The sequence below is a fragment of the Neisseria sp. SLRRB23 genome (assembly GCF_050896295.1).
Classification (GTDB): Bacteria; Pseudomonadota; Gammaproteobacteria; order Burkholderiales; family Neisseriaceae; genus Neisseria.
This window is the reverse complement of sequence record NZ_JBPBFH010000022.1, coordinates 1-42,006: the sequence shown is the minus strand read 5'-3', so window position 1 is coordinate 42,006 and position 42,006 is coordinate 1. Positions and strand designations below refer to the sequence as shown.

Genomic DNA, 42,006 nt, shown 5'->3' with positions numbered 1-42,006 from the left:
AAATCGTACCGGGAGCAGTATAGAGAAAGTTATAGGTAATATCTACTGCCAACAGACGCTTGGAGCAGGTTTTGATTTGGTTTACCGCATCGCTTACTACGGCAGCCACTTCCGGAGTAATGTTCTCGGGGCGGTTTGATGCGACACCGTCACCCCAAATCTCCTTGATGATGCCGCTAATTGTTACACGAATATCGTGATCGGTAAAGGTTTTATTCTTCATATTTCAATATCCTGATAGAACAAAAAAACCGCCTGCCGGCGGCAGAAACACGCCTTTTCAGGTGCAGGGAAAGCCGCCTGTTTCAGACGGCCTTGTTTTTCAGGCAGCCTAGCTCACCGTCATAGAAGCAATGCAGAACGGGCGGTAGATAATCGCGCCCCATGTGCCCTGCGATTTCTTCTGTTTGATGCTGGAGGCTTCCAAAACCATATTGTGCGCGCGCAGTTTTTCGGTGAAACCGCATTCCAAGGTGCGCTGGCCGTCCAACTCTTCCACAATCAACTGCACCATTTCGCCCGATGCGGCGGAATATTCCGGCACGGTTTCGATGCGCAGGTTGGGGAAGTTCTTTTTCAACTGGTCGGTAACATTGACGTTGTACTGGTTGGTTTTGGTCAGTTCCACGCTGGCGGTCGGGCTGCACACCAGCAAGAGCGGCGTGTTCATATCAATCAGGCCGCCGGTCTGCTGTAACAGTTTTTGGAACAGCTTGCGGATGGATTCGTACACCTGCTCGCCGGTAGCGGCCGCCCACGTTTGGTCGGCGGCGGTGGCAGCCGGCAGGCTCGGGTCGTTGAGGATGCCGTAGTTCTGCAAGCCTTTGATACCGAACAGATAGGATTTGTTCTGGAAACGGTTCAAGGCGTTCACGCTTGCCTGATTGACGCGGTTCACATAGTCGATCTTCGCTTCGCCAGCGCGTGCCACTTCGCGTTCGCCCCAACGGGTGAACACTTGGTAATGGTAGCTTTGGCGTTGCGGGAAATTGACGTTGGCGCCGCTCACGCCGTTGTTGTTGTAGTCGCCGTAGCCGGAGACTTCGCCGGTCGGTTCTACCAGCATGAACATGGCGGTTTCGGTCGTCCAGTCGCCTTTTTTCACTTCGCCGAAGATTTCGGCGGCCTTCATCGGCTGAAGGGCGACTTCAATCAGCTTCGGATCGACATAGGTCAGCATCCATGCTGGGATGCCGCTGTTGCCTGCGGTGGTCAGCGCGGGCTGCGCATCCATCGCCAAAGCAGCCTGCACCTGTTCGTTCATCAGCTTTTTGCCGCCGCCCATAAAGACGATGCCGGCATCGCGTTCGAGTTGTTGCAAGGTGTTCATTCAATTACTCCCATGTGGTGATTTTGGCCAGTTCGCCCGCTGCGGCTTTGGAAGCCACTTTGAAGCGGGTCAGGGTGTGGTCGGTTTCGGTGGCGTCGGCAGATGCTTTCAATGTGCCGTCGGCGTCTTTGGCAAACACGTTCTGCCCGATTTCCGCACCGGCAGGGAAATGCGCCCAAAAATCGCCCGCCACCGCCAGCGTAATCATTTGACCGGGCAGGATTTGGTTGCCGTGTTCCGCCAGATAGGCGGTGATGCTTGCCTGCTGTTCGCGGTGGACAAAGCCGATGCGCGCGCCGTCGGTTTTCTTGTTGGACACTTTGCCCTCGGCATCCGCCCAGGCAAACACGCCGACGGTTACGCCGTCCGTGCCGCTGACGAGCGCGCCTTCGCCCGCCAGCATGGAGGCGTTCGGGTTGTGGGCGGCAAAATCCCCCGCAACGGCGGGGGCTTGGTAAGGTTGGACTGCTTTTTGGAATGACATGGTTTAAGCCTTTCTGATTCGTGACAAACCGGGGAACTGTTGGGCGGTTTTGGCCGCATCTTGCGCCATCGGCTGTTTGGGTTTGGCCAACATACCGACCATAGCGCGGTAGGCGGAAGGATGCACGCCGGTTACGTCGATGCCGCTCTGTTCCAGCGCGAACTTGTACACGTCCGCCGCATTGTCCATCGCCACATCGCCGACAATGTGCGCCACTTCGCGTTGTGCCGCTGCCAAGGCTTGTGCGCGTTTGCGCTCCGCAGCCACGGCTTTTTGAATCGCCGCATCCATCGCCATTTTGGAAATGGCGGCATCTTGCGCGGGTTTGGGCGCGCCGCCTTCGGGAGCTTCCGGCTCTTCGTCTTCGGCGGTTTTTTCCGGCTCTTCGTCTTTGGCGGGGGCGGAGTTGTTTTCGCCGTCGTCCTGTCCGTCTCCGTCCGTGCCGACATTCTCGACGTTTTCAGGCGGCAACTCTTTGCCGTCGTCTTGTGCCGTCTGCACTTCGTTGGTGAGTGAGCTGATGACCTGCAACAGTTCGTCGGGGCTCAATTCGGCATCCTGCGCCAATAAAGGCTGCACGGCTGCCTGAATACGCGCTTTCGCGCCTGCTTTCAGTTTCATAGTTTTCCTTTCGTGAAATGGGTCTGCATCGCTTACGACAACATCACGCCCCGCCCGACCCACATCGACAAGGGCTACATGGTTTCCGACAATATCGCGCATCACGCCGTCGTAATGCCTGCCTTCAAATTCGCCTGCGGTCATGTCGGCGGTGTAGTGGTACGCGCTGGACAGCTCCACCTGCTCGCCGCTCTCGATGCCGGCAATCGCCTCCGCGTCCCACACGGCCAGCGAACATTTCAGGTAGCCGTCTTCAAACACGGTATCGCTGCCGGTCGTGCCTGCAATCACTTCTTTCTGCGGTTCGTCGGCGGAAACGGGAATGTGCTTGTTCAACAGCGGCAGGTTGTTGAAGGTCGGCGCGGCCTTTTCCAACTCTTCGGGGTCCCGCAGCAGGTAGTAAACCTTTTTCGGCTCAAGCCCCAGTTGTTTGTAGTTGGGGATTTCGCTTCCATAGTAGGGGTTTACCGTTGCCTTGCTGATGTTGGAGCTTTCCACGTGCAGCCTGCCGTCTTGATCGTAGGAGCGCAGGGATCGGTCTTGGGCGATGGAAAGGCGGCCTTCGTCATAAGTTTTTGTTACATCGCGCCCGTTTTGGTCGGTTATCTTCATAATGCGTATATAGCCTGCTGTTTCGTGTGTTTGTCCGTCTTCGGCAAAGGGAGTATGATTATCTGCATAGGAAACAAAACCCGCCGCTTGGCCGCTGTCTTTTGCGGTTTCAATGCCCGCAGGCGCGTTTCCTACTTTTTCTTTGCCTGTTTCCTTGATGGTCAGCTTTGCCATATATCTGCCATCATCTTATGCATTAAATCCTTTAATCACGCTGCGGCTGGTGCAGCGGCAATTCGGCTCGGTTCCGGGCTGCACCCATTTGTCGTCCAGATACATGCCTTTGTTCACGTCAAACCGTTTGCCGTTGGCGGCAACATGGCTCGGGCGCGGTTCTTTGCCTACGTGGGAGTGCATCCATATGGCTTCGGTAATGCCCAATTCCTGCCGCCGCGCCTTTTCGATGGCAGCCTTGGCTTTGTTGGTTTGGTCTCGCGCGATAAAGGCGGCGCGGCGTTCGCTGATGCCGTAATCCTTGCGCAGTTCGCGGGTCAGTTGCGCCATGTCGTAGCCTGCATTCACACTGCGCCATACGCTTTCTTCCACGCGGTTCAGGTATTGCTGTCCGATGGAACGGATAAGCGAGACGTTGCCGCCCAATACGGCCTGCAAGGCGGTTTGCTGCCGCGCTGTGGCACGGAAACGAACGGTAAAGCCCGCCTCCCGCAATGCCGTCTGAAAGGCTTTCTCTGTGTGGCTTGCGCTTTGATTGGCGAAGATTTCGGCAATTTGCGGGGCGAGTTTGTCCAGCCGTGCCGCCCAATAACGCAACAGGGCGGACAAAGCAGCCTGCAAGCCGTCCGTCAGGCTGTCTTGGGCGATGCCTTTCGGATAGTGCCGTTCAAGCAGGCCCTGCACGTCGGCGCGCATTTCGCGCAACAGCTTTTTCAGGCTTTTGCGGTAGGCAGCCTCCACGCCGAGGTTGGGCTGTATCGGTTTCAGGATGATGTCTTTATCGGACGGGGCGGATAGCTTCATAGCTTGCTTTCATCTGATGGGTGGCATACAATAACCACGTCTGACAGCAGAAATTTTCGCATTAGCTGCGTAATCTCAGGCAGGTTACTGTCGAGTGATAAATGGTGGGGATTGCGGCCACCCAGACACAAACAACCCCTGATACTTCATCATCAGGGGTTTGTTTTTTGCTTGCGCGATTTAAATGCGGTCAGTAAGAACATCAACTGATTGCCTTTAAATTCCGGCGAGATGACCGCCATCTTTTTATTGTGCCAAATCTCAAAATTTCCCGTCTCTTGGCTCTTTTGAATATTGCCCTTCTCAATAACCTCATCAATATCTTCAAGAAATAGTTCAATATCAATGCCTTGCTCTTCTCGGCGCTTGATGATGTGCCTCAATCCGACATCATCATTCCCCCAAACTAAAGCAATATCGCCAATGTCGCTTCGGTGGAAAGCGTCTTTGATATACCCATTCTTTTCCTGACGTAATTTTTGGACGGCGGCTTTCCCTTTGCCTTGATACTCGGTGCCAAGAAATCCGCTTATATCGGCAGCATTATTTTGAGCTGAGCCTCCTGCTCCAAACTGTCCGTTCTCCGCCCTCGGATGCTTGCTTTCGTCCCATTCGGCATCTTGGGCAGGTTCAGGCTTTGGGTCGGCTGGGTCTCCGACATCTTCCTCCGCGCCGTCATTCAGGCCGTCTGAAAAGCCGTCATCGGGCAGTTCGGGCACATCTTCCACGTCGATGCCGTTGTAGCCGCTGCCCGGCTCGCCCGCCAGCCGTCCGCGTACTTCCTCCGCCGATACCACGCCCGCCTGAATGTAGGCAACATCGCGGTCGGTGTCGGATTTGCGGATGGTGGAAAGCTCGGTTTCGCTCATCTGCCGCAAGGGCACAAAGTCGAACGTGATGTTGTCGTTCACTTTGCCGAACAGGTGCAGTTGCACCAGTTTGAGCAGCTTGTCCAGCGGGTCGCGCAGCAGGTTTTCCTGCATGGCGCGGATGTGGTCGTAGTAAACGGCAATCTCGCCTTCTGTGCTGGCATTCAGGCCGCTGGGCGTGATGCCGAGCAGCTTCACCAGCGGCGTATGGCTGGGCGCGGCCATTTGCTCTTGGGATTGGGCAAGCAGCGCGTCCAAGCCGGACAGCGGGGTGTTGAACTGGAAAAACTCTTCTTCGTCTTTGCTCAACAGCATCAGGCCGCGATTGTCGCGCAAACGGTTGTACAGTTCGGCACGCAGTATGATGTTGGTGTCGCCGTCGTCGCTGCCGCCCAATATCGCGCTCATATCGGTTTTGATGCCGGACAGGGAGAAGCTGTGCAGCAGGTCGCTGACGGAATCCACGGTACGCAGCCAGCGTTCCACATAGGGCATCATAAGCTGGGTCATACTCACGCCGCCGAAGTTGTAGGCGGGCTTGAGCATATCCGGCACGGGGCGGGAAATCAGGGTAAACAGCCGGCTGGCGTGGATTTCCTGCGCCATCACATACCACGCCTTCGGCTTGTAAAAGTCGGGCAGGGTCGGATCGACGGCGTTGTACGGCGCGGGGGTCGTCCACATCGGCTCGATGTTCACCAAGGCTTTCAGGCTGCCTTTGGCAATGGTTTTCTCCGTCAGCAGCAGCGGATTGGCGAGTTTGCCGTCGTGGCCTTTGATTTGCACCAGTATCTGGCCGCGCCCGAACAGGCCGTCTGTTTCAACGGCCTTGCGGAACACGTCGCGCACGTTCAGCCGCTCGCAGCATTCCTCAATCTGCCTGATGGCCTCGCTGTTGTCTTCTTCGCCTGCGGATTTGATTTCTATCCATTGGCGGGTCATTTCGTTGGCGGTGGTTTCGCTCACGCTGCGGTATTCGGAAATTTGCGCCAACTCGGCCAAGCGCGGATAGCCGATAAAGCCGGTGCCGAAAAAACAATCAGCCCCGAAGTTTCCCAAGGGGCTGCCGTCCATCGCTATGCCGTTCGGCTTCACGCCGTCCGGCAGTGCCGGGAAATCCAAGCTGTATGATGCGGGCTGCTTTTCAGGCAGCCTTTGCAGGGCGCGGCGCATGGCTTTGTCTGTGTGTTTTTTCTTTTTGCTCATAGTCCGCTCAATATCTTGGGGTTGATGTTCAGCCCGCCCTGTACGGGGGCGAATGCCATAACCAGCGCATCCGCGCGGTTCGGACTGGGGATGCCGCGCTTTTTCATGTCTTTCTTGCTCTCCGCCTTCACGCGCCCGTTTTGGTCGTAATCCACTTGCGGACGGCTCAATTCGGCAGTCAGGTATTCCAACTCGTGCAGGCTGCTTGAAAGGCTGATAAGTTGGTCTTCGGGGTAACTGTCCCCGTGATGCACGGCACGCCACGTCTTGTAGAAGCGGTCGCGCACCATCCACCATGCCTGCGCCTTGATGTTGGCGAACATATCGCGGTTTTTCTTGTCGTCGGTGTACTTGGCATCGGGCTTGTACACCGCGCCGCCCGCATTGAAGCCAAGCGTCTGCACCTTGCCGTTCTTGCGCCGGAACTGTGCCTTCACACCAGCGCCCACGCCGATGTTGTCGTACACGATGCGGTCAATATTCTGCTCTTGGGCGTACAGGTAAACCTTGTCGGCGGAATAAATCACATCCTGTCCGCGCCATTGCTGCATGTCGGTTACGACGGAGCCGTGCCGCAATACGGTGGCGTTGGCATCATCGCCTTCATCAGCCACGTCAAAACCGAGGATGCGCCGGCCTGCGGCTGAGAAGCCCAGTTTCTCGTGCGCATCAATGGCGGCTTCAATCCAGCTCGGCTTGATAATCGCCAGTTCGCTGTCGGCCACCGGCTCGCCCAGCCAAATATGGCGGTAAAGGTCATAATCACGCGCCTTGCATGACTCAGCCTCTAAACGTAGCACATCAGGCAAATAGATGTTGTCCGTGTAGTTCACGACAATATCGGCTATATCATCAGGTGGATTGACTACAAACCGCTGATAGGTAGGATCTAGGATATTCTTCGGATTCCATGTAAGCCAAATCTCCGACCCATCTTTACGGATAGTCGGTATTAGGATATTCCAGCTTTCATCGGAAACGTTTTCCGCCTCTTCAACCCAGCATATATCAATCGCTTCAATGGATTTGATTTTTGTCGGGTTGTTCTTAATGCCGTAAAAGAGAAATTCCGAACCTGTCGATAGATGGATAATGCGGTTACGCTGTACTTCATATTCCTGCGTATAACCTGCCCTATCTATCGTATCTGACAGCAAAGAGATTACGGAATCACTGATACTGTTTTGAAGCTCACGGGCGCACATGATACGAAATCGACCTTTGCAGGCAAGCTCAACCAAAACTGTAGCAACCGCCCACGATTTCATACCACCACGTCCGCCGCGCAAACTCTTGTATCGGTGCTTTTGGATTAGTGGTCTGAATTTAGGGTGTAGCTTATTCTTCATCGCTCAAGAACAAATCGGAAAGTTTCACATCAGCATGAACTGAAATACTTCCAGAAACTTCATTATCAACCTTATCGCGCCATTTTGAACGCTGTCGGTTTTTAAGCCAGAAAATGGCAGCAGGCGTATCTGGCGGGTAATACTTAGTTAATGGTGTTTCGATAATCTCACCTTCTACTACGCGAATATCAACATCAGGGGCTTCGTACCCCATGGCGCGGCGATACAACCGTTCAGCGATATTCGCATCTGCAAGAATCTTCCCTTTTTTTATGGACTCGCAAAATTCAGGGAAATCATTTTTCCAGCGGTTTATCGTGGCTACATTAACATCGAAAAAATTAGCTATTTCTTCGTCTGTTGCGCCAAGCAAGCATAATTTATAAGTTTGTTCAGCATATTCATGCTTGTATTTTGTCGGTCGCCCGATGGGGCGTTTTGCTTTTGCCATATCGGGCTTCCTGAAATGCAAAAGGCAGCCTGCAGGCTGCCAAAAAACAAAAGGAGAAAATCGCCGATTCGCAACTTTCTCCGAAATATAGCATATTTATATCAAAAGTGTTTCATTCTGTCAAGCGCAAAACAACCAAGAGCCTGCTCGTGTTGCGATAGATGCCCATCTGCAAATACCAGTAGCCAATTTAGTTCAACGAGATAATGCTGCATTTAAATTATTTTTGAATTCCTCTGGAGAAAGAGCCTGAACTTTATCCCAGGCGCTGTTTAAAAAGGCATCTGTTATTTCTGTGTTATTCTCAGAGAAGTATGTTACGTTATTCATTACTTTAACGACACGAATAAGCACAAGATAATCTTCATTAGCACCGCCATTCCTTAAAAATCTATTAAAATCTTCTTTTTTCCTGTCTACTAAATATTTATAGGTAATCCAGTTATCTTTTCCCTGATTTCTTAAATTAGTCTTTATATCATCTGCAATTAGTGCATGGATTACCATAATTTCCTGCGCAGATAACTTGAATCTACCTAAGTCTCTAGGAGACGTAAAGGTTGAGTCCTCTGGCGCTGTTAGCGAAATCAGCGGAAGAATTGCACCATGTGATTTGCGGCTATCATCTAACCCTGTTAGATCTGGAATAAAACTCCCACCCGCCTTAGGGAAAGAGGAGAATAGAAGTCTGTACTTCCCTGGATTCAGCTCATGAACGCAAATATTTTTTGCATATCTCACAGCATTACCCTCCGAACTCCCCAGCTTTAACTGCTCATTTACTAGAGCATCGAGTGTTCTATATGAATCTACACCGAGAGGGAAAGGCGTACCTTCGGATATGCTTTGCATTGTATTCATCGCCCCTCTAAGAATATTTGATGAAGCCTCAATAGAAGATAACCTCCCTTCCATTTCAGCCTTTCTGGTTTGATATACATAGGGCAAAAACCAATCCGCAATAGTGGCACATTCAGATTGAATTAAACTATTTGTCCCTGAAATAGTATTTCTTCTCATAGAAGAGACCGTTGAGCTCATCAGCCCTAAATCCCCATACATAGCAAATTTCGGGTTTGGATAAATATCTATATTTAACTTACGCGAGCCATACCCATCAGCAAACAACGGTGTTATTGCCGCACATAAGAAGATAGCCAATAATGTTTTTTTCATCTTTCGCCTCCTAAAATAAACTATCTACCTGTTTACGCTCATCATCACTCACTGGCTCGTGCTCTTCGGCATTACCTGAAGTATTACGCTGCCGAACCGACGGAGGAATGGCCTCATGCGTTTTCGTTGGTAATTCACATTTCCGTTGTCGTGGCGCGTTATTTTACACAGCATAGCCACACAATCGCAAACTACTCAATAATCCCGACTTGCCTAAACTCTGGTTCCAGTTTGCAAATGGCGCTATCGAGCAGTCCTGCCACAATTCCTCCAACCTGTTTCTTTTTCCGCCACAACGTTACGCGGGCAATATCAAATCTGTCTTGTATCTGCGTCTGTTTAGGGATACCTGAAAAAATATGCGACAACAGGGCATCACAAAGCAACAGGGGAATGCCTTGCTGCTGATCTAGGATATAGCTGCTCAAATCCACGATATGGCTAAAATTGCTGCCGTATTGGGCTTCTACGGAACAAAGCTCTAAATGGTTCAGTAACCGTTCCACCCGTGCCTGTATCATGGCGGCATTGGCGTGCCAGTCATGCTGTGTCATTCCTTGCTCACCGCCACGGCTTACACCCTTATTCTCTACCCAGTAGCAAATTTGCGCCGTATTCCCCATCGGCTCGATACGCAACGCGCCGAAGCGGTACACATCGCGCAGGCACTCGTCTATATTGCGGTACATTCACACCCCCGTTCAGCCGGCCTTTACCAGCCCTTCCTTTTCCAAAATAACCAACGTCCGCATCACGCCTTCCGCATGTGCCGCCCTTAATTCGTCATGGGTCAAATCCGTTCGCACTCGCTCATCTACTGCATCATGACATGCGGAACAGGCAAACGCGCCCAATAGGTCGGACGGCTTAATCCCCATGCCGCAAGTTCCAGCCAAACGGTAATGCGCGAAAACCGTCGTTTCCGGATCATGATTGCAAATGCCCGGGAAACGTATCTGGCAACGCTCGCCGCGTGCCGACTGCGTAATCTTGCTCATCCGCCCATCTCCATCATCTCCATAGCCGCCCGTTCTGCGGCCTCCTCCGACTCAAACTTCGACGACAGCATCATGTTCCAAGCCACCTGAAAGCAGTCCCGGTAAAACCGGTTGAACTCCTCCTGACCCATACTGTGGAAGCTGATGCTTTTCGCCTCCTTGCGGTAGCCGTCCGGCGTCTCGTAAACATCGAAATACCCAGCCTCAATCGTCAGCCACTTGCGGAAAGCTTCCATACTTTGCAGCACCGCGCCGATTCTCTCGCCCCGCTTTACCGCCACCATCCGTACAAACTCGTCGGCAAACTCCAAAAACAGCCCGCCGCTCGAATGCATGGCCTCAAGCCGCCGCGCGAAACCGCTAATCAGCTTCTGCTCCCCGTCCGTCACCAGCCCGCCCGACGGCACCCAGTATTCATACGCCAAAGGCAAAAGCCCGCCGAAAAACAGCTTGTGGTGCTGATAACTGCGGTTGCCCATCTGCTTGATTTCCACCTTCAACTGCCGGCCGGCGGCATAATCCCGCAACAGTTCCGCATCGTAGGCCGTCGCCGGTGCAAGCGTTCCCGCCGGCGTTTTCACCACCGCAACATTGACCGCCATTTCAAATCCTTTCCCGTTCTAATTAGTCAGCGTGCATTGTTCGCCTTTGGCGGCTTTGCGTATCGCGCTCATAACCAAACCTTGCCAAGGTAAGCAAAAATCATCAACGCCCACCAAGTCAGCAGTGAAGCCGCCAAATACAAGTACGGGTAATTTATTTTCAAAATGGTTTTGGCTTTATATTTATTCTCATCCACCTTTCTGTATATGACCGTAAGCCCATTATCTCCATAGGCTTTTTTCAGATATACCGTGAAGCAGATCATTTTGAAGGCGATATGCAAAAACACCAAAGCCGATACAAAAAACATTAATTCAAACACTCTTCCAACTCCTCTATCTCCACCGCCAAACCGCCGCCTGCTACCGGCTCGCTGTCATATTCCGCGGCAATGCGCCGCACCTGCCTGTCGTTGTGATAGGCAACGCCGTGAAGCGGGTCCAGCGGAACCTTCAGGGCGTTGTCCAAATCGATAACCGTTTTGTTTGCACCGCCGTCTTTGTTTGCTTTTGGAATCAGCCGCAGGCACACTGCCACACTGCCCTCAGACGGCACCGCGCCCGCTTCTTGCGCGATACGGCGAACGACGGACTTATACGCCGCCGCTTCCGCGCTCCTGACCGCCCTGTTGCGCCAAATCCGCCAATAGCGGTTTGCCGATACGGGGTAAGGCAGGATAAGGCGCATCACGCGCATTCCCTTGCCGATTGCGTCCACAAGCCGATGCCCAATATCGGGCAGGCGGCGCGTGCGGCGCGGATGTGTTCGTGCAGCCTTGCGGCCGTCATCGCCCCGTATTCCGGCCACACAGTGTCGGCTTTCTCTGCCGCGCGTTTTTCCAAACGCTTTTGTTTGGCTTCCTTGTTGCGGCAGGTTTTGCACGAGTTGTAATAATAGATTTTCACGCCCTTGCACTGGATGGCCTTAAACCCCTCCTCCAGCGACTTGGTTTCGCCGCACGTTTTGCAGGTACGCATTTCGGTTTTTTCCGCCGCCATTTTTTGCCTTTCGTTTTTTCAAATGCCGAATCCCAAGTCGCCGTCGTCGTCTTTGCCATTGCGCTTGCGGCGCAAAACCGCATCGGCGGCTTCTACCAACAGCCACATCGCCAAAGTCGCCGCGCCGCCGAACGACAGCGCGATGATAATTTTCAACAGGGTATCCATTGTTTTATTTCCTTTCGGGGTTTGGGGTGTTTTCAGACGGCATCGGGCTTTCAGACGGCATTTTCTTCAACAGGTCTTTGACGCAGGCGATTGCCCAGCTGATATTGTCTTCTGTGCAATCTGTGGCGGCATAAAGAATCGCGTTCATCGCCGCGTGGGTGTCCATGTCGAAGTCAGTAAGGCACAACTTTTCGTACATTTCGCAGTACTTTTTGCATTTTAATTTCTTAAACTTCGGCGCATCGTTGCGCTGCCGCTCCAAGTACCAAACCGCCTTTTCCAAGTCTTCGCGGCCGTTTTTCTCTTTGTGCCGCCAAATGTATTTGAAGGCGTTGCCCAAATTGAAATTGAGGTGCTGCGTAAACTCAATGCACTCGTGGGCGTGTTGCCGGTAGTGGCTCGGGTTGATGTTGTCTTTCATCCTGCTTCCTTGTTAAAAGTGACTTACAATGTGTTTTATTAAATCTTCAGGAATTGATGACCGCACGATATGACGGCTTCCTTTCCATGCGCTAAATGCGAATTTCGCACGTTTCGTCTGCTTTAAGTTCATCGCTACGCCTGAAGCAAAACCAGTTCTTTTAAGCGGGAAATCATCGCTATATGCGGCATAGCAGGCTACGTTCTTAACAAAACTCAATCCCTCACGCTCCAACTTGTCAAAAATCATTGATGATTGAGGATTCTCGATAACAAACGGGATTCCCAAAGCCTTGACCAATTCAGCCGTGAATAACGCTGTTAAATCGCCGTTCACTCCCTTTCTCAAATATCTGGAATAAACAGCAGGAATTTCAGGTGCGTTACGCTCAACCAATTTACGGACTGACACATACGGGTGTTTTTTCCAGTTTTGAAAAGTTCGTAATGCCAGGCTGTTTTTATCTCGATACGCGTTTCCGTTATCGCCTGCGGTTGAGAAGCTCCAAGATTCACACGGCGGGCTTGCCATTAATAAATCGAACGGCTCTTTTTTGTGCATATCGACCAGCTTTTTAATATTCCTCAGGTCGGATAAATCCATCACAATATCGGCGTTGCCAATCCCTACCGACACCACATCATGCTCAGGCAGTGCCTTTTTTACGCTTCCGTTCCCGTCGTCGAACAAAGCTAAAATTCTCATTTCTTCATTTCCTTTTGTTGCGCTATTCTTCAAACTTTTCGCGCCGTTTTCTCATTGCCGCCTCTGATGCCGTCTGAAATGCGCCGGTAGCGCACGGATTTGCTCGCGGGTAGTAGGTCGCTTTTTCTTCCGCATTNCGCGCCTTTTGGCATTTCGCAAAACCGTGCATCTGCGGTGTCCAGTTGGGTTTTAAAATCCGCGTACTTGCAGCGGAAGCAGGTTTCACGCATTTACCGGTCTCCTGCACTAGACACTGTAAGGGTCATATTCATCATGTTTTGGGGCTTGCCATGCCAAATCAGGCTCTTCCTCGAACTTCATAAATTGCCCTTTCCAGCCGCAAACCACCGTTCCCATTTCGCCGTCCCGGTTTTTAGCGATAATCAGCTCGGCAATACCCGGATTCTCGTTTCTGTCGTAGTAGCTTTCGCGGTGCGGCATAATGATGATGTTTGCGTCTTGCTCGACGCTGCCGCTGCCGCGTATGTCTGCCATTTTTGGGCGTTTATCAGCCTGTTTTGTATTCCACCTGTTCAACTGGGCCACCAAGACGACGGGGATATTCAGCTCTACCGCCAAGTTTTTCAGATGGCGCGATATATTCCCTAGCTCTGTCACTTCGTCCTTCCCTGCCCTTGGCATGATGTGCAGATGATCGACAACCAACAAATCCAAGCCGGTTGTGAGTTTTTTCTCTTTTGCCAAAAAGCAAAGCTCGTCAACGTTGAGCAGGTCGCAGTTCACGTCAAACTTCCAGTTATTCACTTGGCTGACGTAAATCGGCATATTGGCGTAATCGCTTTCCGTCAGATTGCCGGTTTTCAGGTTCTGCATAGGGATATTGCATTCCGCCGCCATGCCGCGCCTTGCCAGCTCTACCGCGCTCATTTCGTAGCTTTGGAAATGAACCGCCTTGCCTTGCTTCAGCGCGAATCGCGCAATGTTTTCCGCCAAAACCGTTTTACCCATAGACGGACGCGCTGCAATCACAATCAAGTTCCCATCAGGCAAGCCGCCGGTCATCTCGTCCAACTTCATCAAGCCGGTAGGCAATCCGAAACGCACACCGTCAAGCCTTTTGTCTAAATCGCCAATCAAATCTTCAACGGTTTCGGTAAAGCTCTTGGTTTCACGCTTTACTGCGTCTTTGCCGACTGCCGCCAATTCATCCGCCGCCTTAGACAGCTTTTCTGCGACCGTCCCGCCGTCTTTGGAAACCGCGATTTTTTCAATAGCCGCCGAAACCTTCAGCAAACCACGCTCGACAAACCTGTCGTTCACAATCTCAACGTACCGGCTGATGTTCTTCGCGCTTGGGGTGTTTTTGTGCAGGTCTATCAGGTAAGCCAAGCCGCCCGCGTTTTCTGCCTCCCCTCTTGCTTCCAGCTTGTCGTTCAGCGTGATGATGTCGATAGGTTCATTCGCCGCCGCCATATCCAGCAACGCGCGGAAAATAATCCTGTGTTGCGCCTGGTAAAACTTTTCAGGGGTCAGGATTGCGCACCGCGTAATCGCCGTCGGTTCAATCAAGATGCCACCCAAAATGTTCTGTTCCGCCTCCACGCTAGCCAGTGATTGGACGGCTTCCATTTCCTCGATTTGGTTCATGCTCTTCCCCTTGCTGCCTAGTTCGTTTTAGGCGGATGCCATTCAAGAATTTTGACGAAATTGCCCGCCTTGAAAATCCAATCGAAGTTGACCGCGAAGCCTGTTTGGTTCTCGCCCATCCAAAACGGATTCATCGCCACTTTCCAGAAGAAACCGGCAAACCAAGCCAAACCGGTTTCCTTGTCCACAAACCTCACTTTGCCGTTCGGTGCCGCCGTTCCCAGCATCTCGCACCAGCGATTGACAATCGCCCGTTTGCGCGTGTCGTTCAGGACTTGAACACTTGGCAGGCGGCCGCCTAAAACTTCGTTGTACAGATCAGCGATTTCCTGAAGCGGCACACCGTCGGATTTGCGGCGGCGCGGAACATTCGCATTTTTCGGTTTTCCCGAAAGACTGCCGTTGCCGTTGCTGTCGCTTTTGGTCTTCAGCGAAGTTGGTTCATCGCTTCCCCGCTCACACGTTTCCGCGTCAGCGGAAACAAACGCGTCAGCGTTCAAACCGCCTTTGCCGTTTTCGGCGTTTGGGGGTAAGGGGGTATATACTGCTAAATCTTCTGTTAAATCTTCTGTTCTTATAACGGCTGTTGATTCCCCACCCCCCGAATGTTGATTTTGAAGTTCGGGGCTGTTGATATTGCATTTCGGGGCTGTTGATTCCTCACTCCCCGAATGTTGCAACATCAAATCATCAAAAGCGTCTAAATTCAGTTTGTAGTAAATGCGGTGTTCAATTCGTTTTTCAGTCTCAATCAATACACCGCGTTCTCTCAGCTTTGCCCGTGCCGTTCTTTGTTCCTGAACGGATAGCCCGGTTTCAATTTCAATTTCTTCCGCTGTTCGGTAAATGCCTAATTCATACTGCGTCTTATCGTTCCAGTAGAAGAAATGCCCGAATAATATTGCCGCATTTACACCGCCCAAAGGCTTTGCCAATTTCGGGTAATACGCGATTGGTCTGCCTGCCACTCTCAAACTTTCAGACGGCTTCATCATCAACCCCTCTCACTTCTTCGACCCACCTGTCCAACGCTTCCCGTGCCTTGCCCACGTCTTCTGCCTGCATATAAGCCAACACCAGCAAGCGGGCTTCGCGTATTCTTTGTTCCTGGCTCATGGTTCAATTCCTGACTTTGCGATTGAGTAATGAGCAACGGGATTTTTACAGTTGCCGACCTTGAATTTAGGCTTGTTGAAAACAAAGCCCCTGCTTTCCAAGTCGGTTATTCGTGCCGCAAGCTGCGTTATCTTCAGATTCTGATAAGCCTCAAGGGATGTGATGTATCCCTTGTTACGGATGTAATCGACAATTTGTTTGCATTGGGTCTTTTTATCGTTCATAATCTCAACTCCTTCAACGTGGCTAGAACAGCCACATTTCACCCGTCATCCCCGACGGGCTTTTTTATTTGGGTTGGTCGTCTGCTAATTCCGGCCAGATTAAATGCCAGTTATCAGGAAACATTTCTTTTCGTGTTACCCTTCCGTTTGTTGACTTTTCAATCAACGCCGCCGACTGAATTGGGACAGGCTTCAATCCTTTAGCAATCTGATGGATAAAAGACGGGGAAATCCCTGTTTTCCGTGCTAAATCAGACTGATTACCGCGTATTGCGCAATAATCTCTTAAATTCATTCCGACCTCTGTTAAATCAATTTAGCGTGAGTATAGCATAGCTAAATATAAAATAGTAGCATTGATAAATATAGCTATGCTTTATATTTATATTCATTTGACGGAGGGATGACATGAACCGAGTAGATAGAATTAAAAATCTGATAGCTGGCAGGTTTAACGGCAATCAAGCTGAGTTTTCTCGGGCAATCAACAAGGCGCCGGCACAAATAAACCAATGGCTTAATGGATACAGGAATATTGGGGACGGCGTAGCCGCACAAATTGAAACCGCGCTTGGATTGCCGCGCGGATGGATGGATGGAAAAGATGATCCGGGCACCCCGACCATGCCGCTCATCAACCCAGACCTCCCCCACGAAGTCAAAGACATCCACCGCCCGATGACGTGGAGCAGCAACGACCCGCTGCCCGACGATGATTATATTTTCGTCCCCTACCTCAAAGAGAGCTGCTTCAAAGGCGGGGCAGGCGCGTTTGAGATTCCCGATTACAACGGCTACCGCCTGCCGTTCGGCAAATCCACGCTCAAACGCAAAGGCATCAATCCCGACAACGTGTTTTGCTGCACCCTGACCGGCGACAGCATGGAGGAAAAAATCGCAGAAGACGCGGCAATCGCCGTAGATACGGGCGAAACCACTATACGGGACGGTAAAATATATGCTTTCGCGCAAGACGGGATGTTCCGCGTGAAGTACCTGATACGGCAGCCCGGCAACAGCGTGCTGATACGCAGCCACAACAGCGGCTTCTATCCCGACGAAACCGCCCCTTTAGACAGCCTGACCGTTATCGGCAGGGTATTTTGGTGGAGCGTGCTGGATTGACAAATTCCTCCCGGGAAATATCAAAAAGTCAGATTTATAGATTTACACAAAGTGTAAATTTCATAGGATAAAGAAAAGAAATGTTGCAGATACAGACAATAATGGATCGTGCGGAGCAAGGTATTACCTCGCCGTTCATCTGTATGGCGGAGAATGGTCTGGAATATTTCGTTAAAGGGCTGCACGCCACCCGTGCAAGCCAAATAAACGAATGGATAGGCGGAAACATGGCGCAGGCTTTAGGCTTGCCCGTTGCTCCGTTTGAGCTGTTGGAAGTCGGAGAAGAGCTGTACGAAGAATTGCCCGCAAAGATGAAAGAAATCGGCAAAGGCATCTGTTTCGGCTCACTGGCACAAAAAGGCTATGCGTTACTGGAGCCTGCGGACATCCCGCGAATCGATACAGTCATGCAGCGGCAAATCGCCGCTTTCGATTGGTTTGTCCGTAATGAAGACAGAACAGTCGGCAACCCTAACCTTTTGTATAGAAATTGCAACAATTCCTTGATTGTTATTGATCATAACTGCGCCTTCGACACCGGCTTCAATCCAAATAACTTTCTGCAAAATCATATTTTCTCATCGGCATTTAGACAGATTTTGGAAGACTGGGTGCTTCGGGAAGAGATGGAATTATGGCTGAAAAGCGCATTGCCCGCCTACAGAAAAGCGTGGGATAATCTGCCGCCGGAGTGGGCATGGGCAAACGAAGAGTGCGACCTGCCCGCCGCCTATAACCGCAGCCACACCGACGAGACTGTCCGACGCATCGATAACGGAACACTTTGGAGTATCTCATGAACCAATATGCTATGCGTTTTGCCGTCATACGGTTTATGCCCTATGTCCAAACGCGCGAATTTGCCAACATCGGCATCATCATAACCCATCCCAAAAGCGGCTACTTCGACTTTAAAATCGAACAGCGTTACAGCAGATTGAGCCGTTTTTTCCGCCACTTCGATTCGTCCGTCTATAAAGCGGCGACCCGTGCCTTTGCAGAAGAATTACAGCGGATTGGGAAATTGGCGGCATACTCCACGCCCGATCAGATACGCGCCATGCTCGACCATTTGACCCGCCCGAGGGAAGCCCTGATTATGGCTGCCCAACCGGGTGTAACTGTTGCTGCCGACAGGGAGCAGGAACTGAACCGTCTGTTTGATTATTATGTCGCCCACAGCTTCGCCAAAAACCAACCCGAAGCAGAACTTACCCGACAAATACAGGCAATGTTAAAGCCGCTTCAGACGGCATACCCCTTCAAAGAAAGCACAATTGGCGATCCGTCAGGCTTTCACGCCTCCATCCCCTTGGTGCAAAAGGCGGAAAACGGCGAAATACGGAAAATCATCAAGCCTATATATTTCGGACAGAAAGACCCTGCCGACATCTATTACAAGTCTGATAAGTGGATTGCCAGCATAAAACGGTTGCGGCGCGGCGGATACATCGACCGCTCTGAAATATTGTTTGCCTACGAACCGCCGGAGCGTCCCGACAAGGCACAAGAAAAGGCATTGCTTGACGTATTGGGCGACCTGAAGGAACAGAGCATACAGCTTGCCGATAACCGAAACGACGGCAAAATCATCAGAAACTTTGCCTGCGGCTAACAGCCCTCAAGACCGCCCGCATTATGCGGGCTTTTTCACGCCCTGCCGAACCTGAAAACAACACAAAACTGACAAAGCCGCCTTAATAGGCGGTTTTTTGTGCCTGCGAAATCTCAAAAATAAATTCTTTTAATAATCAAAAATATAGCAAAGTATAGCAAAATAAGTATAGCTTTGCTATTGATTTATTATTTAGCTTTGCTATACTACACCCATCGAAACAAACAACCCTTTGGAAAACAAACCGCCCGAAAGCTATATCTGCCAAGACGGGGATAGCACAAAGCGATGAAGTATAGCACTTCAAAGTGGGGCAACGGCACGGCGAAACAGTGAATGCTACGGGCGGTTTTCTCAAACGGAAAGGAAACAAAAATGGCATTAGGCAGCAGAGAATCGGACACCCTATTTAACCCGATATCGAACATGACCGAGAAAGAAAAAAGAGCATACCTATCAAAACAAGAACAAGTCAGACAGCGGAATATAGAACTTACTAGAGCGGAAGAAGAAGCCGAGCAGCAGGCAGACGCCGGAAAGATAAAAACCGCCGCACAACTTCTCAAACGCTTCAGACGGCATGAAATGGACGCATCAGAGCTGGATGACTGCATCAAAAAACTGCTTCAAGGCACGCAAGGCTACTGGTACACCGGAAGCATAAGCAATCCTCATCATATAGACAGTTTGGCTAATGCCTGATAGCAGCCGCGCCGTTAGTCGGAGAGTGGGCGCGGCGGCGGTTTTCCAGATTTCAGCCGCAAATAACCCCGACAGCGTGCGGTTTGTACACATCCTTTACAGACGCGGCACGCAATTTGAAACCTTTGAAACCAAGGAGACGGAAATGAAGGCAGTGAATGTTGTATTTAAGTTGGCGGTATTGCTGGCGGTATTGGCGGCGGGTGGCGGCGGTGGCTTCAGCCGAGGCGGCGGCGCGGTAAGGCAAAAGCCCGCCGATATTGCGGCAATGCGTATGGCGTTGGCTCAAAAGCAGGCGGAAGTTGACGAATTGAGCGCGCAGGTTTGGCTGGAAGAGCGGCATCTGAATGCGGAAGAGGAAGTCGATTACCGATGGGTACACGGCGATGCAGAAGTGCCGGAGGAGAAAGAATGAGCTTCCATCCCGAAACCGCTTATAACGGCAGCAGAGAAATAGAGCCGCACAGACCAAGCCCTGAAGAAATTAAATATTGGCAAAGCCTATACGCAGAAACCGCCGAAACACGGCGGATGACCGAAAAACAGGCAGAAGACCACATTAAAAGCATTATCAGATAAAGGAGAGGCAAATGAGCATATCTGTATTTATATTAGGCGAAAGCGGCACAGGTAAAAGCGCATCCATGCGCAACCTATTCCCCACTGATATATGCCTGATACAAGCAGTAGGCAAACCCCTGCCGTTTCAACCCAAAGGCTGGGCAACCGCCGCGCGTAAAAGTGAAAAAGGAAAACTCGTAAAAACTGGGGAGGCCGGAAACATATTCATTACCGATGAAGCGGAACATATCTGCACCATACTTGAGCGAACAACTAAAGACATCATCATTATCGACGACTTCCAGTATGTTATGGCGAATGAATTTATGCGCGGTGTAACAGTGGAAGCAAAAGGTAACGAGCAGTTCATGAAGTTCAACCGAATTGCACACACCGCATGGCGCATCATCAATACCGCCAACAGCCTGCCCGAACACAAGCGCGTTTATATCCTAAGCCACACCCAAACCGACGACTACGGCAAAACAAAAGCCAAAACCATAGGCAAGCTGTTGGACGACAAAATCACACTGGAAGGCTTATTTACCATCGTTTTAAGGACGCAGGCCGCCAACGGACACTACACCTTTCAAACCCAAAACAACGGCAGCGACACCGTAAAAAGCCCGATGGGACTTTTTGAAAGCGTGCAAATACCCAACGACCTTGCACAAATCGACGTGCAAATCTGCAACTACTACAACATCCCATTGAAAGGAAATCAAGATGTTCAAACTCAGTAAAAAAGACGCAATCGCCTACGATAACCGCAGCAACTACATCAACGAAGCAGGCAAGTATATCTGCACAATTGAAAGTGCCGTTTTCCATATCGGTAACAACAAAAACGGCAAAAGCGAAAACCTCCGCCTGTCCGTAAAGGACGGCCAAAATCGCAAAGCCACTTTCTTCATCAACACCAGCTACGCCAACGGCACAATAAACGAAGGCGGCTTGAAAACCATCAGCGCAATTCTCGCCTGTTTGCGCGAACATGATACAGGCGAAGCCGTATCCGCCTCCGTTAAAGAGTACAACAGCGAAACCAAACAGGATGAAGTGGTAATTCGCGACTGCTTCACCAAACTGCACGGGCGCGCATTAGGGATAGTCGTTCAAATGATTCATGAAGACGACCGCGATAATCCCACCGCAAGCCTGTACAGCGTCTTTGAGGCGACCACCGAACTGAGCGCAGGCGAAATCATGCGCGGCGAAACCCAACCGGCACAGCTTGGCAAAATCATGGCTTATATCGCAAACAAACCACTTGTTGATAAACGCAAGAACAGTCCTGTACCGCCTCAACCGACACGACAACCGGCACAGTACCAAACCGCACAAACCGCGCCGGTTGAAGATATTGACGACGACATCCCATTCTAACCAAGCACAGGCCGTCTGAATTTGGGCGGCCTATAAAAAGGACATTGTATGAATATTACACTCTACCAATGCGCAGCAGACGTACAGGCAGCACTTGATTACTACTTCGACAGCGAAACCGAGCGCGAAGACACGTTGGAAGCCGTTATCGGGCAGTTCGAGACCAAAGCCCAATCCGTTATTGCTTATATTAAAAACCAAGAAATCACGGAAAAAATGCTTGATGAACACATCAAGCAGATGACCGGGAAGCTCAAGGCGGCAAAAGCGCGAAATCAAAGCCTGAAAGACTACTTGGCGCGCAATATGCAAGCGGCGGGTATTACCGAGATCAAAGCGGATGACGGCACTTTTAAAGCCTCGTTCAGAAAATCCAAAGCCGTCGAGATCTTAGACGAAGCACAAATCCCTACCGAATTTATGCGTGAGACCGTCAAAATCGAACCGGACAAAACCGCCATCACAAAAGCGATTGAAAGCGGTCGGGAAGTAGCAGGCGCGAAGATTGAAGAGCGTCAGAATTTGCAGATTAGATAAACCGTAGAAGATGTTAACGACAGCATCCCATTTTGAGTTAAGGAGTAAAGAATGAGTTATTTGAAAGATGTAAAAAACGCATTAAGGGTAATAGATAACTTATGCAAAGAAGCGTTAAAAGATCCTGAATCGTTAAATGATTACATAGACGAAATTAGGGATAAGGTAGACGAAGCGGATACATCTTTGAAATTTCTAAAGGATGTCATAAATAATGGTATTAGCGATTTAAAAAATGTAATTGAGGTGTTTGAAGATGGCGTTTGATATTAATGGAACAAGACATGAACTATCAATTTAAATTCGGCGACCTCGTGAGAGATACAGCTTTATGATTGGGCATTGAGAGAACGGCATCAAAAAATCGAGAAAACAAAATGCAAACAGTAGCAACAAAACCGACGGCAAAACAGATGCTTGCCGCCAAGCGGGCAGCGAAGAAATCAGCTCAGCAAGAACGTGCCATGAAACGCGCCGGAACAGTCAAAAACGTTGACCGAAACCGCCTATCCACCTCATCAAAAGCGCAAAAAAAGAACATCGCCGAGATGTTGTCAGGCGAGAAAGTATCAGAAGACGAAGCCCTGACGTGCAGCATTATGATGTGGCTGTCCCTGCAAGATATGCGCTATGCCTGCAATCAGGAATTAATCAACTTCGCCGAGCATATCATCAAACAGGTGCAACGCTTGGGCTTGTACTGCAACACAGACGACCCCGCGAATGAGAAAAGCGTGGAGTTTGCCTGCCGTGAAGCATCGCAAGCGGTCGCGCAATGGGCTAAAGATTTTGACGACCTTAGCCCGAATCAGCGTCAAATCGTGTTGCGTCCATTATCAAATCTGTTCGCCGCGTATGAAGCGTTTTTTGAAAGATGCGCCAGCACGGCTAATCGCCGAAGTATCGACATACTCATTGGCCGTCCGAGTTGCCAAGAAAGCCATGACGTTTTTAGAGCTTGATGGCGAACTGATTTCGGCGGTTGACAAAGTCATCAACGGTGCGGATTCACGCGCGCAAGCACGCCGCCTGAAAATGCCCTACGCGGAATTTTCAGACCGAATCCTACACGCCGCGAACCTGCTTTACGATGTAGGCATGCAAGCGGATAAGGAGCTTTCGGCGATGTACGGCAAGCCGCTGAATCCCGTGCGTCCCCAGCGAATAAGCGACGTACGCCAGCCTATGATGAAAATGCTTACATCAAACAAAGGCGGTGCGTTGATTCAAGCCGTAAAAGACTCAGAAGACATCATCCGACATTGCGACAACGGCACGGGCTTCAGTTGTTTCAACTGGACTAAGCATTTCAAGCGGGCGGCAAATCTGATCGGATTAATGAAACAGGAAGATTTATTATTAAAGGCTTAATAGCCGTAATCATGATTTTTGAGTGGAATAAAAATGAAAGTACTAGATCCATGTTGCGGTAGTCGCATGATGTATTTTGACAAGCAAGACCAACGAGTTTTATTTGGAGACGTAAGGGGAGAACAGCATTACCTTAAAGACCGCGATTCAATTCGGCACTTAGAGGTAAAGCCGGATATCAAAATGGACTTTACAAAACTGCCATTTGATGATGAGAGTTTCCGTCTTGTAGTTTTCGACCCACCGCATTTGGTACGTGCAGGAAAAAATTCGTGGTTGGCCAAGAAGTACGGGAAGCTTGGTGAAGATTGGCGCGACGACCTCAGCAAAGGCTTCGCAGAATGTTTCCGCGTGCTCAAACCCGGCGGCGTGCTGATTTTTAAGTGGAACGAAGACCAAATCAAAGTACCGCAGATTTTGACACTTACCCCGAACAAACCCCTGTTCGGGCATCCCACCGGCCGCCACGGCAGAACGCATTGGTTTACCTTCATGAAGGAGGCTACCTGAAATGCGCTACGGCAGTCTGTGTAGCGGCATCGAAGCCGCATCCGTGGCGTGGGAACCGTTGGGCTGGCAGCCCGCTTGGTTTGCCGAAATCGAGCCGTTTCCGTGCGCGGTGCTCGCCCACCATTGGCCGCACGTCCACAACCACGGCGATATGACGCAGCTGGTCGGCAAAATCCTCAACGGCAGCGTTGAAGCCCCAGATGTTTTGGTCGGCGGCACGCCCTGCCAAGCCTTTTCTGTTGCCGGGTTGCGCGGCAGTTTGGACGACGAGCGCGGCAATTTAACCTTAGTCTTGATTAGGATATTAGATGCAATTGACTTTATTCGCGCCCGAAACGGGCAGCCGCCCTGCATCCTCGTCTGGGAAAACGTGCCGGGCGTGCTCAATACCAAAGACAACGCCTTCGGCTGTTTTTTGGGCGGGCTGGCCGGAGAAAGCCTACCGCTTGAGCCGGCAGGGCAGAAATGGACGAACGCAGGTTGTGTGCTTGGACACAAACGCCGCATCGCGTGGCGCATCCTTGACGCACAATATTTCGGAGTACCCCAACGCCGCCGCCGCGTCTTCCTTGTCGCAAGTGCTGGAAACGCAGACCCCGCAGAAATACTTTTTGAGCGACACGTCCAAGCAGGGCATCCTGCAGCGGGCGCAGAGACATGGCAAAACCCTGCCGCCGCTGCTCCTGCAGGCTCTCACTGGGACGATCCAACCAACCCCCACCCAACCTTAAACCAAAGCGGCAGCGGCGGCATTATCGGGCAGAGTAACCAGGAGATATTCAGCCAGCGCGGCGGTGGCCTGATACCCGTGAGGATGCGCGGCTTTGGCGACTATGTCCAAGACAACACCGTCAGCACCGTCAAAGCCCGCGACCACAAGGATGCTACCGACCTAATCGTCGTCAATGGACGGCAAGCCCCCTGCGTATCGGACAAGGCTTTTACGCTTGACTGCCAGCACAACGGTAATACCAATGTTGTCTGCATCCACGGCAATACCATAGGCAGGCAGCTTCATAACGGCGGTAACGGCACGGGCGCGACACAGGACGGTACAAACTACACCCTAACCACGACCGGCCGCCACGCCGTTTCAGACGGCTTGCAGGTGCGCCGCCTGACCCCCGCCGAATGCGAACGCCTGCAAGGCTTCCCCGACAACCACACGCAAATCCCGTGGCGCGGCAAACCCGCCGCCGACTGCCCGGACAGTCCGCGCTACAAAGCAATCGGCAACAGCATGGCCGTTCCCGTGATGCGTTGGATTGGGGAAAGGATATGCCGAATGAAAGACACAATTGCTGCAATACTGATCGCCGCATGCTGAACACGCGCCAAGCCGTAAAAAAGCAGAAACTCAGACAAATCAGAATCAACCAAGGACAGAGACATGTCAAAGATGCCGACAGAAACCAGATTAATGCTGATCCACGGCAATACCCACATCCCACTGGAAACCGTGGCAAAAGAATATTTGAACCTCAGCCCCGAAGTGGCACGAAGAAAGGCAAGTGCACAAAGTTTACCGTGGCCGGTAATCTCAGCAGATGGAAACAAGAAAAGCCCCAAATTTGTAAGCGTATCAGCCTTAGCTGAATGGCTCGACCAAATCGAAAGCAAGGCGAAAGACGAATGGGCAAGGGTACGAAATTAAAAAATGCCGTCTGAACTTGACGCAAATGCGCGGTTTGGCAAAAAAAACCGCCTGAACCACGGTTCAGACGGCATAGGCACTGTATAGGAAATAGAGGTTTAAGAAAGGGAAATATTCAGTTTCTTGCCCAGTTTGGCGGCTGCCTGAGATATTGGCAGTTTTAAAATGATTGCGGGAGATTGTTGGATTGGATATAGTGTAAATTTACCATAACTACATGAAATAACGCTATATTATGTTCTCATTCTTTACGGTTAAAGCCAAGAATACAAAAGAAAAAGTGCTGTTGGAAATTGACGAGTTAGAGAAAGTGTTAAAACTTTCCAAGAAACTGACCAATAAGCAAATTGGGAGATTGGCTAAATACTTGCGGAAACACCCGCCTGCTGAACGGTACAACCTGATTTCTGCCGATATTCAGCAGGCGTTGGCAACCGATGAAACCATTCCTAGCGATTTTAATGTTAAATCGATTCAGGTAGAAATGAGGATTGCCAATTTTCGTGCCAGGGAAATGGTAAGTCGGGAGAAAAGCAAAAAGGCAGGGATTACACATGTCTCTATTACCTTCACACCGGATATGGAATATTGTGAAACAGCACAACAATACCGCAAAAAATATGATGGCAAGGTCGTGAAACTGGGAAATGCCCCAATATTTCCGCTGATTACCTGCTATAACTGCAATAATTGCACTAGATTTGTATTGGTGAAACCACTTATCAAAGGATTTGATTATTGAGCAACCAAACCCCTTGCATTCGCATGGGGTTTTGTTTTATATTCCCACTCACGAGGCGTCGAAAACCTCTTCCTACACGGCATTCACCCCGTCAGCGTGAATTTTTTACGTCCATAGTTTCCTTGCCTGGTTGTTTGTTTCGATAGCACAACCGAAGTTTCCTATGGCCGCGAGGGTTGTGAATACAATACCTGCTTCGGCAGGGAATAAGCACGGCTCTTGTAGGGAGTTTTCGAACCTCGCGGCCGCCTATTTCGGGCAACTTCGAAAACAACCTACAGGAAANTATCATGAATACTAATTTCTCTTTGTCTTTTCACAACGTCGATTTTGATATTACCGACATCCACGGCCAGCCTTGGTTAAGGAGCTTCCAGATTGGAAGTGCCTTAGGTTATAAAAATCCATCATCAGATATGGCAAAACTTTATGACCGCAACGCTGACGAATTTACCGACAGCATGACCCAAGTTATCGAACTGCCCACCGCAGGCGGCAAACAGCAGGTGCGTGTATTCAGCCTGCGCGGCTGCCACCTGCTCGGCATGTTGGCACGAACCAAAGTGGCCAAAGAGTTCCGCCGTTAGGTGCTGGATGTATTGGAAGAAACTTTACTTAACAGCAAAGTTTCAGACGGCCCCGCCGCCAAAACCACCGCCGACGACCGCACCCCTCTGCGGCAGGCCGTCGCCGCGCTTGTCGGACGCAAAGGCATAGACTACTCCTCCGCGTACAGTATGATACACCAACGCTTCAACGTCGAAGCCATCGAAGACATCCCCGCCGAGAAGCTGCCCGAAGCCGTCGCCTATGCCCACGCGCTAACCCTGCACACGGGATTGGTCGGCGAAGTCCTCGACGCCGAGCCTGCCCCCGCACCGTTCGACGACCTCGACGTCGCCCATCTGCTGCTGCACGCGCAGGACATCCGCCTCTTCATCCGCCACTACCTGCCCGCCTTCGAGAATTTGGGCATCGACAAGGGCGGCGCATTGTGGAGCTACGTCCATGACACCGCACCCGTCTTCAACCGCGTCCGCACCGCAGTCCTGCCGCGCCTGAAAGACCAATGGCTGCAACGGCAGATTATGAAAACCGCAGGCGTTTGAGGCGCAGGGGGGGGATTACCCCCTGCCCGAAATCCGCAACCTGTCGTCGGTTTGACGCGCGGGTAACAACAATGCCGTCTGAAGTTCAGACGGCATTTTCTCTCAGGCGAAGAAAGAACGGTCAGGCTGTTCAGCCCGAACAATCCCATCCGCCTCTTGCAGAGCATCCATCATCTCCAGCACCGGCGGCCTTGCCCGAAGATTAGTGTATCGCCGCATACTCTCCCAATCACCATGAAGCGTGAACTGCTGCATCACCGGAATCGACAAACCCTTTTCAGCCAACCTTGTCGCACCCTCATGGCGCAAATCATGAAACCGCAGATCCTCAATCTTCAGTTCACGACACGCACGCTGCCACAAAGCACCGACGCTTCTGCCCTTATAACCACCAAGAAACAAGTCGCCATCGTGCACATTCATTTGCCGCACAACCTCAGGAGAGCGCATCAAATTAATCACAGCCATTGCCTCATCCGATACCATAAAAGCCTTGTCATTGCCCTTACTGCCTCTTGGATTTTTCAAATCCCTCACAAGCCAAAGACGGTTTGCCTCATCAAAATCAGACCAGCGCAATCGCGCAATCTCATCAAGACGGCGGCAGGAATAAATCGCAAACCACATGATCAAGTGCATCGGCAGACGTTTCGGATTGACAACCACACGCCTCCAAACCCTCAAGAAATAAACCGTTAACTTCAAAAGCTCATCATTATTAGGCAGACGATCACGCCGGCGCGCCTTGCCGATGACACGCGCCCTACGCAAACCCTCCATCGCCACATCAAGCTCAGCCCATGATACATCAAGCCCCCAAACAAAATGCGCGTGTTTAATAATCGAGCGCATATACTGCAAGTCGCCGTTAATCGTAGAAGCAACCACCGGCTTAATACCAAGTTCAGGGCAACCCTTCTGCCGGGCAAAGGCAAAAGCAGAGTAATCAGCACGCGTCAACCTGTCCAACCGCTTATCGGCTATATCAAAATTTAAAATAAAATTGATAACCCCAAGCTTTGTTTCGCTGTAACTCGTCCGAACTTCGTCCACATACCGCTTTGCAGCCTCCCTGAGCGTAGGGCATAATTCACGCTTGCCATCGTTAAAAAGCAGGTCAGGATTTGACTCAATCTCAAATTCACGCCGCTTTGCCCACTCAGTCGCAAGTGATTTTTTAGAAAAAGTACGGCTTTCCGAATATGGAGGATAGCCCTCTCTTTTCACACGCACCTGCGCCCTGTAAACAACATCACCTGACGGGTTTGTACGTTTTGTTATAGTAGCCATAATTGCACCATGCGGAATAAATATTTAATGGTGCAATTATGGTACAACAAAAGAACAGATAAAGCACAAAATAAACAGATAAAAACAGATAAAATACACAAGAGAATTTTATAAAAATTATTATAAAACAGACAAATGACTAATTTAAAAGAAAATACCAGATTGGTACTAGCCCCTATGCAAGGGTTGATAGATGATGCGATGCGCGACCTGCTGACACGGATAGGCGGCTACGACGAATGCGTCAGCGAATTTGTACGCATTACCCATACCGTGCATTCCCGCGCCACATGGTTAAAATATATCCCCGAAATTGCCAACGGAAACAAAACGTTTTCCGGCACCCCGTGCACCGTCCAGCTTTTGGGCAGCGATGCGGACAATATGGCGGAGAATGCGCTCGAAGCCGTCCGCTTCGGTGCGGACAAAATCGATTTGAACTTCGGCTGCCCCGCACCCACCGTCAACAGGCACAAAGGCGGCGCAATACTTTTAAAAGAGCCGCAACTGATATTTCATATCGTCAAAACGATGCGCGAACGTTTGCCCGCACATATTCCGCTGACGGGGAAAATGCGGCTCGGCTATGAAGACAAAAGCCCTGCTTTGGAATGCGCCTGTGCGATTGCCGAAGGGGGCGCATGCGGACTGACCGTACACGCGCGTACCAAAGCCGAGGGTTACGAACCGCCGGCGCATTGGGAATGGATAAGGAAAATCCGAGACAGCGTCGATATCCCGGTTACCGCCAACGGCGATGTTTTCAGCCTTCAGGACTATATCGGCATCAAAACAATCAGCGGCTGCAACAGCGTCATGCTGGGGCGAGGCGCGGTCATCCGCCCCGATTTAGCGCGCCAAATCAAGCAGTATGAAAGCGGCCTGCCCGTTACGGATACCGATTTTGCCGAAATTTCCAAATGGATACGGCTCTTTTTCGATTTATGCCTGGCAAAAGAGGCAAACAACAAATACCCGATCGCCCGTCTTAAGCAATGGCTGGGCATGATGAAAAAAACGTTCGACCCGGCGCAAACGCTGTTTGACCGCGTCCGAACGGTTAAGGATGCGGATGAAGTCCGCCGAATCCTGAACGCATTTGAGCATGAGATGAATGTTTGATGTCTCCCATGCTTCAAAGCAAATGCCGTCTGAAAATCTTTCAGACGGCATTTCATATCTTTATTGCTGCTTTTCTTCCGTATCCGGCGTATTTTTGTTTTTCAGCTTCGCACCCAAGCCCAAACGTCTTTCATAATCCGATTGGGGGGTATCGTCTTCCTGCATGCCGAATGCGCTGGCATTGACCCACAGCGACAGCAGCGAAACGATAAAGGCAAAAAAGCCGACTACATACCAAAACATTGCCCCTCCTGATTTGTTAAAATCATATCAAATACGGTACCGAATCTACCACAAGCCCATGGTCAAATAAATCTTCTAGCCGCATTATTTCATTCATTTACTTTGGAAATAAAAAAGGACACCTGAAAATTTTGCAAAACTTTTCAGATGCCCCGATTCGACGGATTCGAATCAACCGCCGCACGCACCGCAGCAGCCGCCCTCGCTGTGTCCGCCTTTTTTATCGTCGCCGGCAACGGGCAATTCGACTTCTTCGTTTGGTTTTTCTGCATCTTCAGGCAAGTCGTTGACTTTGATTTTAGCAGTTTCGCTCATTTCGCCACCTCGTGGAAAACAGTTTAAAAGATTCGGAAATATAGCATGTTTAACCTAAGCGTGAAAAGGGGGAGCCGCATGGAAAATGCCGTCTGAAACCGAAGGTCGGCCTTCAGACGGCATTTTACCGCCGAATCAAATATACCGGACTTCGATAATGTCGTATTCGCGCACGCCGCCCGGAGCTTGGACTTCCGCCGTATCGCCTTCTTCCTTGCCGATTAAGGCGCGGGCAATCGGTGAGCCGACATAGATTTTGCCCTGTTTGATATCGGCTTCGTCTTCGCCGACAATTTGGTAGGTAACGTGTTCTTCCGTTTCCAAATCTTCCAGCGTAACCGTCGTACCGAACACGATTTTGCCTTCGGCGTGGATTTCGGTCGGATTGATGATATGGGCAACGGAAAGTTTGTGTTCCAACTCGGAAATCCGGCCCTCGATAAAACCTTGGCGTTCTTTGGCGGCTTCGTATTCGGCGTTTTCGGACAAATCGCCGTGCGATCTGGCTTCGGCAATCGCTTCGATCACTTCGGGGCGCGCCACGCTTTTAAGCTGCTGCAATTCCTGTTTCAGCAATTCCGCACCGCGTACGGTCAGGGGGATTTTTTGCATAAAATCGTATTCTCCATGTTCCGGCACACCGGTTTGCGGCAGGAAGCATCCCGCGTACCGTCTTACTTTGTGTGTTCGGATATTAAAATAAAAACACAAGCCGCCCGGAAAATCGGCGGCTTGTCTATCGTTGAACAGCGGCTATTCTACCAAATTCTATGAAATTGGCAATCGTACCGTACCGTCCGCAAACGCCATCTGTCCGCAACAAAAGCCGAAAATATGCCGGCAAAAAAATTTTAGAAACAAAAAATTCACAAATAATAAATTTTCGGCACAAAAAACCATATTCACGGACTTTAAAACCGAAAATGCCAAACCTGAGATTTTTCAGACGGCATTTGCACCAGTATAATGCAGGCTGTTTTTATCTTTATATTTACGTTTGGCCATGACCGAATCCGTCCGCCTCCCCGCCTCCCGTCTCAAACCTTCCACCGTCGCCCTGCCCGGCTCCAAAAGCATCAGCAACCGCACCCTGCTGCTCGCCGCCTTGTCCGACAATGCTTGCGAAATCCATTCCCTGCTCAAATCCGACGATACCGACCGTATGCTCGAAGCTCTCGATAAACTCGGCGTTGGAATCGAATATCTTGCCGAAGGCCGTCTGAAAGTACACGGCACGGGCGGACGCTTCCCCAACCGTCCTGCCGATTTGTTTTTGGGCAATGCGGGCACGGCGTTCCGCCCGTTAACCGCCGCGCTGGCCGTTTTGGGCGGCGATTATCATCTGCACGGCGTGCCTCGTATGCACGAACGTCCTATCGGCGATTTGGTCGATGCGCTGCGAATTGCCGGCGCCGATGTCGAATATCTCGGCAACGAACACTATCCACCGCTTCATATCGGCGAACGCCAAGACCGCGGCGAGCGCGTGATTCCGATTAAAGGCAATGTGTCCAGCCAGTTTCTGACCGCCCTCTTGATGGCGCTGCCGCTGACCGGACAGGCATTTGAAATCCGTATGGTCGGCGAGTTGATTTCCAAGCCCTATATCGACATTACCTTGAAACTGATGGCGCAATTCGGAGTACAGGTTGCCAATGAAAACTACTGCGTCTTCAAAATTCCCGCCGATGCGCACTACCACGCGCCCGAACACTTACACGTCGAAGGCGATGCCTCCAGCGCGTCCTACTTCCTCGCAGTCGGTTTGATTGCCGCCACGCCCGTCTGTGTTATCGGTATCGGCGCAAACAGCATACAGGGCGATGTCGCCTTTGCCCGCGAGCTGGAAAAAATCGGGGCGGACGTGGTTTGGGGCGAAAACTTCGTCGAAGTTTCACGCCCGAAGGAACGTGCCGTCCAATCCTTTGATTTGGATGCGAACCATATCCCCGATGCCGCCATGACCCTCGCCATCGTCGCGCTTGCTACAGGGCAAACCTGCACGCTTCGCAACATCGGTTCGTGGCGCGTCAAAGAGACCGACCGCATCGCCGCAATGGCAAACGAATTGCGCAAACTCGGTGCAAAAGTTGTCGAAGAAGCCGAAGCAATCCGCATCACCCCGCCTGAAACGCTGACGCCCGACGCCGTCATCGACACTTACGACGACCACCGTATAGCGATGTGTTTCTCGCTGGTTTCGCTGTTGGGCGTACCCGTCGTCATCAACGACCCGAAATGCACCCATAAAACCTTCCCGACTTATTTCGACGTGTTCTCATCGCTGACCGAAACAGCGGAATAAGATGGAAAAATGCCGTCTGAAACCCGAAACAGGGCTTCAGACGGCATTTGTGTATTCGCGGACGGCAGGTTTTAAATCTGTTCCAATTCCATATTCAAAACAGCCTGTTCCTGTTTGGCTCGGAAGTCTGCCAGTTTTTGCGCCAGTTCGGGATTTTCATTGGCCAGCATGGAAACGGCAAACAATGCCGCATTGGCCGCACCTGCCTCGCCGATGGCGAATGTGGCGACGGGTACGCCTTTGGGCATTTGTACAATCGATAAAAGCGAATCTTCGCCACGCAGGTATTTGCTGGGGACGGGTACGCCCAAAACGGGGACGGTGGTCTTGGCGGCAACCATGCCGGGTAAATGCGCCGCGCCGCCCGCACCCGCGATGATGGCTTTGATGCCGCGCGCCCGTGCGGTTTCGGCGTATTCAAACATCAAATCCGGAGTGCGGTGTGCGGAAACGACGCGCGCCTCATATTCTACGCCGAACTCTTCAAGAAACTGCGCTGCCTGCCGCATAACGGGCCAATCGCTGTTGCTGCCCATGATGATGCCGATTTGTATCATAAATCCTCCTTGGTGCGGATGGGGTAAAAAGCGGAAAAGACGCGCTGCGTCAGGAATCCCTCCCCATCAAAGTGGTAAGTCCATTCCTTATCCTCCTTGCGTCGTCCGCCACGCTCATAAGTGGCTTCCTTACCGAAGCGGTCAGGATAGATATTGCCTATTCGATCTGGGAGCTTATAGAGTATATCTACTTCATCATAACGAGCGGCGGCCAAAGTACCCACGACATCATAGTCAAACTCTGCCGTATATGTCCCTGCCGTGAGTCTTTGGTTTGCACTCAAAGTCGTGTGGCAGCACAATAGATCGAGTAAGAATGCCCCAAAAACTAAAGACAAGAGCCTCTTCCTGCAAAAGCTATAATTGGAACGATGTGCGAACAATACTATTGTAAAACTCAGCATGCTTTGCAGGACACCTCCTGTATACTTTCTCATTGAGAAATGCTTTGAGTGTATTATTTTAGCCCTTTAAGTCGTTGATTCTAGGTTGATATGATCTCAATATACTCTTTGTATTCTAAGGGGATAGGTAGATTAAACACCAAATCCTTTAGAGGGTCTACATTTCTCCCCATTTTGTAACACAAATATAGCCGTTCATTAAGCTCAGCATAGATTCGTACATTCCTCAATTCATAGCTATTAATCGTTTCTAAATCGTCTCTATTTATTGACGCAATGATATCTCGTTCATTGTATTTCCCCGAGGAAGTATCTACTTCAAAGAGTCTGCCCCCACCATCTCCTATGATAAGAATTTTCTTTTCGTTTGGTGTTCCTTCCCAGAGCGTAATCCATCTACTTCCCATACCTAAGGGGTCTATCTTACGCTTTGGAGAGATATAGTTCTCAATCCCCTTAATATTCTGCCTGAAGATATTGCTGCTTTTAATGAATTGACGAGCAACAGTGGCGCAGAAAAGAATAGGAACTTGGGTTAAGTCTACATCATCCCAATTGTTATCAGTGTTAAATAGATTGAAAAACAGGAGTTCAGCCTTCCCTATCATCTGAGCGAGCACATACACCCTAGTTTCTCTTGATTCATCCTTTCGTTTAGTCTCAATGCTGATAACTTGATTATTCCTCCACCTTATTTCTGTCATATTTCTCATCTTAGTGAATTCCTTTGGTTTTCAGATGTTCATCAGCTGCAGCATGGAAAACTATCGTTTGCGTATGGCTGCAGCGGCGCGTTTTGCCGCCGGACTGCCCGGGTAAGCCTGTATCAGTCCGCGCCAAGTTGCCCTTGCAATGTCTTTCTGCTGCAACCTGTATTGGCATTCGCCGATTTTGAACATGGCTTCGGGCGCGGTTGGGCTGTCTTTGAAACGGTTGGCGTAACGCCCTCCGATTTCGATGACGGATTCGCAGTTCCCCATACGCGCCCTGCTTTGCAGCAACAGGTACATACTGCGTTGCGCGATGCTGCCGCCGTCTCCGCCGTCCGCCCCCTTCAACAAGGCGGCTGCGGCAGAAAACCTGCCGTTTTGATAGTGTTTGAGTGCCTGATTGTAGAGGTTTTGTGCGGTTTCGACGGTATGTGCGGATGCGCTGCCGCCTTCGGTATTGAGGTAATGCTCTTTCAATTTGCGGTCGTCGAGTTTTTGGACGTATGTCCTGCCGGAAGGGTGTGTTTTCGCATGCTCCAGTGCTTTGACTTTGCCGTTTAAGGTTTCCACTTCGTTCGACAGGCGGATAATCCTGTTTTCCAGATAATCCAAATGGTCTTGTAGAGTGGGAACAGGATAGGGAATGCCGTCTGAAGCATTTTCCCGTGTCAGCATTTCGGTTCGGCTGCCTGCCGGAACGGGTGAAACGGAAGCACAGGAGGCAGACACAGACAGCCAAATGATAAAAAGCGGTAATTTGGTCTTCATTATTTTTTCAGAAGCAGGGTCAAACCGTCGCCGACGGGCAGGGTGATGGGGACGATGCGCGGGTCGTTCGGCAGGTTTTGATTGAAATCTTTGAGGATGCCGACACTGGGCGGCGCATCGGAAGCCACTTCGCGCATCACCCTTCCGTTCAGCAAAATATTGTCGATGGCGATGATGCCGCCTTGACGGACGAGTTTGAGGCAACGCTCGAAATATTGCGGCGTGGGCGGTTTGTCTGCGTCTATCAGTGCCAAATCGTAGCTTCCGGCTTCACCCTGTGCAATCAAATCATCCAATGTCAGCAATGCGGGTTGCAGGTGCAGGCTGATTTTATGTGCCACACCGGCCTCGTTCCAAACCTGACGCGCCGTATCGGTAAAGGTTACATTGATGTCGCAGGCGGTAATCCGCCCGTATTCGGGCAACGCCAATGCAAGCGCGGTGCTGCTGTATCCGGTAAATACGCCGATTTCCAGATATTTTTCCGCGCGAATCAGCTTTGCCAGCCAAACCAAAACCGCCGCCTGTTCGCGCGCAATCGCCATTTTGCCCATACGGTGGTGCTCGGTCTTCTCACGCAGCCGCGTCAAAACGGGATGTTCGGGTTCGCCGATGCTGTTCAGATAGTTTTGCAGGTCGGGGGCGACATTGGACAGATGGGTCGTCATTTCGGCGGGTTCAGTCTTGGTAATAGGTGTAAGGTTTTTTCGCTACTTTCGCCGATTCAAAGTTTTTTTGCTCTTCGGGATTGAGTTCGACATCCCACAAAAGCCCCCGGTTTTCCAAACGCTGCTGTTCCAACTCAGGTTTTTCTTCAATCAGGCGGTTGAGGAATTGTGTGGCATCGGATTGGTAGTGATACATCTTTGTGCTCCAATTTTACGGAATATGGTGTGATTATACTGGTATTTTCCAAACGGGATAAACGGCTTTTATCAAGAATACAGGCAGAAAAGTAAGGGGTTTTATTATAGAATGAAGCGTTTTTTGAAACGGAAGCCCATGCCATGTCCCGAATTGCCGCCCTGCCCGACCATCTTGTCAACCAAATCGCCGCCGGCGAAGTGGTCGAACGCCCTGCCAACGCCTTAAAAGAAATCGTTGAAAACAGTATCGATGCAGGCGCAACAGCGATTGAAGTCGAGCTGGCGGGCGGCGGCATCCGCCTGATTCGCGTTAGCGACAATGGCAGCGGTATCCATCCAGACGACATCGAGCTTGCGCTCCACCGACACGCTACCAGCAAAATCAAAACCTTAAACGATTTGGAACACGTTGCCAGCATGGGCTTTCGCGGCGAAGGTTTGGCAAGCATCGCCTCCGTCAGCCGCCTGACCCTGACCAGCCGCCAAGAAGACTGTTCGCACGCGACCCAAGTCAAAGCCGAAGACGGCAAACTCAGTAGCCCCACCGCCGCCGCCCACCCCGTCGGCACCACCATCGAAGCCGCCGAACTCTTCTTCAACACTCCCGCGCGGCGCAAGTTCCTCAAATCCGAAAACACCGAATACGCCCACTGCGCCACTATGCTCGAACGCCTCGCGCTGGCGCATCCGCACATTGCCTTCTCGCTCAAACGCGACGGCAAACAAGTGTTCAAACTCCCCGCCCAAAGCCTGCACGAACGCATAGCCGCCATTGTCGGCGATGATTTTCAGACGGCATCATTGGAAATTGACAGCGGCAATGGCGCGCTGCAGCTCTATGGCGCGATTGCCAAGCCGACTTTCGCCAAAGGCAAAACCGACAAACAATACTGCTTCGTCAACCATCGTTTTGTCCGCGACAAAGTCATGCTCCATGCCGTCAAGCAGGCATACCGTGACGTATTGCACAACGCCCTTACCCCCGCCTTCGTCCTCTTCCTCGACCTGCCGCCCGAAGCCGTGGATGTCAACGTCCACCCGACCAAAACCGAAATCCGCTTCCGCGACAGCCAACAGGTGCACCAACTCGTGTTCCACACGCTCAACAAAGCCCTTGCCGATACGCGTGCCGACTTGACCGAAAGCGTCAGCAACGCAGGCGAAGTGCTGCATGACATTACCGGCGTTACGCCTGCCCCAATGCCGTCTGAAAACGACAGCGAAAATCTGTTTGATAGCGCATCCAACTACCCGACAGGCAACAAACCCGATACACGCAATGCCTTTGGTTCATCAGGCAAAACCGCACCCATGCCTTACCAAGCCGCGCGTGCGCCGCAACAACACAGCCTGTCCCTGCGCGAAAGCCGCGCAGCCATGAATACTTACGCCGAGCTCTACAAAAAAACCGACGACATCGACCTTGAGTTGAGCCAATTCGAACAGGCACGTTTCGGCAATATGCCGTCTGAAATGCCTACCCAAAAAACAGAAACGCTGCTTTCAGACGGCCTTCCATCACAATCCGAATTGCCGCCGCTCGGCTTCGCCATCGCCCAACTATTAGGTATCTACATCCTTGCCCAAGCCGAAGACAGCCTGCTGCTCATCGACATGCACGCCGCCGCCGAACGCGTTAACTACGAGAAAATGAAACGCCAACGTCAGGAAAACGGCAAGCTGCAAAGCCAACGCCTGCTTATTCCCGTAACCTTTGCCGCATCCCACGAAGAATGCGCCGCCCTCTCCGACCATGCCGATGCACTGGCAGGCTTCGGCTTGGAATTGTCCGACATGGGCGGCAATACCCTCGCCGTCCGTGCAGTTCCCGCTATGCTCGGCAAAGCCGACGTTGTTTCACTGGCCAAAGATGTATTGGGCGAACTCGCCCAAGTCGGCAGCAGCCAAACCATCGAAGAACACGAAAACCGCATCCTCGCCACCATGTCCTGCCACGGCTCCGTCCGCGCCGGCCGCCAGCTTACCCTGCCGGAAATGAATGCGCTCCTGCGCGATATGGAAAACACACCGCGTAGCAACCAATGCAACCACGGCCGTCCGACATGGGTCAAACTGACTTTAAAAGAATTGGATGCCTTGTTTTTACGCGGACAGTGAACCCCTTCGTGAGCCGGTTCGAAAAATGCTAGAATACGCGCCCGGATACGTCCCGAACGGACAAAACGCTTAATCAAAGAGAAAAATATGGCTTATCAAGTTCTTGCACGAAAATGGCGTCCGAAAACCTTTGCCGACTTAGTCGGTCAGGAACACGTCGTCAAAGCCTTGCGCAACGCGCTGGACGAAGGCAGGCTGCACCACGCCTACCTGCTGACCGGTACGCGCGGCGTGGGCAAAACCACCATTGCCCGCATCCTTGCCAAAAGCCTCAACTGCGAAAACGCGCAACACGGCGAACCTTGTGGCGTATGCGAAAGCTGTACGCAGATCGATGCCGGACGCTACGTCGATCTGCTGGAAATTGACGCCGCCTCCAACACAGGCATCGACAACATCCGAGAAGTATTGGAAAACGCCCAATATGCACCGACTGCCGGCAAATACAAAGTCTATATCATCGACGAAGTGCATATGCTTTCCAAAAGCGCGTTCAACGCCATGCTCAAAACGCTGGAAGAGCCGCCCGAACACGTCAAATTCATCCTTGCCACGACCGATCCGCATAAAGTTCCCGTTACCGTCTTGAGCCGCTGCCTGCAATTCGTCTTGCGCAACATGACTTCGCAGCAGGTTGCCGACCACCTTGCCCACGTCCTCGACAGCGAAAAAATTGCCTACGAACCCGCCGCCCTGCAACTTTTGGGACGTGCCGCCGCAGGCTCGATGCGCGACGCCCTGAGCCTGCTCGACCAAGCCATCGCCATGGGTTCGGGCAGCGTTGCCGAACAAGACGTCCGCCAAATGATCGGTGCGGTCGATAAACAATACCTTTACGAACTGCTGACAGGCATCATCAACCAAGACGGCGAAGCCCTGCTGGCAAAAGCGCAGGAAATGGCTGCGTGTGCCGTCGGCTTTGACAATGCCTTGGGCGAACTGGCCATGCTGCTGCAACACCTCGCCTTGATACAGGCGGTGCCCTCCGCTTTGGCACACGATGACCCTGATTGCGGTGTACTGTTGCCGCTGAGCCAGGCACTCAGCGGCGAACAAATCCAGCTTTATTATCAATGCGCCATCCGCGGCAAACAGGATTTGAGCCTTGCACCCGACGAATACGCGGGCTTCGTCATGACCCTGCTGCGTATGCTGGCGTTTACACCGTTGGCGGCAGCTTCATGTGATGCAAATGCCGTGATTGAAAATACAGAATTAAAATCCTCATCGGCACAAACCGCCGAAAAGGAGGCGGCCGCAAAAAAGCCACTTCCCTCTAAGGCAGAAACCGCCCAAACATCCGTTCAGACGGCATCCGCGCCGGCAATGCCGTCTGAAAACAAGGTTGCCGAACCGGCTTCCGCTCAGGAAAACAACGATGTTCCGCCTTGGGAAAATGCGCCGAACGATGTAGAAACCGTATCGGACGTGCCCGTGCAAGAGTTAGCGGAAAGCATTCAAACAAGCTCTGAAACAACAGAGGCAAACCGCCCTTCCGCAAACAAAGCCGAAACATCGCCTGACAATCAAGTTTCCAAAAACAAGGCGACCGACAACGAAACCGGAGCTTCCTTATCCGAAGTGCCGTCTGAAAACCTCATTCAGACAACACCGAATGATGAAACCGTTGAAACGAAAGCATTTGTGCACGAAGCCCCTGCAGAACCTTTCTACGATTACGGCTTTCCGGATGATGGCTACCCCGTAGAAGACGGTGCAGAAATGCCCCCGCCGCCGGATTGGGAATACGCCGTCCCTGCCAATGCGGAAGAAGAAGAGGCGGAAGAAGAAAACAACGACGACGAAGGCAGCAACGACGAAGACGGTACGCAATTCGCCCCGCCTCCTGAGTTTTCCACCGAAAACTGGGCAGCAATCGTCCGGCATTTCGCCCGCAAACTCGGCGCAGCGCAAATGCTGGCGCAACACGCCGCATGGACGCAATACGATGCGGGCAGCCATCTGATGATGCTTTCGCTGACCGACGAAGCCCGCGCCACGACCAACAAAGAGCGGCTCGACAAAATCAGAACCACGCTTGCCGAAGCCTACGGCCTGCCGTTGAAGTTGCAAACCGAGCCCTGGCGCGACGACGCAGGCTGGGAAACCCCGGACATGCGCCGCCGGCGCATCCAACTTGAAGGTAGGCGGCAGGCACAGGATTTGCTCGAAGCAGACGAAACTGCACGTCGGCTTTTGCAGGTTTTTGAAGCCGTATGGGAACCTGAATCTCTGGAATTGGCTGCAAACCGACCGTAAACAGATATAATGCCGCCTGAACACTTTCAGACGGCATTGCCGTTTCCCTCATTCATTCAAACACAAACAGGAGTATTCAGTATGTTCGGAAAAGCCGGATTGGGTGGTCTGATGAAACAGGCTCAGCAAATGCAGGAAAACATGAAAAAAGCGCAAGCGAAACTTGCCGAAACCGAAGTAGAAGGTGAAGCAGGCAACGGCTTGGTTAAAGTCGTGATGNCCTGTTCCCATGTCGTCCGCAAAATCGACATCAGCCCCGAGCTGATTCAGGAAGCCGCAGACGACAAAGAAATGCTCGAAGACCTTGTCCTTGCCGCGTTCAATGCCGCCTCCGACAAAGCTGAAGAAACCACCGGCAAAACCATGGGTGCTTTCACCCAAGGACTGCCTGCAGGCATGGGCGACTTCTTCCGCTGATCCCCATCCGCAAAACAACATTGTAAAGCAGTATCGTATGAAGTCCGTAAGACAGACGCAGGATGAATGCCCTGGATAAATACGCAGAGCGTTCACAAAACAGGCGTAGGGTGCCCGCAAGGCGTTCTCACAGGGCAGACGTAAGGTGGGCTGTAAAGCGGACTGTAGGGGGTGTGCAGTACGCATGCACGTGGTCTTTCCAAACTACTTCCCTTTCCAACCAAACTAAAGATCATCTGAATCAGTAAACTTCCCATATTTCAAAAACTTCCTGGAAGCCAACCATGCCCCACCTATTTCCGCCCCACATCATCGAACGCGGCCTGCTGTATTTTGAGCAGGGCAAAGTTGGTGCTGTCCGTAAAACTTCCGCCGGGCATTATCGGGCGGAGGTGCGCGGTTCGGAAAACTATTGGATATGGTTGAAGCTGGATAGTGATTTGTACATTAAAGACGGGGGCTGCGATTGCCCTTATGTCTAAAGGTGCAAACATACCTTAAATTACTATATTGCATAGGAAAAATACAAACCTATAACGAATTGGAAACAAAATGCCGTCTGAAAACATCTTCAGACGGCATTATAAAATCTGTTTAATAATGTACACCCCTTGTATATTGGAATCACCGTATCATAGCAACAAACCGCCCGACCGCCACCCGCGCCCACCCAAGGCAGACAACCGTTGCGTAGCTCAGGGAGCGGCAGGGCAACCCATCGACACAACCGGACAGTTGCCAGACAACACAACCGAATGCAAGGCAGGTTGATGATGAGTACCCGATACCATTACGCAGGTATAGTGAATTAAATTCAAACCGGTACAGCGTTGGCCGCCTTGCCGTACTATTTGTACTGTCTGCGGCTCGCCGCCTTGTCCTGATTTAAATTTAATTCACTATATCGACATTGCCAAACGAAACTTCGTCATCGCCGTTTCGTCTTTGTCTAAAACCAAAACCGAAACCAACAACCCCAAAGGTATCGCCCATACTATCGAATACCTTGTATATTGGAATCACTTGTATATTGGAATCACCGTATCATAGCAACAAACCGCCCGACCGCCACCCGCGCCCACCCAAGGCACACAACCGTTGCGTAGCTCAGGGAGCGGCAGGGCAACCCATCGACACAACCGGACAGTTGCCGGACAACACAACCGAATGCAAGGCAGGTTTATGATGAGTACCCAATACCATTACGCAGGTATCGACATTGCCAAACGAAACTTCGTCATCGCCGTTTCGTCTTTGTCTAAAACCAACGAGCAGGCATAGCCGTGATTATCGCCAACCCGCGTCAGACGCATCAGTTTGCCCAATCGCAGTCGCTGACCAAAACCGACGCCAAAGATGCCAAAATGCTCGCCTTCTTCGCACAGATGACGGCACAGAAAGAA

The 42,006-nt window shown here is 51.3% G+C and carries 57 protein-coding genes and 3 pseudogenes; 26 read left to right on the top strand and 34 right to left on the bottom strand.

Going from position 1 to position 42,006, the window contains the following annotated elements; all coding sequences use genetic code 11:
- The 24 genes and pseudogenes from ACRPFF_RS07410 to ACRPFF_RS07295 all read right to left on the bottom strand — a co-directional run.
- Positions 1–223, bottom strand: a 223-nt coding sequence (locus tag ACRPFF_RS07410) for a hypothetical protein (RefSeq protein WP_432674262.1), incomplete at its 3' end; no start/stop codon positions are given.
- A gap of 108 nt (positions 224–331) precedes the next feature.
- A complete protein-coding gene (locus ACRPFF_RS07405) occupies positions 332–1,330 on the bottom strand; it encodes a major capsid family protein (RefSeq protein ID WP_003711080.1) in 999 nt (332 codons plus the stop codon).
- 4 nt (positions 1,331–1,334) lie between these two features.
- On the bottom strand, positions 1,335–1,814 hold the full coding sequence (locus tag ACRPFF_RS07400) for a structural cement protein Gp24 (protein WP_432674261.1): 480 nt from the start codon (positions 1,812–1,814) through the stop codon (positions 1,335–1,337).
- A gap of 3 nt (positions 1,815–1,817) precedes the next feature.
- Positions 1,818–3,221 (bottom strand): DUF2213 domain-containing protein, encoded by a 1,404-nt coding sequence (locus ACRPFF_RS07395; RefSeq protein ID WP_432674260.1) that lies wholly within the window; start codon positions 3,219–3,221, stop codon positions 1,818–1,820.
- 15 nt (positions 3,222–3,236) lie between these two features.
- Positions 3,237–4,025 (bottom strand): phage head morphogenesis protein, encoded by a 789-nt coding sequence (locus ACRPFF_RS07390; RefSeq protein WP_432674259.1) that lies wholly within the window; start codon positions 4,023–4,025, stop codon positions 3,237–3,239.
- A gap of 152 nt (positions 4,026–4,177) precedes the next feature.
- Entirely contained in the window at positions 4,178–6,100 is a 1,923-nt protein-coding gene (locus ACRPFF_RS07385; protein ID WP_432674258.1) for an anti-CBASS protein Acb1 family protein, read from the bottom strand.
- Positions 6,097–7,449, bottom strand: coding sequence for a PBSX family phage terminase large subunit (locus ACRPFF_RS07380; RefSeq protein ID WP_432674257.1), 1,353 nt, complete (start codon positions 7,447–7,449; stop codon positions 6,097–6,099). The genes ACRPFF_RS07385 and ACRPFF_RS07380 overlap by 4 nt, the downstream gene beginning before the upstream one ends.
- Entirely contained in the window at positions 7,439–7,900 is a 462-nt protein-coding gene (locus ACRPFF_RS07375) for a helix-turn-helix domain-containing protein (RefSeq protein WP_432674256.1), read from the bottom strand. Before ACRPFF_RS07375 ends, ACRPFF_RS07380 begins: the two co-directional genes overlap by 11 nt.
- A 195-nt stretch (positions 7,901–8,095) precedes the next feature.
- Positions 8,096–9,076, bottom strand: a complete 981-nt coding sequence (locus ACRPFF_RS07370) for a hypothetical protein (protein WP_432674255.1) — start codon at positions 9,074–9,076, stop codon at positions 8,096–8,098.
- 191 nt (positions 9,077–9,267) lie between these two features.
- Positions 9,268–9,765, bottom strand: a complete 498-nt coding sequence (locus ACRPFF_RS07365) for a hypothetical protein (RefSeq protein WP_432674254.1) — start codon at positions 9,763–9,765, stop codon at positions 9,268–9,270.
- A gap of 12 nt (positions 9,766–9,777) precedes the next feature.
- Positions 9,778–10,074, bottom strand: a complete 297-nt coding sequence (locus ACRPFF_RS07360) for a DUF1364 domain-containing protein (RefSeq protein ID WP_432674253.1) — start codon at positions 10,072–10,074, stop codon at positions 9,778–9,780.
- On the bottom strand, positions 10,071–10,676 hold the full coding sequence (locus ACRPFF_RS07355) for a DUF1367 family protein (protein WP_432674252.1): 606 nt from the start codon (positions 10,674–10,676) through the stop codon (positions 10,071–10,073). The genes ACRPFF_RS07360 and ACRPFF_RS07355 overlap by 4 nt, the downstream gene beginning before the upstream one ends.
- A 68-nt stretch (positions 10,677–10,744) precedes the next feature.
- Positions 10,745–10,999: a hypothetical protein gene (locus ACRPFF_RS07350; RefSeq protein WP_432674251.1), complete on the bottom strand. Its 255-nt coding sequence runs from the start codon at positions 10,997–10,999 to the stop codon at positions 10,745–10,747.
- Positions 10,987–11,373: a RusA family crossover junction endodeoxyribonuclease gene (locus ACRPFF_RS07345; protein ID WP_432674265.1), complete on the bottom strand. Its 387-nt coding sequence runs from the start codon at positions 11,371–11,373 to the stop codon at positions 10,987–10,989. Before ACRPFF_RS07345 ends, ACRPFF_RS07350 begins: the two co-directional genes overlap by 13 nt.
- Positions 11,364–11,675: a hypothetical protein gene (locus tag ACRPFF_RS07340; protein ID WP_432674250.1), complete on the bottom strand. Its 312-nt coding sequence runs from the start codon at positions 11,673–11,675 to the stop codon at positions 11,364–11,366. Before ACRPFF_RS07340 ends, ACRPFF_RS07345 begins: the two co-directional genes overlap by 10 nt.
- A gap of 18 nt (positions 11,676–11,693) precedes the next feature.
- A complete protein-coding gene (locus ACRPFF_RS07335) occupies positions 11,694–11,843 on the bottom strand; it encodes a hypothetical protein (RefSeq protein WP_432674249.1) in 150 nt (49 codons plus the stop codon).
- 4 nt (positions 11,844–11,847) lie between these two features.
- Positions 11,848–12,264, bottom strand: a complete 417-nt coding sequence (locus tag ACRPFF_RS07330; protein ID WP_432674248.1) for a DUF3310 domain-containing protein — start codon at positions 12,262–12,264, stop codon at positions 11,848–11,850.
- A 12-nt stretch (positions 12,265–12,276) separates the two neighbouring features.
- Positions 12,277–12,969, bottom strand: coding sequence for a DNA methyltransferase (locus ACRPFF_RS07325; RefSeq protein WP_432674247.1), 693 nt, complete (start codon positions 12,967–12,969; stop codon positions 12,277–12,279).
- A gap of 22 nt (positions 12,970–12,991) precedes the next feature.
- Positions 12,992–13,199: pseudogene (locus ACRPFF_RS07320) on the bottom strand (hypothetical protein).
- A 16-nt stretch (positions 13,200–13,215) separates the two neighbouring features.
- Complete coding sequence (locus ACRPFF_RS07315; RefSeq protein ID WP_432674246.1) at positions 13,216–14,577, bottom strand: DnaB-like helicase C-terminal domain-containing protein; 1,362 nt, start codon at positions 14,575–14,577, stop codon at positions 13,216–13,218.
- 17 nt (positions 14,578–14,594) lie between these two features.
- The gene (locus ACRPFF_RS07310) at positions 14,595–15,572 is read right to left on the bottom strand and encodes a hypothetical protein (protein ID WP_432674245.1); all 978 of its coding nucleotides are present in this window, start codon (positions 15,570–15,572) and stop codon (positions 14,595–14,597) included.
- Positions 15,556–15,693 carry a hypothetical protein gene (locus ACRPFF_RS07305; RefSeq protein ID WP_432674244.1) on the bottom strand — a complete coding sequence of 46 codons (138 nt, stop codon included), beginning with the start codon at positions 15,691–15,693 and terminating at the stop codon, positions 15,556–15,558. Before ACRPFF_RS07305 ends, ACRPFF_RS07310 begins: the two co-directional genes overlap by 17 nt.
- Positions 15,690–15,917, bottom strand: a complete 228-nt coding sequence (locus ACRPFF_RS07300) for a helix-turn-helix domain-containing protein (protein WP_432674243.1) — start codon at positions 15,915–15,917, stop codon at positions 15,690–15,692. The genes ACRPFF_RS07305 and ACRPFF_RS07300 overlap by 4 nt, the downstream gene beginning before the upstream one ends.
- Before the next feature lie 64 nt (positions 15,918–15,981).
- Positions 15,982–16,212, bottom strand: coding sequence for a transcriptional regulator (locus ACRPFF_RS07295; RefSeq protein WP_211709893.1), 231 nt, complete (start codon positions 16,210–16,212; stop codon positions 15,982–15,984).
- A 113-nt stretch (positions 16,213–16,325) separates the two neighbouring features.
- On the opposite strand from ACRPFF_RS07295, the gene ACRPFF_RS07290 reads away from it, so the two are divergent.
- The 18 genes and pseudogenes from ACRPFF_RS07290 to ACRPFF_RS07205 form a co-directional block, all read left to right on the top strand.
- A complete protein-coding gene (locus ACRPFF_RS07290) occupies positions 16,326–17,042 on the top strand; it encodes a S24 family peptidase (protein ID WP_432674242.1) in 717 nt (238 codons plus the stop codon).
- 101 nt (positions 17,043–17,143) lie between these two features.
- Positions 17,144–17,842: a HipA family kinase gene (locus tag ACRPFF_RS07285; RefSeq protein ID WP_432674241.1), complete on the top strand. Its 699-nt coding sequence runs from the start codon at positions 17,144–17,146 to the stop codon at positions 17,840–17,842.
- Positions 17,839–18,657 carry a DUF3037 domain-containing protein gene (locus tag ACRPFF_RS07280; RefSeq protein WP_211709887.1) on the top strand — a complete coding sequence of 273 codons (819 nt, stop codon included), beginning with the start codon at positions 17,839–17,841 and terminating at the stop codon, positions 18,655–18,657. Before ACRPFF_RS07285 ends, ACRPFF_RS07280 begins: the two co-directional genes overlap by 4 nt.
- Positions 18,658–19,032: 375 nt before the next feature.
- Positions 19,033–19,359, top strand: a complete 327-nt coding sequence (locus tag ACRPFF_RS07275) for a hypothetical protein (RefSeq protein ID WP_432674240.1) — start codon at positions 19,033–19,035, stop codon at positions 19,357–19,359.
- Positions 19,360–19,504: 145 nt separating this feature from the next.
- Positions 19,505–19,774, top strand: a complete 270-nt coding sequence (locus ACRPFF_RS07270; RefSeq protein ID WP_432674264.1) for an NGO1622 family putative holin — start codon at positions 19,505–19,507, stop codon at positions 19,772–19,774.
- Positions 19,771–19,938, top strand: coding sequence for a hypothetical protein (locus ACRPFF_RS07265; RefSeq protein WP_432674239.1), 168 nt, complete (start codon positions 19,771–19,773; stop codon positions 19,936–19,938). The genes ACRPFF_RS07270 and ACRPFF_RS07265 overlap by 4 nt, the downstream gene beginning before the upstream one ends.
- An 11-nt stretch (positions 19,939–19,949) precedes the next feature.
- Positions 19,950–20,663: an ATP-binding protein gene (locus tag ACRPFF_RS07260; protein ID WP_432674238.1), complete on the top strand. Its 714-nt coding sequence runs from the start codon at positions 19,950–19,952 to the stop codon at positions 20,661–20,663.
- Complete coding sequence (locus ACRPFF_RS07255) at positions 20,647–21,306, top strand: hypothetical protein (protein ID WP_432674237.1); 660 nt, start codon at positions 20,647–20,649, stop codon at positions 21,304–21,306. Before ACRPFF_RS07260 ends, ACRPFF_RS07255 begins: the two co-directional genes overlap by 17 nt.
- A 48-nt stretch (positions 21,307–21,354) precedes the next feature.
- Entirely contained in the window at positions 21,355–21,843 is a 489-nt protein-coding gene (locus tag ACRPFF_RS07250; RefSeq protein ID WP_432674236.1) for a siphovirus Gp157 family protein, read from the top strand.
- Between the two features lie 51 nt (positions 21,844–21,894).
- Entirely contained in the window at positions 21,895–22,110 is a 216-nt protein-coding gene (locus tag ACRPFF_RS07245) for a hypothetical protein (protein WP_432674235.1), read from the top strand.
- Positions 22,111–22,220: 110 nt separating this feature from the next.
- Positions 22,221–22,805 (top strand): hypothetical protein, encoded by a 585-nt coding sequence (locus tag ACRPFF_RS07240; protein ID WP_432674234.1) that lies wholly within the window; start codon positions 22,221–22,223, stop codon positions 22,803–22,805.
- Complete coding sequence (locus ACRPFF_RS07235) at positions 22,786–23,214, top strand: hypothetical protein (RefSeq protein ID WP_432674233.1); 429 nt, start codon at positions 22,786–22,788, stop codon at positions 23,212–23,214. The genes ACRPFF_RS07240 and ACRPFF_RS07235 overlap by 20 nt, the downstream gene beginning before the upstream one ends.
- Before the next feature lie 183 nt (positions 23,215–23,397).
- Complete coding sequence (locus ACRPFF_RS07230; RefSeq protein WP_432674232.1) at positions 23,398–23,724, top strand: class I SAM-dependent methyltransferase; 327 nt, start codon at positions 23,398–23,400, stop codon at positions 23,722–23,724.
- Position 23,725: 1 nt separating this feature from the next.
- Entirely contained in the window at positions 23,726–25,051 is a 1,326-nt protein-coding gene (locus ACRPFF_RS07225; RefSeq protein WP_432674231.1) for a DNA cytosine methyltransferase, read from the top strand.
- Positions 25,052–25,123: 72 nt separating this feature from the next.
- Positions 25,124–25,378, top strand: a complete 255-nt coding sequence (locus tag ACRPFF_RS07220) for a pyocin activator PrtN family protein (protein ID WP_231992121.1) — start codon at positions 25,124–25,126, stop codon at positions 25,376–25,378.
- 235 nt (positions 25,379–25,613) lie between these two features.
- Entirely contained in the window at positions 25,614–26,120 is a 507-nt protein-coding gene (locus ACRPFF_RS07215) for a hypothetical protein (RefSeq protein WP_432674230.1), read from the top strand.
- Positions 26,121–26,410: 290 nt separating this feature from the next.
- Positions 26,411–26,707 carry a BRO-N domain-containing protein gene (locus ACRPFF_RS07210; RefSeq protein ID WP_432674229.1) on the top strand — a complete coding sequence of 99 codons (297 nt, stop codon included), beginning with the start codon at positions 26,411–26,413 and terminating at the stop codon, positions 26,705–26,707.
- Between the two features lie 60 nt (positions 26,708–26,767).
- A pseudogene (locus ACRPFF_RS07205) lies at positions 26,768–27,001 on the top strand (hypothetical protein); the annotation flags it as partial.
- Between the two features lie 330 nt (positions 27,002–27,331).
- Here ACRPFF_RS07205 and ACRPFF_RS07200 read toward each other — a convergent pair.
- On the bottom strand, positions 27,332–28,519 hold the full coding sequence (locus ACRPFF_RS07200) for a site-specific integrase (protein WP_432674228.1): 1,188 nt from the start codon (positions 28,517–28,519) through the stop codon (positions 27,332–27,334).
- Between the two features lie 135 nt (positions 28,520–28,654).
- On the opposite strand from ACRPFF_RS07200, the gene ACRPFF_RS07195 reads away from it, so the two are divergent.
- Positions 28,655–29,641, top strand: a complete 987-nt coding sequence (locus ACRPFF_RS07195) for a tRNA dihydrouridine synthase (RefSeq protein WP_432674227.1) — start codon at positions 28,655–28,657, stop codon at positions 29,639–29,641.
- Positions 29,642–29,701: 60 nt separating this feature from the next.
- Here ACRPFF_RS07195 and ACRPFF_RS07190 read toward each other — a convergent pair whose 3' ends face one another.
- The 3 genes from ACRPFF_RS07190 to greA all read right to left on the bottom strand — a co-directional run bounded on the left by ACRPFF_RS07190 (position 29,702) and on the right by greA (position 30,811).
- Entirely contained in the window at positions 29,702–29,884 is a 183-nt protein-coding gene (locus ACRPFF_RS07190; RefSeq protein WP_003674521.1) for a hypothetical protein, read from the bottom strand.
- Positions 29,885–30,055: 171 nt separating this feature from the next.
- Positions 30,056–30,199, bottom strand: a complete 144-nt coding sequence (locus ACRPFF_RS07185) for a hypothetical protein (RefSeq protein ID WP_107859152.1) — start codon at positions 30,197–30,199, stop codon at positions 30,056–30,058.
- A gap of 135 nt (positions 30,200–30,334) precedes the next feature.
- Positions 30,335–30,811: a transcription elongation factor GreA gene (greA, locus tag ACRPFF_RS07180; RefSeq protein ID WP_002216944.1), complete on the bottom strand. Its 477-nt coding sequence runs from the start codon at positions 30,809–30,811 to the stop codon at positions 30,335–30,337.
- 391 nt (positions 30,812–31,202) lie between these two features.
- On the opposite strand from greA, the gene aroA reads away from it, so the two are divergent.
- Complete coding sequence (aroA, locus tag ACRPFF_RS07175; RefSeq protein ID WP_432674226.1) at positions 31,203–32,504, top strand: 3-phosphoshikimate 1-carboxyvinyltransferase; 1,302 nt, start codon at positions 31,203–31,205, stop codon at positions 32,502–32,504.
- Between the two features lie 71 nt (positions 32,505–32,575).
- On the opposite strand, the gene purE is transcribed toward aroA, so the two are convergent.
- The 6 genes from purE to ACRPFF_RS07145 form a co-directional block, all read right to left on the bottom strand.
- The gene (purE, locus tag ACRPFF_RS07170; RefSeq protein WP_432674225.1) at positions 32,576–33,061 is read right to left on the bottom strand and encodes a 5-(carboxyamino)imidazole ribonucleotide mutase; all 486 of its coding nucleotides are present in this window, start codon (positions 33,059–33,061) and stop codon (positions 32,576–32,578) included.
- Positions 33,058–33,399 (bottom strand): hypothetical protein, encoded by a 342-nt coding sequence (locus ACRPFF_RS07165; RefSeq protein WP_127206988.1) that lies wholly within the window; start codon positions 33,397–33,399, stop codon positions 33,058–33,060. Before ACRPFF_RS07165 ends, purE begins: the two co-directional genes overlap by 4 nt.
- A 146-nt stretch (positions 33,400–33,545) precedes the next feature.
- The gene (locus ACRPFF_RS07160; protein ID WP_170314440.1) at positions 33,546–34,178 is read right to left on the bottom strand and encodes a hypothetical protein; all 633 of its coding nucleotides are present in this window, start codon (positions 34,176–34,178) and stop codon (positions 33,546–33,548) included.
- A 51-nt stretch (positions 34,179–34,229) separates the two neighbouring features.
- Complete coding sequence (locus tag ACRPFF_RS07155; protein WP_432674224.1) at positions 34,230–34,943, bottom strand: tetratricopeptide repeat protein; 714 nt, start codon at positions 34,941–34,943, stop codon at positions 34,230–34,232.
- Positions 34,943–35,611: a class I SAM-dependent methyltransferase gene (locus ACRPFF_RS07150; protein ID WP_432674223.1), complete on the bottom strand. Its 669-nt coding sequence runs from the start codon at positions 35,609–35,611 to the stop codon at positions 34,943–34,945. The genes ACRPFF_RS07155 and ACRPFF_RS07150 overlap by 1 nt, the downstream gene beginning before the upstream one ends.
- 10 nt (positions 35,612–35,621) lie before the next feature.
- The gene (locus ACRPFF_RS07145) at positions 35,622–35,807 is read right to left on the bottom strand and encodes a DUF3460 family protein (protein WP_086430128.1); all 186 of its coding nucleotides are present in this window, start codon (positions 35,805–35,807) and stop codon (positions 35,622–35,624) included.
- Positions 35,808–35,950: 143 nt separating this feature from the next.
- Here ACRPFF_RS07145 and mutL point away from each other — a divergent pair, with 143 nt between their 5' ends.
- The 6 genes and pseudogenes from mutL to ACRPFF_RS07115 form a co-directional block, all read left to right on the top strand.
- The gene (gene mutL / locus ACRPFF_RS07140) at positions 35,951–37,927 is read left to right on the top strand and encodes a DNA mismatch repair endonuclease MutL (RefSeq protein WP_432674222.1); all 1,977 of its coding nucleotides are present in this window, start codon (positions 35,951–35,953) and stop codon (positions 37,925–37,927) included.
- A gap of 87 nt (positions 37,928–38,014) precedes the next feature.
- Entirely contained in the window at positions 38,015–40,186 is a 2,172-nt protein-coding gene (gene dnaX / locus ACRPFF_RS07135) for a DNA polymerase III subunit gamma/tau (protein ID WP_411713064.1), read from the top strand.
- Positions 40,187–40,267: 81 nt separating this feature from the next.
- The gene (locus ACRPFF_RS07130; protein ID WP_432674263.1) at positions 40,268–40,603 is read left to right on the top strand and encodes a YbaB/EbfC family nucleoid-associated protein; all 336 of its coding nucleotides are present in this window, start codon (positions 40,268–40,270) and stop codon (positions 40,601–40,603) included.
- Between the two features lie 284 nt (positions 40,604–40,887).
- Positions 40,888–41,085 carry an SWIM zinc finger family protein gene (locus ACRPFF_RS07125; protein ID WP_411713063.1) on the top strand — a complete coding sequence of 66 codons (198 nt, stop codon included), beginning with the start codon at positions 40,888–40,890 and terminating at the stop codon, positions 41,083–41,085.
- Between the two features lie 70 nt (positions 41,086–41,155).
- Positions 41,156–41,374, top strand: a complete 219-nt coding sequence (locus tag ACRPFF_RS07120) for a hypothetical protein (protein ID WP_411713062.1) — start codon at positions 41,156–41,158, stop codon at positions 41,372–41,374.
- 396 nt (positions 41,375–41,770) lie between these two features.
- A pseudogene (locus tag ACRPFF_RS07115) lies at positions 41,771–42,006 on the top strand (IS110 family transposase); the annotation flags it as partial.

Bases quoted from the DNA above. Each gene is read 5' to 3' on its own strand.
- ACRPFF_RS07405 (WP_003711080.1), bottom strand. From the start codon at position 1,330: ATGAACACCTTGCAACAACTCGAACGCGATGCCGGCATCGTCTTTATG.
- ACRPFF_RS07400 (WP_432674261.1), bottom strand. From the start codon at position 1,814: ATGTCATTCCAAAAAGCAGTCCAACCTTACCAAGCCCCCGCCGTTGCG.
- ACRPFF_RS07395 (WP_432674260.1), bottom strand. From the start codon at position 3,221: ATGGCAAAGCTGACCATCAAGGAAACAGGCAAAGAAAAAGTAGGAAAC.
- ACRPFF_RS07390 (WP_432674259.1), bottom strand. From the start codon at position 4,025: ATGAAGCTATCCGCCCCGTCCGATAAAGACATCATCCTGAAACCGATA.
- ACRPFF_RS07385 (WP_432674258.1), bottom strand. From the start codon at position 6,100: ATGAGCAAAAAGAAAAAACACACAGACAAAGCCATGCGCCGCGCCCTG.
- ACRPFF_RS07380 (WP_432674257.1), bottom strand. From the start codon at position 7,449: ATGAAGAATAAGCTACACCCTAAATTCAGACCACTAATCCAAAAGCAC.
- ACRPFF_RS07375 (WP_432674256.1), bottom strand. From the start codon at position 7,900: ATGGCAAAAGCAAAACGCCCCATCGGGCGACCGACAAAATACAAGCAT.
- ACRPFF_RS07370 (WP_432674255.1), bottom strand. From the start codon at position 9,076: ATGAAAAAAACATTATTGGCTATCTTCTTATGTGCGGCAATAACACCG.
- ACRPFF_RS07365 (WP_432674254.1), bottom strand. From the start codon at position 9,765: ATGTACCGCAATATAGACGAGTGCCTGCGCGATGTGTACCGCTTCGGC.
- ACRPFF_RS07360 (WP_432674253.1), bottom strand. From the start codon at position 10,074: ATGAGCAAGATTACGCAGTCGGCACGCGGCGAGCGTTGCCAGATACGT.
- ACRPFF_RS07355 (WP_432674252.1), bottom strand. From the start codon at position 10,676: ATGGCGGTCAATGTTGCGGTGGTGAAAACGCCGGCGGGAACGCTTGCA.
- ACRPFF_RS07345 (WP_432674265.1), bottom strand. From the start codon at position 11,373: ATGCGCGTGATGCGCCTTATCCTGCCTTACCCCGTATCGGCAAACCGC.
- ACRPFF_RS07340 (WP_432674250.1), bottom strand. From the start codon at position 11,675: ATGGCGGCGGAAAAAACCGAAATGCGTACCTGCAAAACGTGCGGCGAA.
- ACRPFF_RS07335 (WP_432674249.1), bottom strand. From the start codon at position 11,843: ATGGATACCCTGTTGAAAATTATCATCGCGCTGTCGTTCGGCGGCGCG.
- ACRPFF_RS07330 (WP_432674248.1), bottom strand. From the start codon at position 12,264: ATGAAAGACAACATCAACCCGAGCCACTACCGGCAACACGCCCACGAG.
- ACRPFF_RS07325 (WP_432674247.1), bottom strand. From the start codon at position 12,969: ATGAGAATTTTAGCTTTGTTCGACGACGGGAACGGAAGCGTAAAAAAG.
- ACRPFF_RS07315 (WP_432674246.1), bottom strand. From the start codon at position 14,577: ATGAACCAAATCGAGGAAATGGAAGCCGTCCAATCACTGGCTAGCGTG.
- ACRPFF_RS07310 (WP_432674245.1), bottom strand. From the start codon at position 15,572: ATGATGAAGCCGTCTGAAAGTTTGAGAGTGGCAGGCAGACCAATCGCG.
- ACRPFF_RS07305 (WP_432674244.1), bottom strand. From the start codon at position 15,693: ATGAGCCAGGAACAAAGAATACGCGAAGCCCGCTTGCTGGTGTTGGCT.
- ACRPFF_RS07300 (WP_432674243.1), bottom strand. From the start codon at position 15,917: ATGAACGATAAAAAGACCCAATGCAAACAAATTGTCGATTACATCCGT.
- ACRPFF_RS07295 (WP_211709893.1), bottom strand. From the start codon at position 16,212: ATGAATTTAAGAGATTATTGCGCAATACGCGGTAATCAGTCTGATTTA.
- ACRPFF_RS07290 (WP_432674242.1), top strand. From the start codon at position 16,326: ATGAACCGAGTAGATAGAATTAAAAATCTGATAGCTGGCAGGTTTAAC.
- ACRPFF_RS07285 (WP_432674241.1), top strand. From the start codon at position 17,144: ATGGATCGTGCGGAGCAAGGTATTACCTCGCCGTTCATCTGTATGGCG.
- ACRPFF_RS07280 (WP_211709887.1), top strand. From the start codon at position 17,839: ATGAACCAATATGCTATGCGTTTTGCCGTCATACGGTTTATGCCCTAT.
- ACRPFF_RS07275 (WP_432674240.1), top strand. From the start codon at position 19,033: ATGGCATTAGGCAGCAGAGAATCGGACACCCTATTTAACCCGATATCG.
- ACRPFF_RS07270 (WP_432674264.1), top strand. From the start codon at position 19,505: ATGAAGGCAGTGAATGTTGTATTTAAGTTGGCGGTATTGCTGGCGGTA.
- ACRPFF_RS07265 (WP_432674239.1), top strand. From the start codon at position 19,771: ATGAGCTTCCATCCCGAAACCGCTTATAACGGCAGCAGAGAAATAGAG.
- ACRPFF_RS07260 (WP_432674238.1), top strand. From the start codon at position 19,950: ATGAGCATATCTGTATTTATATTAGGCGAAAGCGGCACAGGTAAAAGC.
- ACRPFF_RS07255 (WP_432674237.1), top strand. From the start codon at position 20,647: ATGTTCAAACTCAGTAAAAAAGACGCAATCGCCTACGATAACCGCAGC.
- ACRPFF_RS07250 (WP_432674236.1), top strand. From the start codon at position 21,355: ATGAATATTACACTCTACCAATGCGCAGCAGACGTACAGGCAGCACTT.
- ACRPFF_RS07245 (WP_432674235.1), top strand. From the start codon at position 21,895: ATGAGTTATTTGAAAGATGTAAAAAACGCATTAAGGGTAATAGATAAC.
- ACRPFF_RS07240 (WP_432674234.1), top strand. From the start codon at position 22,221: ATGCAAACAGTAGCAACAAAACCGACGGCAAAACAGATGCTTGCCGCC.
- ACRPFF_RS07235 (WP_432674233.1), top strand. From the start codon at position 22,786: ATGACGTTTTTAGAGCTTGATGGCGAACTGATTTCGGCGGTTGACAAA.
- ACRPFF_RS07230 (WP_432674232.1), top strand. From the start codon at position 23,398: ATGGACTTTACAAAACTGCCATTTGATGATGAGAGTTTCCGTCTTGTA.
- ACRPFF_RS07225 (WP_432674231.1), top strand. From the start codon at position 23,726: ATGCGCTACGGCAGTCTGTGTAGCGGCATCGAAGCCGCATCCGTGGCG.
- ACRPFF_RS07220 (WP_231992121.1), top strand. From the start codon at position 25,124: ATGCCGACAGAAACCAGATTAATGCTGATCCACGGCAATACCCACATC.
- ACRPFF_RS07215 (WP_432674230.1), top strand. From the start codon at position 25,614: ATGTTCTCATTCTTTACGGTTAAAGCCAAGAATACAAAAGAAAAAGTG.
- ACRPFF_RS07210 (WP_432674229.1), top strand. From the start codon at position 26,411: ATGAATACTAATTTCTCTTTGTCTTTTCACAACGTCGATTTTGATATT.
- ACRPFF_RS07200 (WP_432674228.1), bottom strand. From the start codon at position 28,519: ATGGCTACTATAACAAAACGTACAAACCCGTCAGGTGATGTTGTTTAC.
- ACRPFF_RS07195 (WP_432674227.1), top strand. From the start codon at position 28,655: ATGACTAATTTAAAAGAAAATACCAGATTGGTACTAGCCCCTATGCAA.
- ACRPFF_RS07190 (WP_003674521.1), bottom strand. From the start codon at position 29,884: ATGTTTTGGTATGTAGTCGGCTTTTTTGCCTTTATCGTTTCGCTGCTG.
- ACRPFF_RS07185 (WP_107859152.1), bottom strand. From the start codon at position 30,199: ATGAGCGAAACTGCTAAAATCAAAGTCAACGACTTGCCTGAAGATGCA.
- greA (WP_002216944.1), bottom strand. From the start codon at position 30,811: ATGCAAAAAATCCCCCTGACCGTACGCGGTGCGGAATTGCTGAAACAG.
- aroA (WP_432674226.1), top strand. From the start codon at position 31,203: ATGACCGAATCCGTCCGCCTCCCCGCCTCCCGTCTCAAACCTTCCACC.
- purE (WP_432674225.1), bottom strand. From the start codon at position 33,061: ATGATACAAATCGGCATCATCATGGGCAGCAACAGCGATTGGCCCGTT.
- ACRPFF_RS07160 (WP_170314440.1), bottom strand. From the start codon at position 34,178: ATGAGAAATATGACAGAAATAAGGTGGAGGAATAATCAAGTTATCAGC.
- ACRPFF_RS07155 (WP_432674224.1), bottom strand. From the start codon at position 34,943: ATGAAGACCAAATTACCGCTTTTTATCATTTGGCTGTCTGTGTCTGCC.
- ACRPFF_RS07150 (WP_432674223.1), bottom strand. From the start codon at position 35,611: ATGACGACCCATCTGTCCAATGTCGCCCCCGACCTGCAAAACTATCTG.
- ACRPFF_RS07145 (WP_086430128.1), bottom strand. From the start codon at position 35,807: ATGTATCACTACCAATCCGATGCCACACAATTCCTCAACCGCCTGATT.
- mutL (WP_432674222.1), top strand. From the start codon at position 35,951: ATGTCCCGAATTGCCGCCCTGCCCGACCATCTTGTCAACCAAATCGCC.
- dnaX (WP_411713064.1), top strand. From the start codon at position 38,015: ATGGCTTATCAAGTTCTTGCACGAAAATGGCGTCCGAAAACCTTTGCC.
- ACRPFF_RS07125 (WP_411713063.1), top strand. From the start codon at position 40,888: ATGCCCCACCTATTTCCGCCCCACATCATCGAACGCGGCCTGCTGTAT.
- ACRPFF_RS07120 (WP_411713062.1), top strand. From the start codon at position 41,156: ATGCCGTCTGAAAACATCTTCAGACGGCATTATAAAATCTGTTTAATA.